This window comes from Cohnella baijiui (genome assembly GCF_020731285.1).
Taxonomy (GTDB): Bacteria; Bacillota; Bacilli; order Paenibacillales; family Paenibacillaceae; genus Cohnella.
This window is the reverse complement of record NZ_JAJFOW010000013.1, coordinates 57672-115342: the sequence shown is the minus strand read 5'-3', so window position 1 is coordinate 115342 and position 57671 is coordinate 57672. Positions and strand designations below refer to the sequence as shown.

51 protein-coding genes (2 of these 51 cut by a window edge) are annotated in these 57671 nt (G+C 53.1%); 38 read left to right on the top strand and 13 right to left on the bottom strand.

The features are described 5' to 3' along the window. The 3 genes from LKX83_RS14910 to LKX83_RS14900 all read left to right on the top strand — a co-directional run. Nucleotides 1–1825: the 3' portion of an S-layer homology domain-containing protein gene (locus tag LKX83_RS14910; protein WP_227883070.1), read on the top strand. The gene continues 1568 nt to the left of window position 1, outside the view; 1825 of the gene's 3393 nt are visible here — the last part of the coding sequence; the start codon falls outside the window, past its left edge; its stop codon occupies nucleotides 1823–1825. 344 nt (nucleotides 1826–2169) lie between these two features. Continuing rightward, nucleotides 2170–5166 carry an ATP-binding protein gene (locus tag LKX83_RS14905; RefSeq protein WP_227883069.1) on the top strand — a complete coding sequence of 999 codons (2997 nt, stop codon included), beginning with the start codon at nucleotides 2170–2172 and terminating at the stop codon, nucleotides 5164–5166. Between the two features lie 123 nt (nucleotides 5167–5289). Continuing rightward, nucleotides 5290–5691: a DUF1259 domain-containing protein gene (locus tag LKX83_RS14900; protein WP_227883068.1), complete on the top strand. Its 402-nt coding sequence runs from the start codon at nucleotides 5290–5292 to the stop codon at nucleotides 5689–5691. A gap of 11 nt (nucleotides 5692–5702) precedes the next feature. Here the strand turns inward: LKX83_RS14900 and LKX83_RS34380 are convergent, their stop codons facing one another. Beyond that, complete coding sequence (locus LKX83_RS34380; RefSeq protein WP_370639083.1) at nucleotides 5703–5867, bottom strand: dihydrofolate reductase family protein; 165 nt, start codon at nucleotides 5865–5867, stop codon at nucleotides 5703–5705. A gap of 60 nt (nucleotides 5868–5927) precedes the next feature. Continuing rightward, a complete protein-coding gene (locus LKX83_RS14890) occupies nucleotides 5928–6215 on the bottom strand; it encodes a hypothetical protein (protein WP_227883066.1) in 288 nt (95 codons plus the stop codon). A gap of 783 nt (nucleotides 6216–6998) precedes the next feature. On the opposite strand from LKX83_RS14890, the gene LKX83_RS14885 reads away from it, so the two are divergent. From LKX83_RS14885 to LKX83_RS14805, 17 genes are all read left to right on the top strand, one after another. Further along, nucleotides 6999–7577 carry an RNA polymerase sigma factor gene (locus tag LKX83_RS14885; RefSeq protein ID WP_227883065.1) on the top strand — a complete coding sequence of 193 codons (579 nt, stop codon included), beginning with the start codon at nucleotides 6999–7001 and terminating at the stop codon, nucleotides 7575–7577. Continuing rightward, nucleotides 7561–8340: a DUF4367 domain-containing protein gene (locus LKX83_RS14880; protein ID WP_227883064.1), complete on the top strand. Its 780-nt coding sequence runs from the start codon at nucleotides 7561–7563 to the stop codon at nucleotides 8338–8340. The genes LKX83_RS14885 and LKX83_RS14880 overlap by 17 nt, the downstream gene beginning before the upstream one ends. Nucleotides 8341–8419: 79 nt before the next feature. Beyond that, nucleotides 8420–8854 carry a hypothetical protein gene (locus LKX83_RS14875; RefSeq protein WP_227883063.1) on the top strand — a complete coding sequence of 145 codons (435 nt, stop codon included), beginning with the start codon at nucleotides 8420–8422 and terminating at the stop codon, nucleotides 8852–8854. A gap of 513 nt (nucleotides 8855–9367) precedes the next feature. Continuing rightward, nucleotides 9368–9727 (top strand): mediterrocin family bacteriocin, encoded by a 360-nt coding sequence (locus tag LKX83_RS14870; protein WP_227883062.1) that lies wholly within the window; start codon nucleotides 9368–9370, stop codon nucleotides 9725–9727. 97 nt (nucleotides 9728–9824) lie between these two features. Further along, nucleotides 9825–11810, top strand: coding sequence for a DUF1430 domain-containing protein (locus LKX83_RS14865; RefSeq protein WP_227883061.1), 1986 nt, complete (start codon nucleotides 9825–9827; stop codon nucleotides 11808–11810). Further along, complete coding sequence (locus LKX83_RS14860; RefSeq protein WP_227883060.1) at nucleotides 11807–12415, top strand: ABC transporter ATP-binding protein; 609 nt, start codon at nucleotides 11807–11809, stop codon at nucleotides 12413–12415. The genes LKX83_RS14865 and LKX83_RS14860 overlap by 4 nt, the downstream gene beginning before the upstream one ends. Continuing rightward, on the top strand, nucleotides 12412–12888 hold the full coding sequence (locus tag LKX83_RS14855; protein ID WP_227883059.1) for a hypothetical protein: 477 nt from the start codon (nucleotides 12412–12414) through the stop codon (nucleotides 12886–12888). The genes LKX83_RS14860 and LKX83_RS14855 overlap by 4 nt, the downstream gene beginning before the upstream one ends. A 109-nt stretch (nucleotides 12889–12997) precedes the next feature. After that, nucleotides 12998–13561, top strand: coding sequence for an NADPH-dependent FMN reductase (locus LKX83_RS14850; RefSeq protein ID WP_227883058.1), 564 nt, complete (start codon nucleotides 12998–13000; stop codon nucleotides 13559–13561). 33 nt (nucleotides 13562–13594) lie between these two features. Beyond that, a complete protein-coding gene (locus tag LKX83_RS14845) occupies nucleotides 13595–14596 on the top strand; it encodes a type I glyceraldehyde-3-phosphate dehydrogenase (RefSeq protein ID WP_227883057.1) in 1002 nt (333 codons plus the stop codon). Between the two features lie 368 nt (nucleotides 14597–14964). Further along, a complete protein-coding gene (locus tag LKX83_RS14840) occupies nucleotides 14965–16863 on the top strand; it encodes a methyl-accepting chemotaxis protein (RefSeq protein ID WP_255654570.1) in 1899 nt (632 codons plus the stop codon). A 197-nt stretch (nucleotides 16864–17060) separates the two neighbouring features. Continuing rightward, entirely contained in the window at nucleotides 17061–17774 is a 714-nt protein-coding gene (locus LKX83_RS14835; RefSeq protein ID WP_227883055.1) for a GntR family transcriptional regulator, read from the top strand. Nucleotides 17775–17816: 42 nt separating this feature from the next. Next, a complete protein-coding gene (locus LKX83_RS14830; RefSeq protein ID WP_227883054.1) occupies nucleotides 17817–18902 on the top strand; it encodes an ABC transporter substrate-binding protein in 1086 nt (361 codons plus the stop codon). 24 nt (nucleotides 18903–18926) lie between these two features. Beyond that, nucleotides 18927–19748 (top strand): ABC transporter permease, encoded by an 822-nt coding sequence (locus LKX83_RS14825; RefSeq protein ID WP_227883053.1) that lies wholly within the window; start codon nucleotides 18927–18929, stop codon nucleotides 19746–19748. A 2-nt stretch (nucleotides 19749–19750) separates the two neighbouring features. Then, nucleotides 19751–20536, top strand: coding sequence for an ABC transporter permease (locus LKX83_RS14820; protein ID WP_227883052.1), 786 nt, complete (start codon nucleotides 19751–19753; stop codon nucleotides 20534–20536). Nucleotides 20537–20545: 9 nt separating this feature from the next. Continuing rightward, nucleotides 20546–21622 carry an ABC transporter ATP-binding protein gene (locus tag LKX83_RS14815; RefSeq protein WP_227883051.1) on the top strand — a complete coding sequence of 359 codons (1077 nt, stop codon included), beginning with the start codon at nucleotides 20546–20548 and terminating at the stop codon, nucleotides 21620–21622. A 5-nt stretch (nucleotides 21623–21627) separates the two neighbouring features. After that, nucleotides 21628–22566 (top strand): carbohydrate kinase family protein, encoded by a 939-nt coding sequence (locus LKX83_RS14810; RefSeq protein WP_227883050.1) that lies wholly within the window; start codon nucleotides 21628–21630, stop codon nucleotides 22564–22566. Nucleotides 22567–22574: 8 nt separating this feature from the next. Further along, nucleotides 22575–23606, top strand: coding sequence for an ADP-ribosylglycohydrolase family protein (locus tag LKX83_RS14805; protein WP_227883049.1), 1032 nt, complete (start codon nucleotides 22575–22577; stop codon nucleotides 23604–23606). Nucleotides 23607–23662: 56 nt separating this feature from the next. Here LKX83_RS14805 and LKX83_RS14800 read toward each other — a convergent pair whose 3' ends face one another. Next, on the bottom strand, nucleotides 23663–24856 hold the full coding sequence (locus LKX83_RS14800; RefSeq protein WP_227883048.1) for an oxalate decarboxylase family bicupin: 1194 nt from the start codon (nucleotides 24854–24856) through the stop codon (nucleotides 23663–23665). A gap of 193 nt (nucleotides 24857–25049) precedes the next feature. After that, a complete protein-coding gene (locus LKX83_RS14795; RefSeq protein WP_227883047.1) occupies nucleotides 25050–25340 on the bottom strand; it encodes a hypothetical protein in 291 nt (96 codons plus the stop codon). Nucleotides 25341–25687: 347 nt separating this feature from the next. Between LKX83_RS14795 and LKX83_RS14790 the strand changes: the two genes are divergently transcribed. Then, entirely contained in the window at nucleotides 25688–26452 is a 765-nt protein-coding gene (locus LKX83_RS14790) for a divergent polysaccharide deacetylase family protein (RefSeq protein WP_370639082.1), read from the top strand. Between the two features lie 90 nt (nucleotides 26453–26542). Here LKX83_RS14790 and LKX83_RS14785 read toward each other — a convergent pair whose 3' ends face one another. Then, the gene (locus LKX83_RS14785) at nucleotides 26543–27286 is read right to left on the bottom strand and encodes an N-acetylmuramoyl-L-alanine amidase family protein (RefSeq protein WP_227883046.1); all 744 of its coding nucleotides are present in this window, start codon (nucleotides 27284–27286) and stop codon (nucleotides 26543–26545) included. Between the two features lie 159 nt (nucleotides 27287–27445). Here LKX83_RS14785 and LKX83_RS14780 point away from each other — a divergent pair, with 159 nt between their 5' ends. Beyond that, complete coding sequence (locus LKX83_RS14780; RefSeq protein WP_227883045.1) at nucleotides 27446–27670, top strand: YqzE family protein; 225 nt, start codon at nucleotides 27446–27448, stop codon at nucleotides 27668–27670. A 43-nt stretch (nucleotides 27671–27713) separates the two neighbouring features. Here the strand turns inward: LKX83_RS14780 and LKX83_RS14775 are convergent, their stop codons facing one another. From LKX83_RS14775 to LKX83_RS14765, 3 genes are all read right to left on the bottom strand, one after another. Then, nucleotides 27714–28631 (bottom strand): hypothetical protein, encoded by a 918-nt coding sequence (locus LKX83_RS14775; RefSeq protein ID WP_227883044.1) that lies wholly within the window; start codon nucleotides 28629–28631, stop codon nucleotides 27714–27716. A 165-nt stretch (nucleotides 28632–28796) separates the two neighbouring features. Then, nucleotides 28797–29726 (bottom strand): YqhG family protein, encoded by a 930-nt coding sequence (locus LKX83_RS14770; RefSeq protein WP_227883043.1) that lies wholly within the window; start codon nucleotides 29724–29726, stop codon nucleotides 28797–28799. Further along, nucleotides 29723–31387, bottom strand: coding sequence for a DEAD/DEAH box helicase (locus LKX83_RS14765; RefSeq protein WP_370639080.1), 1665 nt, complete (start codon nucleotides 31385–31387; stop codon nucleotides 29723–29725). Before LKX83_RS14765 ends, LKX83_RS14770 begins: the two co-directional genes overlap by 4 nt. A 468-nt stretch (nucleotides 31388–31855) precedes the next feature. On the opposite strand from LKX83_RS14765, the gene LKX83_RS14760 reads away from it, so the two are divergent. The 5 genes from LKX83_RS14760 to LKX83_RS14740 all read left to right on the top strand — a co-directional run bounded on the left by LKX83_RS14760 (nucleotide 31856) and on the right by LKX83_RS14740 (nucleotide 40370). Beyond that, nucleotides 31856–34465, top strand: coding sequence for an adenosylcobalamin-dependent ribonucleoside-diphosphate reductase (locus LKX83_RS14760; RefSeq protein WP_227883087.1), 2610 nt, complete (start codon nucleotides 31856–31858; stop codon nucleotides 34463–34465). A gap of 313 nt (nucleotides 34466–34778) precedes the next feature. Further along, nucleotides 34779–35489: a response regulator transcription factor gene (locus LKX83_RS14755; protein WP_227883042.1), complete on the top strand. Its 711-nt coding sequence runs from the start codon at nucleotides 34779–34781 to the stop codon at nucleotides 35487–35489. Nucleotides 35490–35523: 34 nt separating this feature from the next. Further along, complete coding sequence (locus LKX83_RS34375) at nucleotides 35524–36858, top strand: sensor histidine kinase (protein ID WP_227883041.1); 1335 nt, start codon at nucleotides 35524–35526, stop codon at nucleotides 36856–36858. Between the two features lie 93 nt (nucleotides 36859–36951). Next, the gene (locus tag LKX83_RS14745; protein WP_227883040.1) at nucleotides 36952–37638 is read left to right on the top strand and encodes an ABC transporter ATP-binding protein; all 687 of its coding nucleotides are present in this window, start codon (nucleotides 36952–36954) and stop codon (nucleotides 37636–37638) included. Beyond that, nucleotides 37635–40370, top strand: a complete 2736-nt coding sequence (locus LKX83_RS14740) for an ABC transporter permease (protein WP_227883039.1) — start codon at nucleotides 37635–37637, stop codon at nucleotides 40368–40370. Before LKX83_RS14745 ends, LKX83_RS14740 begins: the two co-directional genes overlap by 4 nt. A gap of 399 nt (nucleotides 40371–40769) precedes the next feature. On the opposite strand, the gene LKX83_RS14735 is transcribed toward LKX83_RS14740, so the two are convergent. After that, a complete protein-coding gene (locus tag LKX83_RS14735; RefSeq protein WP_227883038.1) occupies nucleotides 40770–41597 on the bottom strand; it encodes a phytanoyl-CoA dioxygenase family protein in 828 nt (275 codons plus the stop codon). A 176-nt stretch (nucleotides 41598–41773) separates the two neighbouring features. On the opposite strand from LKX83_RS14735, the gene LKX83_RS14730 reads away from it, so the two are divergent. The 11 genes from LKX83_RS14730 (at nucleotide 41774) to LKX83_RS14680 (ending at nucleotide 54488) form a co-directional block, all read left to right on the top strand. Beyond that, on the top strand, nucleotides 41774–42667 hold the full coding sequence (locus LKX83_RS14730; protein ID WP_227883037.1) for a helix-turn-helix domain-containing protein: 894 nt from the start codon (nucleotides 41774–41776) through the stop codon (nucleotides 42665–42667). Between the two features lie 99 nt (nucleotides 42668–42766). Beyond that, a complete protein-coding gene (locus tag LKX83_RS14725) occupies nucleotides 42767–43894 on the top strand; it encodes an ROK family transcriptional regulator (RefSeq protein ID WP_227883036.1) in 1128 nt (375 codons plus the stop codon). 181 nt (nucleotides 43895–44075) lie between these two features. Then, the gene (locus LKX83_RS14720) at nucleotides 44076–44990 is read left to right on the top strand and encodes an ROK family protein (protein ID WP_227883035.1); all 915 of its coding nucleotides are present in this window, start codon (nucleotides 44076–44078) and stop codon (nucleotides 44988–44990) included. A gap of 17 nt (nucleotides 44991–45007) precedes the next feature. Then, a complete protein-coding gene (locus tag LKX83_RS14715) occupies nucleotides 45008–45733 on the top strand; it encodes a glucosamine-6-phosphate deaminase (protein WP_227883034.1) in 726 nt (241 codons plus the stop codon). 75 nt (nucleotides 45734–45808) lie between these two features. Continuing rightward, the gene (locus tag LKX83_RS14710; RefSeq protein ID WP_227883033.1) at nucleotides 45809–47134 is read left to right on the top strand and encodes an ABC transporter substrate-binding protein; all 1326 of its coding nucleotides are present in this window, start codon (nucleotides 45809–45811) and stop codon (nucleotides 47132–47134) included. 82 nt (nucleotides 47135–47216) lie between these two features. Further along, nucleotides 47217–48137, top strand: a complete 921-nt coding sequence (locus LKX83_RS14705) for a carbohydrate ABC transporter permease (protein ID WP_227883032.1) — start codon at nucleotides 47217–47219, stop codon at nucleotides 48135–48137. A 3-nt stretch (nucleotides 48138–48140) separates the two neighbouring features. After that, nucleotides 48141–48980 carry a carbohydrate ABC transporter permease gene (locus LKX83_RS14700; RefSeq protein ID WP_227883031.1) on the top strand — a complete coding sequence of 280 codons (840 nt, stop codon included), beginning with the start codon at nucleotides 48141–48143 and terminating at the stop codon, nucleotides 48978–48980. A gap of 22 nt (nucleotides 48981–49002) precedes the next feature. Next, the gene (locus tag LKX83_RS14695) at nucleotides 49003–50388 is read left to right on the top strand and encodes a family 4 glycosyl hydrolase (RefSeq protein ID WP_227883030.1); all 1386 of its coding nucleotides are present in this window, start codon (nucleotides 49003–49005) and stop codon (nucleotides 50386–50388) included. A 34-nt stretch (nucleotides 50389–50422) separates the two neighbouring features. Then, nucleotides 50423–52546 (top strand): glycoside hydrolase family 3 N-terminal domain-containing protein, encoded by a 2124-nt coding sequence (locus LKX83_RS14690; RefSeq protein WP_227883029.1) that lies wholly within the window; start codon nucleotides 50423–50425, stop codon nucleotides 52544–52546. A 128-nt stretch (nucleotides 52547–52674) separates the two neighbouring features. Then, nucleotides 52675–53799 carry an ABC transporter permease gene (locus LKX83_RS14685; protein WP_227883028.1) on the top strand — a complete coding sequence of 375 codons (1125 nt, stop codon included), beginning with the start codon at nucleotides 52675–52677 and terminating at the stop codon, nucleotides 53797–53799. Then, nucleotides 53796–54488: an ABC transporter ATP-binding protein gene (locus tag LKX83_RS14680; RefSeq protein WP_227883027.1), complete on the top strand. Its 693-nt coding sequence runs from the start codon at nucleotides 53796–53798 to the stop codon at nucleotides 54486–54488. The genes LKX83_RS14685 and LKX83_RS14680 overlap by 4 nt, the downstream gene beginning before the upstream one ends. 112 nt (nucleotides 54489–54600) lie before the next feature. Here LKX83_RS14680 and LKX83_RS34370 read toward each other — a convergent pair whose 3' ends face one another. The 4 genes from LKX83_RS34370 to LKX83_RS14660 all read right to left on the bottom strand — a co-directional run. Then, nucleotides 54601–55056, bottom strand: coding sequence for an inositol monophosphatase family protein (locus LKX83_RS34370; protein ID WP_227883086.1), 456 nt, complete (start codon nucleotides 55054–55056; stop codon nucleotides 54601–54603). A gap of 91 nt (nucleotides 55057–55147) precedes the next feature. Next, on the bottom strand, nucleotides 55148–55363 hold the full coding sequence (locus LKX83_RS14670; RefSeq protein ID WP_227883026.1) for a KTSC domain-containing protein: 216 nt from the start codon (nucleotides 55361–55363) through the stop codon (nucleotides 55148–55150). A 12-nt stretch (nucleotides 55364–55375) separates the two neighbouring features. Continuing rightward, nucleotides 55376–57175, bottom strand: a complete 1800-nt coding sequence (locus tag LKX83_RS14665; protein ID WP_227883025.1) for an ATP-binding protein — start codon at nucleotides 57173–57175, stop codon at nucleotides 55376–55378. Further along, nucleotides 57165–57671: the 3' portion of an SIR2 family NAD-dependent protein deacylase gene (locus tag LKX83_RS14660; RefSeq protein ID WP_227883024.1), read on the bottom strand. It continues 681 nt past the right edge of the window; only the last 507 of its 1188 coding nucleotides appear in the window; the start codon falls outside the window, past its right edge; its stop codon occupies nucleotides 57165–57167. The genes LKX83_RS14665 and LKX83_RS14660 overlap by 11 nt, the downstream gene beginning before the upstream one ends.

The following is a 57671-nucleotide window of genomic DNA, read 5'->3' as shown; positions in this document are numbered from 1 at the left end:
TCCAAGCGACTTCCGATTGAACTTTACTAGAAACGGCGGAAGTGCAACCTCTGTTTCCATTCCTTCTTTAACGAAAACAGATGGAGGAGATTTGACCGGCGGAGAGACCGCCATTCGAGTGAATCTTGACATAACGGGTATTCCGACCGGTAATGAAACGATTGAAGTCGTACCTGCGGATGGCGCATCCATCTTTGATTTGGCGGGCAATGCCGTAGAAATTTCGCAATCGTCCGGGATGGTAACGCTTCTTGATATGCGACGTGATCCAGTCATTAGCCCGACAAGCGCAAACTTCGACAAATACGCCGGAGCAGCGGCGAATAGCGACGTAACGGCAACTCTGACGCTGAACGGAAACACGCTGACCCGTATTGCCAACGGCACGACGACATTGACGGAGGGAACGGACTATTCCGTAGCGGACAACGTGGTGACGATCAAGAAGTCCTATTTGGCAGCACAGCCGAACGGGACGACAAACTTGACGTTTACTTTCAGCGCCGGATCGTCGCAGACGCTCGCGATAACAGTGAGCGATTCAACGCCAGCAACGCCAACACCAACACCAACACCAACGCCAACACCAACACCAACACCAACGCCAGCACCAGCAACGCCAACGCCTGACTCGCCGGTCATCGACATGAACGGCGTTTCGCTAGACCCGACTACAATCGACATCACGAAGCCGTCCGTCACGCTTGAGGTGACTCCAAAGGATGGCGTAGCTTATGTGAGCATACCAGCTAGCATTTTAACGAGCTTTGAAGGCAAAAACGCTACTTTCTTTATCGAGATCAAGACGCCATACGGCAACTATCAAGTGCCGGCAAACCTGGCTTCCTTGATCCCAGGGCTGCATGACTTACTAGCCAAGAACAACCTGAAAGCCGAGGATATGAGCTTCAAGATCACGCTGACCGACAATTCCGGCGACAAGGGCATTCAATCAGCGCTTGCAGCCGGCTTGCCTAACGGCAAAGTGATGGGCGCGATTGTCGAGTTCCACATGGACATCATCAACACGAAGATAGGTCAAACGATCGGAACCGCGGACAAGTTCAACCAGGCGCTAACTCGTGTTATTCCGATGCCTAAGAACATGACGGTCATGCCTGCGCAATGGGGCGCTTTCCGCTACAACGAAACGGCCAAGAAGTTTGAGTTTGTCTCCGCAAAAAAGGAACAGATCGACGGTGTGTGGTATGTGATGATAAGCTCATACTCTAACAGCGTGTACGTCGTGGCAGAAAATCCCGTGAGTTTTACCGATATGCCGGAGCATTGGGGCCAATCGTTCGTCCAGCTTGCCGCGGCGAAAGGGCTTGTTGACGGGGTTGGCGATGGCAAGTACGACCCGAATCGCACAGTCACGAGAGCGGAGTTTACCGCCATGTTAGTCCGGTCGCTGGGAAGAGGCACATCAACCGGCAGTACTTCGCCCTATGACGATGTAAAGTCCGGCGCGTGGTACTTCGACGAGATATCCAAAGCGAAGGAACTTGGACTTTTGAGCTTTGTAAACGGCAATCGCTTCAAGCCCGATCAGCCGCTGACCCGCGAGGAAATGGCGAGTTTGCTGGCGGAAGTCATTTCACTGGAGAAACTGCCGATCACCAAGGAATTCGTTAGCTTGGACGGCTACAAGGATATTCTAAGCGCGGACGCAGCCTATCTGGAGGACATTCGCTTGATGGTCAAGCTTCAAATCATGACCGGCACCGGCGCAAATTCGTTCAGTCCAAAGGGCGAAACGACGCGGGCACAGGCGGCGGTTGTGTTCGTTAGGATGCTGCAAGCGCTTGGAATGATCGACAGATAACGAATAGCGATCCCTAAAAAGTCCCGTCTTGGTGGAGTACAATCCATTCAGGCGGGTTTTTTTATGGGTTTGAAATCGACTCATGCGCGAGAGCGCATCGCTGTTGCGGCATCATTTAAACTATTAAGGTAGAGAAATCATTGGAAACAACCTGCTATAATGGGAATCGCAGCAAAGCCCGTTAAAGGAGAATCGTTCCCATGCAAAGCGGCGGTAAAGAGCGGATGAGGTTACAAAACCAGCGAATCAGATTCACGGTGATGACGGTTATGGTTATCGCATTTGTCGCCGCATTGGTCTTGCCTTTTGCTGGATCTTTATTCGACAAGTCCGGAGGACCCCAGGTGAAGGACGGCATACTGGACTTGCGGGATTGGAGCTTGGACAAGGACGGAGCCGTTCAGCTAAACGGTTCTTGGTTGTTTCACTGGGGGGAATTGCTTGAAACGGCCGATTCTTTGGGAACGGATCATTCGCAGGCGGATACGTTGGCTAAAGTACCGGGGGAATGGTCGCCATACGGGAAACCGGGACGCGGTTATGCGACCTATCGGCTGAAGGTCGTCAATGTCGGCGTTTCCGGTTCTCTTGGATTGCGAATCCCCGCAATCGCGCCGGCCTATAAAATGATCGTGGACGGACAAGTGATCGCGCAGGCAGGGACGGTAGGGACCGACCGGTCCGGCACGGTTTCCGCCTATCGGCCCCAAACGGTCGTTTTCAAGCCGCAGGGAGAATCATTCGATCTCCTTCTTCAGGTCGCAAATGAGATTTATCCCGCTGGCGGCATCTGGTTTAGCCTGACGCTCGGAACCGAACAACACATGCAGGATTCGAACACGCTGAAAACGATGGGCGACATGACCATGTTCGGAGCCAGCGCGTTAATCGGTTTCTACCAAATCGCCGTCTACTTGCTGCGCCGAGAAGAACGATCGACGCTGTATTTCGGCATCTGTTGCCTGTTAGGGGCCTGCCGCATATGGGTGATCGACGGCATTTATGTGGTTGATATTTTCCCGCATGTGGATATCCATACGATTATCAAGGTCGAGTATTTGACCTATTTCGGCGGAGTTACGGTGGCTTCATTGTTCGTGAAGGAACTGTACCCCAAGGAGTTCAACCGCACGGTTATCAATGCGATGGTTGGAATCGGCAGCGTATTCATCGGCGCAGTCATATTCCTTCCCGCCGAGATCTTTACATACCTCATCAACTATTTCAATCTCTTGTCGCTTGTCAGTTTGGCTTATTTCGTCTATGGATTCGGTCTGGCTTTACGGCGCGGACGCAGCGGAACGCTGCTTCAGTTGTTCGGCTGGCTTTCATTCTTGGGCGCGGTCTGCCATGACGTCCTGTCCAGCAATGGGCGAATCATCTGGATCGATGCGCCGCTCGGTCTGTACGGCTTCATCTTTCTCGTCTTTATGGAGTCGCTTGAATTGGCTCGCCGGTTTACGAATGCTTACCGGGTTATCGGAGCGATGTCGGAAGAGCTGATCGATTTGAACCGTATGAAGGATGAGTTTCTCGCCAACACTTCGCATGAACTGAAGACGCCGCTTCACGGGATCCTGAATCTGTCCTTGGCACTGAAGGAAGGGAAGTCCGGCCCTGTCAGCGGGGAACAACGCGAGCAGCTGGATGTCGTCGTAGGGGTCGCCCGCCGGATGTCCAATCTGATCAACGATATCCTGGATTTATCGCGGCTGAAGAACAGCGGCATCCAACTTGAATTGAAGCCGGTCGATGTTCGGGCCGTCATCTCGTCGCAGCAGGAGATTTTCCTCAACTATATCGGAGATAAGCCTGTGGCGTTGCGGCTAGAATGGCCGGAATCGCTTCCCGACGCACTGGCGGATGAAAGCCGGTTGCTCCAAATCGCGTACAACCTTATCGGCAATGCGATTAAATTCACGCCCGAAGGGGAGGTCAAGGTTACGGCGCGGTCTTCCGGAAATATGCTGAGCATCTCGGTCTCCGATACCGGCATCGGCATTGAAGCGAACAAGCTGGACGCCATCTTCCAGTCGTTCGAGCAATTGGGCACGTCCGTTGCCAGGGAATACGGCGGAGCAGGGCTTGGTCTCGGCATTGCCCGGCGTCTGATCGAATTGCACGGGGGCACGATTAACGTCGCTTCTGCGCCGAGTCAAGGCTCCGTATTCACGTTCACGCTGCCCGTGAGCGAAAGCAAAGCGGTGGCGCGTCCCCTTTCCCCGTTAACCGCCGACCTTGTCTCGCCCGACAGGCTTGGGATTCGGCAGGGCATATTGGAAACAGCCGCTGCGATTGCACCCGATAGCGTTGTGAAGCGGGAGCACTCGATTCTGGCCGTAGATGACGATCCGGTCAATCTCCGGGTTCTAAGAGCCATATTCGCGGACGAACCGTATGAGATCGTCACGGCGTCGAGCGGCATCGAAGCGTTGGAGCATTTGGCCAAAGACGGAAATGAAATCGGTCTGGTTATTCTGGACGTCATGATGCCCGGTTTATCGGGATACGAGACATGCAGGCGGATCCGCAAAGAGCACGCGCTGTCCGAATTGCCCATCCTGCTGACGACGGTAAGGAGCGGGCCTGACGACGTGATCTATGGGTTCGAGGTAGGAGCGAACGATTATTTGACCAAGCCGTTTCAAGCCTACGAGCTGCGGGCTCGCGCGCGCACCTTGCTGGAAATGAAGCGTTCGGCGGAGGAGGCGGTACGAACGGAGATGGCGTTCCTTCAAGCACAGATCAAACCGCATTTTCTGTATAACGCGCTCAATACGATCGTCTCCTTGACGCTGGATGAGCCGCAAACCGCCCATGATTTGTTGTTGTATCTCAGCCGGTATTTGCGCGGAAGCTTCGACTTCAAGAACAAAGAACGGCTCGTCCCGCTTCGCAAAGAGCTGGAGCTCGCCGAGGCTTATCTGAGAATCGAGCAAGCCCGGTTCGGCCGCCGTCTTAGGGTTCGTTATGAGGTGGACGAGGTTTCCGATTGCCTGCTGCCGCCTCTGACAGTGCAGCCCTTGGTGGAAAATGCCGTCAGGCACGGCTTGACGAAAAAGGAAGACGGGGGAACCGTCACGGTATCCGTACGCGCCGATGCCGAGAACATTGTGATCAGCGTCGAAGACGACGGAGTCGGGATGTCAGAGCCGGCGGAACGCATTCTTTCGAGAGATGGAGACGGGAACGGGGGCGGCGTCGGGCTAAGAAATATTCATCAGCGGATGCTTCGCCAATTCGGCAGCGGGCTTGAGATGGAGAGCGCGGACGGCAAGGGCACCAAGGCCACGCTGCGCATTCCTCGTGCGACGAAAACGCTAAAGGAGGGTCGCGTTTAAAATCAACGCAACGACAGGTCGATTCGTACGGCTGGGTATGCACTTACCCGGGAATAGACGACAAACCGGCTCAATCCTGCTCCTGCGCTCATACCATAAATGAATACAGGGGAGGGATGAAGGATGTCTGGTACCGGTTCGCTTTGCGAGCAGTTCTCAAGGATAATCGGAGGCGTGCCCGGCTTTGCCGGCGGGAAATGCGTCTCGACAATCAACCGAAACGAAATCAAGGCCACGATATTGGGGAAAAGATTCAGAGCAACATCCTCGTTTTCGTTCGAATCCTTCAATAAAAAAACAGGCAGAGCGCTTTGTTTAGGCAGGGCGGCGTTTTTAGAGAAAGAAGTCAATACATTCATAAAGGTCATTCGAAATCAAAATATAAAAGTTTCGTCCGTCCATAACGAATGGCTATTCGATCGACCCCGCTTGATTTATATCAATATTGAAGCCGTGGAAAGACCTCTTGATTTCGCAAGAAAAGTCAGGAAAGCGTTAGTCTCTGCTTCCAGATTGAACGGATGAGCGAGTTACGGTCAGACGATCACGCGGTAGTGAAGATGAACAACGCCGCTTCGGAAGCGGCGCTCGCCGAGCAGCTCGAGCCGCATGTGGAGGTTGTCCGGCAGTGCTCGCTTGCCTCCACCCAAGACGATCGGATTAACAAGCAGATGACACTCGTCGACCAGTCCCGCGCTCATCGCCTGCCCGGCAAGCTCGGGGCCGCCAATCGTCATGTCGGCTTCTGAGGACTCCTTCAGCTACCGAATTGCATCAGGATCGAATTCGCGCTCGATCCTCGTACTGGCGCTTGAAGCCGCCTGAAGCGTCCGGGAATACACGATCTTCTCTGCCGCTCGCCAGATCTGCGCGAATTCCCGCAATACCTCCGGTTGATCGCCGCCGGTGCTAGCCTTCTCCCAGTACACCATCGACTCGTACATCCGAAGCCCGTAGAGGTAGGTGCCAATTGGCCGCTGGAAGTCAGTCCAGAACGCATACGTCTCGTCATCGGAGATCGACCACTCAATACTGCCGCGGTTTTGCACGAGGATGGAATCCTCCTCTGGATCTGCCTGACGTACGAATCTTCGAAAACGCTCAAGCCATTCAGCAATCGCTGGACCGAAGCTTGACTAAAAAAGGGCCGTTGGCAGTGTGTTATTTCGAATATCGCGATGCTCCTGGAACCTGCGCCGGACCAGACTAGCGAATCGGTTCGATTCCAGATGGGGCATCTCCTCGCGTGGATGCAGCATCACTACAACGATCCCGGCGATGAAGTGTTGGTAAACAACGTTTTGGCGTATACAAAGGGATTTTGGAACGGTCTGTATACCTGTTACGACACGTCACATGTACCTCGAACGAACATTGACCATGAACGGTTCTTTCGCCAGACGAAAACGAAGCATCGCCGGATGACCGGCCGCCGCAGTTGGAACGATTACATCCTCAGCAGCGGCGAGTTCGTTGTGTTTCCTCTTTATGGTTGTGAGGATCTAGGCAATCATCACTTTACCAAATGAAGCGGCGTTTTTCTGTGTTCACAACCCACGTGTTTTCTGTTGCTTGCCTCGCCTTCATGAAAGCAATCCCACAACTGCACTCAAGGAGCGCATATCCATTCACCAGACCAGTGGAAACTTCCGAACGTTATTCGGGCTTTATTTCATAAATCTAATGTCATAGAGTGTTTCCGATAAATTGGTAGTATTTCTTTTTGTTGTAAACGCAATGAAGTACATAGATAATAGAGAGAAGTCGCAATTATCAATATCGTAGCACGAACAAGTTGCTAATTATTGTAGAAATATTCGGGGGTGTCAGAAATGTCTCTTCTATTCTTGACCATTCTGGAGGATGAAGATGATAAAGATTTCTTAATGAACTTGTATCAACTATATTATCCAGTAATGAAACAGAGAGCTTACACGATTATAAGGAATGACGCAGTCGTTGATGACCTCATTCAAGACGCCTTTATAAAATTGATTCCGAAAATTCCCCTTTTACGTTCACTGAATAGTTACAAAACAGTTTCATATATCGTTAATACAATGAAGCACATTTGCTTAGATTATATCCGAAAGGAATCACGGCGCGCCCAGCTTACCTATGCCGGTTCTACTGAAGATATTGCAGAACAGATTCCGGAACAGCAGGCAGCAACAGAAGAATCTTATATAAAGAACGAGGAATTTGAAACTTTAGGGCAAGCTCTGTTCCTTTTATCAGAAAGGGACAGAAACCTTCTATACTTCAAATATAATATGGAGCTTAGCGATAAGGAAATAGAATTATTGTTGGCTATTCCTGCACAGCATGTACGACAATACATAGCACGGGCCAGAAACCGTGTGTTTCATATCCTGTCCGAAGGAGGCAGACGCGGTGATCAAGAAAAATAAGCCAATGAATCAACAGGCTCTCCAAGATGAGTACGATGAAATTAAAATCAAAATCATCTTGACGCAATTTGCTGAACTGGAAGGCAAGAAGCTTCTCGAAGAAAATGAGGAACTGAATAAGGATTCCTTTTATCTTCCTTCTGAGAAAGCAAAGAAGAGATTCATCAAGGGAGTAAATCGTTATTTTTTAGTTCATCGCATCAGAAAAGTTGCAAGAGTTCTATTTCAAATTCGCTACCCTAAATTAGCTGTTATTATTCCAGTTATAATTATTCTTCTACTGACTACTTTTTTTAGCGTGGAGGCTCTAAGAGTAAGAATTTTGAATTTAATTATTCATGTGGAAAATGAATATACGGAGATACGGTTTGGAGAGGATTTGCAAGAAAAAACAGAACCCCAATTTAAAATCGAGTGGGACAATGCTTATGTGCCTACAAGGGTGCCGAAAGGGTATAAAATTGCAAATATCACGGAACATCAAACAATGAAAATGATCGAATATGTGAATGATAACGATAAAGGCTATATTTTGTTTCAACAGAATAGTGATAAAGGCGGAATGAATATAGATACAGAAGATGCCGATGAATGGGATACCACAACTATCCAAGGCGAAGATGGACTTGTTATACGTGAAAATAACCGAGTTACGGTAGTTTGGCAAAAACAAGATCAAATGTTTCTGATTATTGGAGAATCGAGCAGTCTCACTAAAAATGAGCTCATTAATATGGCAGAGAGTGTGAAGTTAAATCAATAATTTTCATCTTGAAGTGTTACAAAATACTTGTTCGGTCGTTTTCTATTTATGGATGGAATATAGCTAATGGAGGTATATTATGAAAAAAAATCAAGTCGCAGCATTTTTGGGTGCAGTGTTTTTGTTTCTTACTCCAAGTGCGATCGTTCAAGCAAGTAATGATTCGCCAATTACCAAAGATGAGGTAATTACCCCATTCTACGACTATATCTCTGCTGTGGGAGCTTCCATAGATATTGGGAGCTTAGGTAAAACAGCTTCCAGTGGCTTTGTTCATTATTCCGGCAATTATGATTCAACGCTAACTGTCGAACTTCAACGCTCAAAGGGGAACGGCTGGTCGACGGTAACATCTTGGAGCAAGTCGTTTACAGGGGGAGGGGTTCACAGCTTGGAAGAGAATTATTATGTCACGTCAGGCTATACTTATAGGGTGGTAGCCAAGGCTACAATAAAAAGCGGAAACACTGTTCTAGAAACAGCCTCCAGCACTTCTTCGGAAGTAACATATTGACCGGAAAAGACAAATAGGATCAAAACAGGGATTTAAAAATTGACAAGACAGGTTGTTACATTCTTCTGCATAAAACGTCGTTATTATTACAAGATGATCGGCTTGCGATAGTGAACTTAGAGCTCCTGCCTCTTTGATCCTGCTATGAAGATTAGAATGACTCCGCGCATGAGAGGAAAACCTTCAATCAAGTGGTTGTATCAAGACTATCAGGCATTTATTTTGTCTGATATCTTGTTGCAATAAATAAGAGTCGATTTCCAGGTGAACTTTGGAGGTGCAACTGGAAACCGACTTCGTGCGCTACTTACTTGGATATGCAAAGCAAGCAGCTAGAATCTATTATACATAAAAGAAGGCTTTGTCCATAGTAAGGAGTAGCTCAAACGGAGGGGAGGGTTTTTTTCTTCAAAAGCGATTGATGAAGCACTTGACGTGGATTGATTACGGGAAGATTCAAAAGGAATGGAATGGTCTATTATCATATTTCATTTTGGAAGGCGAGGGTATGATATGAAAAAAATCAAGGCAACAGCTCTTATTACAGCCGTACTGGTATTGGGCTCTGCACTATCGGCATTTTCGGCATCTGCTGCTTCCATTTCAGATTCTCGGAATGGTGCATCTAATTTTACAAAAGCATGGCAGCTAACAAAACCAACTCCGGACGGAAAAGGGAAAATGACTTACGGATTTAATAAATACGCAATTGACGAGGATTATACTTGGACAATTCATGACACAAATGGCACTACGGCCATCGTTACTAGAGGCGGAAGCGATAGCAGCTCTGACAGCGCTTCAGCGGGAAGCTGGGCCAAAATTGAAGTTACACATAATAATGTGATGGTTAAGTACGAGATGATCTATTAAAAATCTTTTTGGATCCAGCTTCAATACCATCCGAGTGTAAACAGGGCCAACTGTCCTGTATACACTCGGATCATCTTATTGAAGGGGCGTATAATGGTTGAAAAAAATAAAGTTCGTTATTAGTTTTATCCTGATATTATTTGGGTTTTTCGTTACTGGTGAGAGCTACCAATTGTACTTGGATAATTTTGAAACAGCCAGCTATAGCACTACGCTTTTCTTGAATGGATCTCCGAATAATACGGAACAAAAAATGGTCGAAGACATAACAAAAGCTGCTGAGCAAAATGGAGTTCAAGTATTTACTATTGTATCAGATGTGAAAAGTATGCTGCTAAGCGAACGTCGTATTTATGGGACCGCGGGAGCAGATGAATATATACAGGATCATTTCCAGATTCATGAAAAAAGCTACCCTAGTTTACTGTCTGGAACAAAAAATGTTGTTTTTCATCCATTAGAAGACCTTATAGATCATGAAGATTTGACGAACATCTCCCAATACTACCTAATTGGGGATAAGGATGATATTTATAATTTTAAAGATAGTTTAAATGGTATTTATGCAGGGAATTTTCCCCAAGAAGGCTATGATAGTTCGGGGAAGGTAAATATATTTTTGATTTGGTTTCTTATCTCAATCATGCTGCTGTTTTTATCCTATTACGATGTCATTTTGCAAAAAAAAGAAAGCTATATTCGAATTTCTTTGGGAGAGCGAACAAGCTCCATTATTTTAAAGAATATAACTTTGGATACGCTCATGTATTCCGTTGTGTTTTTAGTGACATTCCTTACCCTTCAATACAATACAAGCACGTTTTTTCACTTGAAAATTTCTTTTGGTATATTCATATGCATGTTGTTTTTCAATGCGCTATTATATCTCACTCTCTATTTTTACAATATAAAAGAAGCACTAGCGAATACAAAAAGCTCGAAAAAATTATTAATTTTGAATTACTCTTTAAAAGTCTTCAGTGTAATGATTTCATTAACGGTTGTATCCAGTAATATTGCAGTTGTAGTCGAAGGCATACAATTTTATCAACAGCGTTCCTTTTTTAAAGAACATGCCGAATATTTTTATGTAAAAATGCAATATAGTCTTGCACAGAACCGGAATGATGACCACTCCTTCGAAGACTCCTTATTAATTACGGAAACGTTTTACCGCAAGTTTTTCAAAGATTTTGATGCGACACAACTCATTACTTCTGGCGTTTTAGGCAACAATGTCATGCTTGCAAATCAAAATAGCCTAACCTACTTGAAAGAGAATATAGATGAACTCAGTTTGATTAATCCACAAAAAGAACTATATTTTATTTTACCCTATCACCTAAAGAACGATTCGAATCTCATCAGCCAATTGAAAAATAGTTATGAATTAGTCGAACAAAATGAGTTCCAGTATAACTACGATATTATCTTTTATAAGGGAAATCCAAAGATAATTTGTATAGATGAATTTTCATTGAATGGAAGTTTTTATATGGAAAGTCCGATTATTGTTTATAACAATATGGACTTAAGTCAAACTGTGGATTCGGCAAATGCCAGTCATTTCCGTTGGGAGTATGCTCATGATATTTTGTATAAACTTTCTCCTGACCAACTAGCCAGTTATATTGCTGAACATAGTTCAGAAAACAATAAGCTTCATTACCAATTAACCAATGCACTTGAGAAATATGAATATCAGTGGAGCATCATGAAGAGAACGTTGTACTTGAATACGATTTTGACTATATTAATTCTATTTTTGGAGTTCATTATTATTACGACAATCCTTCGTTTAGAATATGAAGTGAATGCGATAGAACTAAGTGTTAAGAAGATATTGGGGTATACAGTTTGGCAAAAAAACCGAAAGATTTTACTCATTACCCTAATCCCTACGTTTTTAGGAATTATCGCAGCATTGATTTTAAGAATGTTTACCGATACGGAACATTATTATTCATATCTGATTTATGGAAGTCTTATTATAGTGGCCTTCGAACCTCTGATTATCTTGTCCTATATACGAAAGCTTGAAAGAGCTAGTGTGCAAAAAATATTAAAGGGGGGGAGTCTATGATAGAGATCGATAAAGTGTCGAAATCTTTTGAAGGCAAAGTCTTATTTTCCAATTTGAATTTAAAAATAGAAAAAGGTGAGTTCGTTATTTTCTCTGGCCCTAGCGGATGTGGGAAAACAACTCTTCTCAATATGATCGGAGCCATAGAACCGATTGATAGCGGTGAAATTCTTGTAGATAGACTTAATATACAAAAAAGAAAAAACCAATTGCACTACTTCAAATTTAAATTGGGTCTTCTTTTTCAAAGTTTCGCGCTTGTTGAAAATAAGACCGTGAAAGAAAATCTGAATTTTGTTCGTAAAGAATGCCAATCGGGAATATCCATCGAGCAGGCTTTGGAAATGGTCGGAATAGGGGATAAGCTAAATAAAAAAGTATACACATTATCCGGAGGGGAGCAGCAGCGGGTTGCCTTAGCAAGATTAATGATAAAAAAATGCGATATCATTTTAGCAGATGAACCAACAGGTTCGCTTGACCAAAAAAATGCAGAAGCTGTATTGGAAATTATTAAGCAGCTCCATTCCCAAGGAAAAACGGTGATTATGGTGACTCATGACGAAGAATTAAAAAAGAAAGGGGATCGGATCATCCAATTATGAAAATGACGCAGAAGAAAAAAGCGCTTTTTGTTGTTTGTGGGATTTTGATTTTGGGCTTTGCAATTTGGAATTTGTTGTGGATTGCTTTTGTATCTGTTAAGTACAAGCCTTATACAGAGACTGTTCCAAAGGACAAATATGGTATCTATTCGACTATGGATTCTGACGGCTATAGCTTTAACGTGAAAAAACCTGGTTATTTAAGCTTTACTGGGAATTTGGGCTCTGTCGACCCAGATGACGTTTGTTCTTTAATCGTTTGGCCGAAAGTGTTCGGTGGATATGAATACGGGTTACGAATACTGGTTAATAGCGGTGGTTATGAAATAATGGTAGACGCTAATGGTAATCCCATTCGGCAAGATAGCCAAAGCAATAAAGAATTTGAGGAAATAGTTGAAGTCGTTCAAAACAATAAAGAGCGTATTCAAAAAATATTTGGCAAGGCAAATACGCAGTGGGATTTAATCTGACGCGGAGATTCAGGCTGCCGTAGAATAGGACCCCTTCTATTCAAAGCGATGGAATCTATTATACAATGGAACGAGAATGATTCTTCATTTTTTGAGGAGGAGGGCTAAATTGAAAAGAATAGGAATCATTGTCGGTAGTTTAAGGGAAAATTCGTTTAATCGAATGATTGCGAATACGATCCCTGAACTCGTTGATTCCGCGAAATATGAATACATTTCGATTGGGAATCTTCCCTTGTATAACGCGGATTTGGATCGTGGAGAAGAGCTGGACGCTGTTGTGCATTTCCGTGAGGCGATTCAAAGATCAGATGGCATCATCATCGTGAGCCCGGAGTATAACTCGGGTATACCGGGCGTACTGAAAAATGCACTGGACTGGGCATCGACGCCAACCAAAACATCCGTCCTCATTCATAAGCCTGTAGGCGTGGTAGGTGCAACGCCCGGCGCAAAAGGAACGATTCTGTCGCAGCAGCAAATTAGGCAAACGTTGGACGCCACCCAGTGCTATGTTTTGCCGTCTCAAAAAATGTATATCTCTCAAGTGATGGATAAGATTGATTCAGATTCTCGCAAGCTCACAGATGAAACGACCCGCAAATATCTGCATCGTTATATACAATCGTTTATTCAGTGGATCGACCAGGTACAACGGCTGAGCGAGCAATAAAGATACCCTATCAAAAAGGATATGGAGGCTATTATGGGTAAAATTGCGGTTTTTGGATTTGGACGTATCGGAAGACAGCTTCTTCGGTCGGCGCTGCAGCAAAATTTGTTTGTCCCCTTTTCCATCTCGGATATTAAAGATGAAGCTACGCTTGCCGCGCTTTTTGAAGTGGACACCAATTACAAACGTTGGCATGAGCACGTATCGGCACAAGAAGGCGCAATCGTGATCGGCGACCGGGAGATTCGGTATATCAATTCGGCCGGCGAATTGCCCAATTGGGGCGAGTTAGGCGTTGACCTGGTTATTGATTGTACCGGTCGTGCCGTTACGCGATCGGTAGCTGAGCTGCACTTGGAGCGCGGCGCCAAACGGGTGCTTGTAAGCGGTCCGAGCAAAACGCTGGAAGACTGCGACGCTGTATTGTTGAAAGGAATCAATCTGGAAACCTTCGATCCCGATAAGCATAAAATCATTAGCATGGCGAGCTGTACGACGAATGCCCTTGCGCCCGTAGTCAAATTGGTCAGAGAAAACTATGGCATTCAATACGGCTTATTTTCCACTGTCCACTCTTATACGAACACGCAATCGTTAACGGATCAGCCGATGAAGGACCGCCGGGATTCATGGGCCGCCGCCGAGAATATCATTCCGTCGTCTTCGGGTGCTGCTAAAGCTCTCAAATTCATTTGGAGCGACCTGCAAATCACAGGCAAAGCCTACCGGATTCCGACCCGTACCGGAAGCATTGCCGAACTAAACCTGATCACCGAAAAACGGTGCACCGTCCAAGAGATCAACGACATGTTTCGCGAAGCCTCGAGAGAAGGCGAGTTGAAAGGCGTTCTTGATGTTTTGGAGGGAGAATGGGCTTCGTCCCGAATTGTAGCCGATCCGCATTCTTCGATTATTGACCTGCCTCTAACCCAGGTACAGGGTGAACTGTTATCCGTTGCTACCTGGTACGATAACGAATGGGGTTATGCTTCGCGGTTGGCTGAGGTAGCCGCTTATCTTGCGGCAAAATCATAATAGGGTTCATATCCGATATCCATTGCGCCTGCGGAGTCCCGCAGGCGTTTTTTTTGCATTTTGCCGCTAAAGTCGAATTGACGGCGTTTTCATGATATTTATAGCCCAATACAGTCAAAACCGACCATGAAAATGTTTTGAAAATGGCCGATATATGGGGAATAAACCACACTAACATGACTACTAAGGAGAGACCGACTTTGCCCCCTTCATCGACTGCTAAAAAATTACCCTCGCTGAATCTTTCATCTCTGAAGGTCAAACTGCCTATCCTCATTTGCTTGCTCGTTATCATCTCGCTGGCAATTACAAGCTTCATCTCTTACTCGCTCTCTTCCAAAATCGTATTAGGCAAGAGCATGGATGAGATGACCGCTCAATCGGATCGAATAGGCGAAAGCCTGCTTGCCGCCATGCAATTGGAATGGCAATCCGTTTATTTGCTCTCCGTTCAAGGTTCGTTCAAGGATCTGCTGAAGCTTAGCAATAACGGGACGATGACGGAGAGCGAGTTCTTCTCCGAGAGCAACGCGTCGCTCGCAATGGCGAACCGGCGGCTGACTGATAGTCTGGAAGGGATGCCGGGCATCGACAGCTTGGTCATCCTCAACAACAAGGGCAAAGTCATCGCCAGCAGCAATCCGCAGTCGCTAAAGCTCGATCTGAAGGAGCGCTCCTACTTTACCGAAGGCATGAAGGGCCATGCCTACATCAGCGAAGCGCTGAAAGCCAAGTCGACGGGCAACCTGATAACGGCGTTTGCCCAGCCAATCCTTGACGAGAGCGGCCATGTGATCGGTATCGCCAACGCGTCGGTCAACACCTCGTTCTTCGTCGACAAGCTCAAGAATTTCCAGCTAAACAAGCAAGGGAAGCTCTTTATCATCGATAGGCTCGGCACGGTTGTCTATCACTCGAGCAATCCCGAGTTGGCCGGCAAGCCGCTCGAAGCCTCGATTTACGAGCCGTTCTGGAAGAAGGCCTCGACTGCTACGATCGAGACGGGAAAGGTCGATACTGACGAAGCGTACGCCCGGTATTCCAAAATCCCGAATTCCGACTGGACGGTCGTCGTCGAGGATTCTTACGATGATTTGCGCAAGCCGCTACAAATGATGATGGTCCGGATGGTTCTGGTCACCGTGGTCGCGGTGATCGTCGCCGCAGCCGTCGGCTTCTTCATCTCCCGGACAATCACGAACCCGATCGTGAAGCTGAACGGCCTCTTCAAGCAGCTCTCCTCCGGAGACCTGACCGTCGTATCGAACAAGCGGTACGGCGGCGAATTTGGCGACCTGGCCCTCAGCTTTAACGCGATGGCTGAGAATAATCGCCGACTTATCGCCGGGATGAACCATTCAATCGAGATTCTGGACAGAAGCACGAACGAATTGGAGCAATCGTCCAAACGTACGGCGAAGTCGATCGACGAGACGTCCGCGACGACGGCCGAGATCGCCAAGGCAATGGAAACGCAGTCGAACGAGACTGAGAGCATGGTCGACAAATTCTCCGAGCTCGGCGGGAAGATCGGCGTCGTAACCGGGAAATCGCGTATTGTCAAGGAGAAGGCGGACGAGATCACGGGCGAATTCCATGCCAACAAGGAAGTCATCGAAGGGTTGATAGAGAGCAACCGGAGGAATGAAACCGAAGTCGGGAAAATATCGGAGCTCACTGAACGCCTCACGGAAAGCTCCACCAGCATTGGTCAGATCTCGGAAACAATCGCGGAGATCGCAAATCAGACGAAGCTTCTCGCGCTGAACGCCTCCATCGAGGCCGCGCGGGCGGGCGAGCAGGGACGCGGCTTCGCCGTCGTCGCCGCCGAGATCCGCAAGCTGGCGGACCAGACGTTCCAGCAATCGAACGGGATCAGCGAAATCATCGGCCTCGTGGTCAAGCAGGTCGAGGACAGTTACGAGAGCGTGCGGGAGATTTCGGCGCTATCCGAGCTGCAGAATGACTATGTCGCAAGAACGGAGCAATCGTTCGAGGCGGTCTTCGACAACGTAAGCGCGATTCTCGTGGAGATTCGCACGATGGCGGACGAGCTCGCGAGCATCGACCGCTACAAGGACGACGTACTCGAGTCCGCTCAGATGCTGTCCGCGACGGGTGAAGAAGTGTCGGCGTCCGTGGAGGAAGTGACCGCCACCGCGCAAGAGCAATCGGGCATGGTTCAGCAACTCGCGGCCATGGTGACGACGATTGACGGGCTGACGAAGGAGCTCGCCGCTTCCGCTTCCAAGTTCAAAACCGAATAATTCGCCAAAGAGTCGCTTCGCGGGAGTCAAATCACCCGCCGGGCGGCTTTTTTGCATACTTTGCGGCGACTAAATGCTTGAAAAAGGCGGATCAAAATGAGCCTTGCCAGCTTAGGAAATTCCTGCTAACATCAACTTGTACACATAAGTGTACATCTCACCATGAATAAGACAGCGGCTAAAGGGGGGTGATTTCCATGTTGGACAAGAACGATTTCGCGCCTCTCTACATTCAGCTTCACCGAATGCTGAGAGGGAAGATTCTGAGCGGTGAATACAAGCAAGGAGAAGCCATCCCCTCCGAGACGGAAATGATGAAGATTTTCCAGACGACCCGGGGAACGATCCGCAACGCGATCAGTTTGCTGGTCTCCGAAGGATTGGTCGAACAGATTCGGGGAAAGGGAACCTTCGTCCGCCTAACTCCGCTGAATTACAGCATTTTGAATTTCGGCGGATTCACGGACTATTTGAAGAGCCGCAATGAAGTGGCGGTATCGCGGATCCTGGAACAGAAAACGGTCCATTTGGACGGCAAAGACTATTTCAAGCTCGTCCGGGCCAGGGGAGTCAAGAAAGAGGAAGCCGTTCTATATTTGACCATCGACACCTCCTATCTGCCCGTATCCTTGTTCTCCGGCCTGGACAGCCACGATTTTGAGGAAGAATCGCTCTACCAAGTTCTAAGGGACAAGTACCGCGTTTATCCGAGCCGTACCGAGATTTCGCTGTCGCCGACCGCGATCCATGACAAGGTAAGGGAAATCCTGCAGGTCGACAAGAAGGAGACGGCGCTGCTGAAGGCGGAAGGGGTCGTGTTCGATCAGAACGGCGTCGAGATCGAGAAAGTGTCGGTCATCTATAACTCGAACGTCAATTTCAAAATCATGACGAATATGAATCGGGTTTAAGCAACCTGAGCAATCGTTGAAACCACTGGGGAGGGTTATGGAATGAAGAAGAGAATAGCGGGTTTGCTGGTCATTGCTTCTATGCTTACGGTAAGCGCTTGCGGCGGCAAGTCGAACAATGAAGGGGCGTCGTCGTCTCCCGCGAAAGGCGAGACGAAAACGCTGAACGTCGTGAACTGGAAAAGCTACGGATCCGACGATCCCGAGGTCGTCAAAGAATTCGAGGAGAAATACAACGTCAAGGTCGTCCATCAATACATGGCGTCCGAAGAAGAGCTGTTGACCAGACTGAGAACCAGCAAGGAAGGCGATCTCGATGTTGTCCTGCCCAATGCTTCCATCCTGCCCGTCGCCATCGGCGATGGACTGCTGGAACCGATCGACACGGCCAAGCTAGCCAACTACTCTTCCATTTATGAGCCGTTCAAGAATATCCCCGAGAACGCGAAGGACGGCCAGGTGTATGCCGTACCGTGGGTATGGGGATCCACAGCGATCGCCTACAACCCGGAGACGATCAAAACGCCGATCGACTCCGTTCAGGTGTTCTGGGACGAACAATATAAAGGCAAAATCGCATTCCGGGACGACTTCAACGATGCGATCATGACGGCCGCCCTGGCTTTGGGGCAAGATCCCAACCATCCGTCCGATCTGGACGCGATCAAGCAAAAGCTGATTGAGCAGAAGCCGCTGAACCGGACCTATTGGAAAACCGGAGACGAATTCTCCAAGCTGTACACCGGGAAGCTGGCAGACATCGGTTTGATGTGGAGCGGCCAGACGGCATCCATGAAGAAGGAAGGACAGACGATCAAATACGTGATCCCCAAAGAGGGAGCGATCGGCTGGATCGACAACTGGGCGATCGTCAAAGGCTCCAAGAACGTCGATCTCGCCCATCAATTCATCGACTTCATGATCGACCGCAAATTCCAGGAATCTTGGGTGAACAAAGGCGGTCCCGCGCCGGTCAACAAAGAAGTGGGCAACAATCTGGACCCGGCGTTCGTGGAAGAAATGGGATTGGACGAGAAAACCATCGGCAAATTGAAATTCATTGCCTACCACACGGACGAAGAGAAGCGGAAATGGAACGAGCTGTGGCTGGAAGTTAAATCCCACTGAGTCACGACTGGGGAGTGAGCTCGTTTGGATAGAAAGATATGGTTAATGAGTCCGGCCGTATTCCTGCTCCTGTGTTTCTGCGTGGTTCCACTCTTCATCATGGTGTACTACAGCTTTCTTAGCGACGGGACCGGCGGTCATTGGACGGTACAGAACTATATGGATTTTTTCCAGAAGGACATTTATCTGAAGCTGACCTGGAAGACGGTCAAGATGAGCTTCTACGTTACGGTGATCAGCCTGCTCATTAGTTATCCGATGGCATACGTGATGGTGAGCATCATTCAAGGCGGCAAAAACATGCTGCTCATGGCCATTATCATCCCTTTCTGGACGAGTCAGCTCGTCCGGGCGTATTCCTGGCAGAACCTGCTTCGGGATGGAGGCTTGTTGGAGATCGGGTTGCGCAAGCTCCATCTCATCGGTTCCGGTCCGCTTGGTCTCATGTTCACCTCCACCGCGGTGATCATCGCGATGGTCCATATTTTCTTTCCTTATATGGTCATCACGATCTACATGTCGCTCGAAAAGGTGGACGGCGCCCTGGTGGAGGCTTCGAAGAGCCTGAAGGCAGGACCGCTGACCACGTTCCGACGCATCGTGCTGCCGCTTAGCAAGCCCGGCATCATTTCCGGATGCATCCTCGTGTTCGTGCCGAGTCTCGGGGTGTTCGTCGAACCCCGAATCCTCGGCGGCACGCAGGGAACCGTCATCGGGACGGTGATCGAAGACCAATTTTTCGAGATCTACGGTTGGAACTTCGGGGCGGCTGTCTCCTTTATTCTATTGGCGATCATTCTTCTCTCCATGGCCGTACTCTCCCGATTCGCCAAAGAGGAGGCGTAGCGATGCTAAAGAAAGGAATCGGTTGGACGTACGCTGCTCTTGTTATGCTTTTTCTCTACGCGCCCATCCTCGTCTTGATGGCGATGTCGTTTAACGCTTCCAAGTACAACGCGCTGCCGTTCGAATTCAGCATGCGGTGGTATCGGGAGCTCGCCGGCAACGACAAGCTGATCGACGCCACGCTGACCAGCGTCTATATCGCGGCTGGCACCGCGGTCATCTGCGTCGTGCTGGCCACCATGCTGATGCTCTGGGCCGTGCGGACGAATTCGAAGCTCAAGCGCTGGATCGATTCGCTCGTGATTCTGCCGTTGACGATTCCTTGGCTGATCTTGGGCTTGTCCTTGCTGCTTCTGGTTAGCGCGGCGGGGATCGACAAGAACTTCATGGTGTTGCTGATCGGGCACGTCGTCGTCTCCTTGCCGTATGCGGTATTGGTCATCAAGGCCAGGCTGCAGAGCATGGATCTGACGATTAACGAAGCGTCGGCGAGCTTGGGCGCCAACGAGTGGACGACGGTCCGGCGAATTACGCTGCCCTTGCTGTTTCCGGCCATGCTGGCGGGGGGCTTTCTGGCCTTCGTGATCTCGTTCGACAACTTCATTCTCTCGTATTTCCTGATTCCCGGCGGATCCAGCACATTGCCGATCGAGATCTACTCGTCCATCAAGTTTGGATTTACGCCGGAGATCAATGCGGTATCGACCGTCATGCTGACCGCAACCACCTTATTGATCGTGCTGATTGCGACCATCATGAGATCTTCGCTCAAATTCTTTCTGAAGTAGGAGGCTGCGATGGCCTATCTAGAGATCAACCGGCTGACGAAATCTTTTCACGGGAACCGGGTGCTGGACCGAATCGACATTTCACTCGAGAAAGGCACTTTCTTGTCCCTGCTCGGACCTTCCGGCTGCGGGAAAACGACGACCATGCGGATGGTGGCGGGTTTCGAAAGTCAAGACGAAGGGACGATCTCGATCGGAGGCCAATCGATCGATTCGCTGCCTCCCTATAAACGAAACATCGGCATGGTGTTCCAAAGCTATGCGCTGTTTCCCCACATGTCCGTCGCCCAGAACGTCGCCTACGGATTGGAGCAGCAGCGGTTGTCCCGCGGGGATATCCGCAAGGAAGTGGCGAATGCGCTCGAGATGGTCCAGTTGACGGGTTATGAGCAGCGAAAACCGAAACAGCTGTCGGGCGGACAGCAGCAGCGCGTCGCCCTGGCCAGAGCGCTCGTGACGAAGCCGTCCTTGCTCCTGCTGGACGAGAGTTTAAGCGCGCTGGACAAAAACTTGAGATCCGCCATGCAGATCGAGCTCCGCATGATCCAGAAGGAGATCGGGATCACGACGATCTTTGTAACGCACGATCAGGAAGAGGCCATGACGCTGTCCGACTGCATCGCGGTCATGAGAGCCGGCCGGATCGAACAAATCGGCTCGCCTCACGAGGTCTACGAACGTCCCGCGAATACGTTCGTAGCCGGCTTCGTCGGACAGTCCAACTTCCTCAAAGGGGCCTTGGAGGAAGTTGGCGAAGGCAGAGCACGCTTGGTCTTAGGCAACGGGAATAGCCTGTTTGTGCCTTTTACGGCTACCGGCTCCGCATACCCGCAAGGGACCGAAACGATTCTGTCCGTCCGACCGGAGAAGATTCGTCTGACAAGGGACACATCCGCGCAGACCGGGATGAAAGGAACGATCAAGTTCATCACCTATGTCGGCAGCACGTTCACTTATCTCGTCGAGGCGTTGGGACAAGAGTTGAAGGTTCAGCGGCAGAACGATTCGAACGATCACAGTTTTCGGCAGGGTGAGGATGTTTGGCTGGCATGGAACGCCGAGCACCAAACCCTGCTTGCGGAGTGATCGCGATGAACCATACACGGGAGATTCTCATTTTAGGCGGCATTATCGTTGATCAATACGTACTGGTGAACGAAAGCCCGAAAAGGGGAGGGGACGCGCTCATCCACGATTCCTTCTTCCGGGTCGGCGGCTGCGCCATCAATGTCGGCAGCACGCTGCGGAACTTGGGCGCTCATCCGCATATCGTCTCCATGGTCGGCGACGACGAATGGGGGCGGAAGATTAAATCGTATTTGGGCCGGCAAGCGTTCTCCGAACGGGCCATCCGGTACTTGGAGAGCGGAAGCTCCGGTTACTGCATCTCCATCGTGGATCGGGACGGAGAGCGGACGTTCTTGACTCGCAAGGGATGCGAGGCGATCTTCGCGCCATCCATGCTCGAGGACGTGCCGTACGATCGGGTGTCCCATATCTACCTGACCGGATATTATCTGCTGGAGCCGGAATCCGCGAATCAAATCGTTCTTCAACTGAAGAAGTTGAAGCATGCAGGGGCCGTTCTGGTATTCGACCCCGGCCCGTTGGCGGGTTCAATCCCTCTCCAAGTGCTGTATGCCGTCATGGGGCTTGCCGACCTGCTGATCCCGAACGAGAACGAATGGGAGATGCTTTCCGATCTCATGCGATGGGGGAATTGCGGGGACTCGCGCTGCCGGGAACTCGGAATCAAGTGCGTGATCTTGAAACGAGGCAGCCAAGGGGTAGAAGTCCGAATGGAAGGGAACTTTTTCAGCGTTCCTCCTTACCGGGTCGACAGCATCGATACGACCGGGGCCGGGGACAGCTTCGCCGGAGGGTTGCTGTACGGCCTGTCCCAAGGTTTCGGTATGGAAGAAGCCGTTCGGATCGCAAGCGCCTGCGGCGCGCTCACCACGACCATCATGGGTCCGCACGGCGAATTTTCACTGAATGACATCACAGATATGATAGAGAAAGCAAGGTGAAGATAAGGATGGAGCAGAATAACGCATTGTTGGACAGGGCCTACGGAAGCTTGGTCGCGACCGCGATCGGAGACGCGATGGGCATGCCCGCCTCGTTCATGTCGCCTTCCCAGATTCGAAGAATTTACGGCAGAATTACGGATTTCATGACGCCGGATCAGGAGCAGACGGCGCACCATGCGGTCGAAGCCGGAGGAATTACGGATGACACCCAGGAGAGCCTGATCGTATCCTCCGTCCTCATCGAGGCTGGCCGATTCGACCCGGAGCTGTTCGTTCGGAAAATGAGGCAGTGGGCCGAGGATTACAAGATGCTCGATTCGACGGTAATCGGACCTAGCACGCGCAAGTTTCTAGAGACGATCCTATCGGATGGCGACTACAAGGAATCGGGTAAAACCGGGGACACAAACGGGGCGGCCATGCGCGTCGGACCAATCGGAATCTACCGCCATGGGGATGTGGATCTGGCGATCGCGGAAGCCGAGGCATCCGCAATCCCCTCTCACGGGAGCCGGGCGGGTGTCGCGTCGGCTAGCGCGATTGCGGCCGCCATCGCAACGGCGGTCGAGGGGAACTGCACGCCGCGCGAAGTGATGGAGGCCGCGATTCAAGGGGCGGAGCGGGGCGAGCGAAAAGGCTTCGACCAGCCGGCTCCATCCATCGCGGCCCGAATCCGATTGGCTGTCGACTTGGTGGAGCGGGAACGGGAACGGAACCGGCCGGTGAACGAAGTCTGCGAAGCGTTGTACGCCATGATCGGCGCGGGCATGAAAAGCTACGAATCCGTCCCGCTGTCTCTTGGCGTGTTCTATGCCGTGGAAGGCGATGTGAAAGAAGGAATCCTCGGCGCCGTCAACATCGGCGACGATGCGGATACGAACGGGGCGATCGTCGGATCGTTATGCGGAGCGTACAGCGGAGCATCCTCCATTCCGGCGGACTGGATCGCGAAGGTAGAGAGCACGAACGAAGTTCCGTTCAAGCAGATTGCTTCCGATTTGCTGGAGAGAAGAAAGAAAGCCGTCTCCGGTTCCTAATGCAAAGGGTCGATTGTTTCCAGCCTAAGGGCTGCAAGCGGTCGACCCTTTGCATTTTACTTCTTCGGATATTTCACGACCGGCCGTTTTTCCTTGTGCAGCGCGTCGATTACTTCCGAGGACACGTGAAGATTGTCCTTCACGAGCTCCCGCGGCGTCAGGGCCATCCATTGATTAAGCGAGATGTCCGCGAACCGGTCGCTTCGGAACACCTCGAGGAACCACATCGTCTCTTTGCCCGTATTTTGCACGTAATGCCCGAAGGCGAACGGCACGTAGCCGACGTCTCCCGCCCTGACGTTAAACGTACGCGCCTTGCCGTTTCCTCCGAAAACGGTCATCCGGCCTTCGCCGGACAAATAATACTGCCACTCGTCGTTGTTCGGGTGCCAGTGCATTTCGCGCATCGCGCCCGGCCGAATCTCGACCAGGGCGGCGGCGACCGTCTTGGAGACGGGAAAATTGGACGAGTCGACGATCCGCACGCTCCCGCCGGACGTCTCCAGCGGCGGCTGCGCGAGAAGACGATGGGTGAAGCTCGACGGGACGGTGCCGTACGGAGAGACGACGCGGTCCTGCTCCAGCGGTCCCGGGACACGGTCCTCGAAAATGTACACCTGTTCGGCCGGGATCGTGTCGAAGGACCGGGCCGGGACGCCGAAGTTGGCGGACAGGACATCCTTGGGCGTATGGGCGAACCAATCCGATATCGACAGCGTGTTCAGATCGGAGAAGCTGCCGTCGTCGAAGACGAGCAGAAACTCGCAGCCCCCGGCCAGCGCCTGGATCGAATGAGGCAGTCCGGCCGGAAAATACCATAGATCGCCCTGACCGACGTCGGCGATAAAGTTGCGGCCGCTCGCGTCGACGGATGTGAGGCGAGCGGCGCCGCCGATCATATAGGCCCATTCGGCTTGCTGATGCCAGTGCAGCTCGCGCACGCCGCCCGGCCGCAGGCTCATGTTGACGCCGGCGAGCGTCGTGGCGATCGGCAGATCCCGGACGGTGATCTCGCGGGACCAGCCCCCATGATTCAGCTGCATATGCGTGTCCGAAAAGGACATTCTCAAATTCGGCAGCAGTCCCGCGTCCGTCTTCGGGGGTACGAGCATATCCGGGTTTTCCAGGTCTCTTAGGACGTCGCGCGGACCGTAGTCGGGACCACCGGCACCGTCGTTACGGATCGGCTGGGGTATGGGCCCGGGCGTCGCATATCCACCGTCGTCCTGCGTTCGGTTGGAATTCCCCATACGCCAGGCATCCTCCTCTCTCGTATCGAGATGCCGTACAGTCGTTCAATGGTCAGCGTATGACGATAGGCTTGCCCATTATGTATCCTTCGCGATCCCTGACGAGGGATGCCCGGCGATCCCAAACGCAAGGGGCCGTCCCGCAAGGCCATTCGGCCCGCCTGGACAGCCCCTTCTTTGCGCGGATCCATCCTTATCTCCGCTTTTTGGAGACGCCGGCGCTCCGTCCGCCGCGCATTGGCATCGCGGCCGTATTGGCCATGCCTCCCACGCCACCCATGCCACCCATGCCTGTGAAATCGTCGGAATAGACGTCTTTGGCCGTACAGACCGTTACGTGATGATAGACCGGCACGCAGTGATGTCTGCGGATGACTTCCACCGTCTGGACGACTTCGACATGCTGCGGATGATAATAATCCTCGTACACCGTTTGGGGCGGGTCGTAAATCGATTTGGCTTTGCATTCGGGGCAATCGGACATCGCGAACATCTCCTTCCTGGGTTGTCGTACAGTATACGGGAGAAGTACCCAGGCGGTCTGTTCATCCGCCTATCCGCGCCGCCCACCTTCGCGATACATGCCTACGAGCTCGAGCCTGCCCCAGCCGCCCGCCTATTCCACGAACGTGACGCGGCCGTCCGACAGGGAGGCGATGCGAGCGAGATCCGGCGATTTCCGCACGGCGCCGCATAATGCCGGGGAAATCCTCACACAATGAAGTCGAAAGGAAACGAATGCCAACGCAAGGGAGCTGACAGCTCGTGACAAGCAAGTCGAAGGGACTCTGCCGCGGCGCCGTCGTCGCCGCGCTGCTGACCGGATGGACGTTGTCCGCCGTCCTGCCGCCCGCGGCGGCGGCCGCTCCGGAAGGGCAGCCGGCGGAAACGCGGAGAGTGGCCGTCGTCATCGACGACTTCGGCAACCATATGAAAGGGACCGAGCAGATGCTGAAGCTGCCGATCCCGCTCACGGCGGCGGTCATGCCGTTCCTGCCGTCCACCAAGGCGGACGCGGAGGCGGCCCACGCGGCCGGGCGGGACGTGATCGTCCACCTGCCGATGGAGCCGGTACGGGGCAAGCCCAGCTGGCTCGGGCCGAAGGCGATCCTGACCTCCCTCTCGGACGAGGAGATTCGCGCGCGGGTGGAGGCGGCAATCGCGGAAGTGCCGCACGCGATCGGCATGAACAACCATATGGGCTCCAAAGCGACGGCGGACGAACGGGTGATGCGGATCGTGCTTCAGGTATGCAAGGAACGGGGATTGTTTTTCCTGGACAGCCGCACTTCCCATAAGACTGTCGTCCCGAAGGTGGCTCAGGAGCTCGGCGTGCCGCTGCTGCAGAACGACGTCTTCCTGGATGACGTGTATACGCATCAGCATGTTTCGCGTCAGATCGGCGTCCTCAAGGGAATGGTCGCCAAACGCGAAAAGACGGTCGTCATCGGGCATGTCGGGCCGCCCGGCCTGATCACATCGGGCGCGCTATTGGCAGCGGCCCCGACGCTGCAGGCGCAGGCGCGGTTCGTCAGGCTGTCCGAGCTGCTGCCGCCCGCGGGCGGACAGGCTGCGCCGACGCCGGCGCCCAAGTGACGCTCTCCGTCTTCAAAGGAAAAAGCGGTCGATCCGGCGGGACGGTTTGTCCCCGGATCGGCCGCTTTTCCGTTGTCCCCGCGCCGCCGATTATCGCACGACGCACCGGTAGGCGAGAATGCCGCCCGCAATCGCGGCGGCGATTCGCGTCTGCCCGCGAGGCGAGGTCAGCATCTCGCGGTCCTTGGCGTTGCTCATGAACGCGGTCTCCACGATGACGCTCGGGATTTTGATCTTCTTGAGCACATAGAACGGGCCGCCCGCCTGGGGCAAAAACTTGGACTGCTGCTGCATGTTCAAGCCTTGCTGGATAAAGTTGCCGAGCAGGGCGCTCCGGGCCTCTTCCTGGTGGAGGACGATCGGACCGCGCGTGCCGCTGCGCTTCGACCAATTCACATGGATGCTGACGAAGATGCCGGCGTCCAGCTCCTCCGGCAGCCCGCCGCGTTGCGACAGGTCGCGCTGATGCCGCGAGGACCGGTGCCAGCGGTTGTCGTCGCTGAGCGCGTAGTCGCCGGTTCGGTTCAGGACCGCCCGCACGCCGTGGCTGCGAAGAATGAGATAGAGCTTGCGCGAAATCGCGAGGTTGATGTCCTTCTCCAAAATATCGCCGACATGCGTACCGCCGTCGATCCCGCCGTGTCCGGCGTCGATAATCACTTCGGCGGCGGGCAAGGCGTGGCTGGTCGGAGAGGGAAACAACGGGTTGGCATCGACCATGGGATCGATGCCCTCGCCGACCGGAGCGATTGCCCAGCCGCCCAGCGCGCAGACGACGACCGTGAGCGACGCGGCACGAACCGCCGCGCGTTTGACTCGCTTCCATAAGGGCATGCGTATTGTTCCCTCCGCTCTTGCTTAAGCTGCTCCATCATAGCGTGGCACGGGAAGCGGCATCTCATTCAAGGAAGGGCTTCGCAGCGAAGCGGCGCGGTTGGAAAGACGGCGATCGGGGCAAGCTAACGATAAAGATATCGGAAGGGGATGACGGCAATGAGCGATGCGACAGACTGGCTGCGCTACGTCACCGACCGGACGGTGACCTATCTGACGACGCCCGCCGAGCGGGAAGCCCGCAAGGAACGCAAATCCCGCCGCGAGCCGTGGCTCGCCCGATGGTTCGGTCTCATGGGCATGCAGCTCTGGTGGCAGGCGAAGAAAAACCAGGCCTGGCTGCAAGCCCGCAAAAAAGACAAGCCGCACGCGCCCGGTTCCTGACGGGAGCTGCGGCTTTTTCTTTGCGAAATCTTCCTTCGTCGCATCAGCGATAGAAAAGTCCGAGTTTGGTCAGCGTTTCGAGCGGAATGAACCGCGTGCCGGCCATATCGAGGGCGAGATCGGTGCGACCGTCCGCCCATCGCTGGTACCCCGTCACGGGGAGCGCGTACAGCATGGCGTCGCCGAACGGTTCGGAGACGAAACGCAGGTGCCCCTTGCTCGCGAGCCGCTGCAGCAGTTTCGCCGGATCGGCCGCGAACGGCGCCTCGTCCATGAGCCAAGGAAGCCGCTCGTAGGGATCGAACGTCGCGTTCAGCTTCAGCGCGCCGATCTTCGACGTCGCCGGAGCGGCGAACGGAGCGCTGAGAGCGGAAGCTTTGGCGGCTTCGGCCCACGAAGCCGCATCGAGCGGCAACTGCTCGCCCGTCTTGGCGTCCAGCCAGACGGTCTGCCCCGGAAGGCGGACCTCCCAGGCGGCGGCGAAGGCGTGCGCGTAGTGCTTAACGGCCTGGAACTCGTTCGACTGAGTGGAGTCGATCCAGCCGTTCGCGAAGAGGGCGCGGCGCAGCGCGCCCGTATCGAACAGCGGCTGCGGACCCAAGCCGTACTCGCCCAGACGGTAGGTGCCGTCTTCCGCGGCGTAGACGACGAGATAGCCGGCGGCGCGGCCGTCGGCGACGAGGGTGACGAGCCAGCCGTGCGTGCCGGGGCCGAGCGTATCGATGCGCGGCGAAGCCTTCTTCCACGCGGCGAACGGCTTTTCCGCGGCGAGAGCGCCGACCCACTCGGCGACGTGACGCTCCAGCGCAGCGCGGTCCGCCGTCTCGGGCACCGCGGATTCGGCGCGGACGGGGGCGGGCAGGGCGGTTGCGGTCATGGGAACGACGGCGATCGAAAGGGCCAACAGCAGCGGCCAAAGCGGCAAACGGCGGCGGTCGGCGCGACGGAACCGTTTCATCATGGGATCACCTGCTTTTGTATAGTGGGGTTGAGGAACCCGTTCGGCTTGCAAGGATCGAAGGGTCGGACAAGCTATGCCGTTATTGTACTGGACCGGGGCCGCCGATCCTGTTGGAATGTGTCTTCGGGACGGGGCGCGCCGGCTTCTTTTTTTGTCTGAACGTCGTCAATCGATGCCGGGGAGGTGGAAGATTCCGCAGTTCATGACGGATATCGTCACTCTCGGCCGGTACTGCCAGTCGATTTCGGCTTCCCGCTGTCGGAATCGTCCGCGCAGCGCCTCTGCCTGCTCCTCGTTGGCCGCCCGCGAGATCATCGGCTCGTAGTACGCCTCGATCCGCTTCATCTCGTCTTTGCGGCGCTCGTTGGCTTCGACCGCCCAACCGAAGTCCGTCCCTTTCAGCTTGCGCTCCAGCGCATGCTCCAATTGGGTCATCCCTTTGCGCAGCGAGAGGCCGTTGCGCAGCAGGTGGACGTTCGACGGCAGCTTGGCCGTGAGGCGGCGTTCGCGCAGCTTTTCGAAGAAGCGCTCGTCGATGACCCCGGTCGCGAGGGAGATCCCCCAGCCGTAGAGCTCCTCGCGCTTCATATCACATTCATACCCCACTTTGAAGTTCGCGCCTAACCATGCGGTGTACGGATTCGAGCGGAGCGGGTCGAGACGGCCGCGCGGCGGCTCCTCGAACAGCGTGATGCAGCGGCCGCCCAGTCGCACCGAATCGAAGATCTGCGCCAGCCTGCTCGAGCCGAAATAGACGTCCTCCCGAATGATCCGGGGACCCGGCTGGGCGAAGAGCGGGGCGGGCGGAGGGGCGCCGCCGGCCACGCTTCCGTAGACGCTGGCGCCCGTTCCGCCCGACTGGGGGCGGGTCGCTTCGCTCGCTTCGGCGGGGGCGAACTGCCAGGAGAACGTCATCGTCTCCGGCTCCGCCCCGGTCCGGTCCACGAAGCTCCAGTAATATGGGCGATTCGTTAGTTGGCGGTCCGCCTCGGGTGAGAGCTTCACGGTGACGTGGTTTGGGCTCTTCTCCATCATTTGGCATTGCGTCGCTTCCAGGTAAGAGAGGACGAACTTTTGCACTTGCTTGGCGTTCATGGGCGATTCTCCGTATGCACTTGACGTTGGGTCTGCAGAAGCGAATCGCCGAGTCCGTCGATGCGCCGGCGCAGTTCGGCTTCGTCGGAAGCTTCGAGCATGATCTGGGCGAGACGGCGCTCGAGCGGCTCGTCGCGTTCCATCCGTTCGACGATTTCGTCGAGCTCCCCGATTACCATTTCAAACATGTTGATTTTCTCGTGGAGCAGGTGTACGATATGTTCCTCTATGGTGCCGAACGTACATAGATTGTAGATCTGAACGTCTTCGGTCTGACCCAGCCGGTGCACGCGGCCGATCCGCTGCTCGACGCGCATCGGGTTCCACGGCAGGTCGTAATTGATGATATTGTGGGCGAATTGCAGGTTGATTCCTTCTCCGCCCGCCTCCGTCGCGACCAGCACCTGCGCCCGGCGCTTGAACAGGTCCATCATCCAGTCCTTCTTGCCCCGGTTCATGCCTCCGCGATAGGGGACGGCCGCCAGATCGTGCTCCTGGAAATACCGGAGCAGGTATTCCTGCGTGGCGCGGTATTCCGTGAATATGATCGTCTTGTCCTGGATCCGGTTGATGAGCTCCATCGTTTTCTCGGCTTTCGTATTGGCCTTGACCTGCTTGATCAGCTCGACGAGCTCCCAGATGCGCGCGCGCAAGGGCGAGTCTTCCGCCGTCTTTTTGAACAGGTTGACCAACGTCAGGAAGACGGCGTCCCGGCTCGAACACACCTCGCGCTGCAGGGTGACGAGCGATAGCATGCTTGCGAGATCGCCGCGCTCCGCCTGGGCATATTCGCGCACGTACCGCGTCACCGCTTCGTACAGCGCCATTTCTTCGGCCGAGAGCCGCAGCGGCACGTTCGTGACGAAGCGCTTGGTGAACTCGACGCCGCCGTCCGTGCGCCGGTTGCGGATCATCACTTGGCCGAGCGCTTCTTGCAGCTTGTCCTCGTTCTTCGCGACCCGCCGGTCGGCCACGTAGTTCGTGGCGAAGTCGCCTTCGCCGCCGAGCTGGCCGGGCTTAAGCAGGGTAATCAGATTGTAGAGCTCGTTCAAGTCGTTCTGGACCGGCGTGGCGGTCAGGAGCAGACAGTACTTTTTGCGCAGGTCGTTGACGAATTGATAGTTTCCGGTCCGCTTGTTCTTCAGCTTGTGCGCCTCGTCGATGATCAGCATGTCGTACTCGGCGTCCAGCAGGAGGGAGCGATGCGGCTCCCGCTTCGCCGTGTCCATGGAAGCGACGACGATATCGTTGCCCCAGTGGTAATCTTTTTTTTGCGCGATGGCGGGAATGCCGAACTTGCCGCCGAGCTCCCGGACCCACTGCAGGACAAGGGAGGCGGGGACGAGGATGAGCGCGCGCTTCACGAGCCCGCGGACGAGATATTCCTTCAGGACGAGACCGGCTTCGATCGTCTTGCCGAGACCGACTTCGTCGGCGAGGATGGCGCGTCCGCGCATGACGTGGAGCACGCGCAGCGCCGTCTCGGTCTGATGCGGCAGGGGCGTGAGGTTCGGCAGTAGGCGCATGCACTGCAGCTCGTGAAAGTCGGTGACGCGGGTTGCCTCCTCGGCTTCCCAGTGCATCTGGTACAAGCCCCAATCGTCCCAGGGACCGTTCCGCTCCAGTCGGCGTTCGAGCTCATCGAACGGCGTTCGGTCCACATGCAGCTCGACGAGCGGATGGATCTTGCGGGCATGGGGCTGCGGTTCGGACGGCGGCGCGACGTCGGGAGGTTGGACCGATGGCTCGTCCGGGTCCGGTGCATAGGCGTACGGAATCGGTTCGGGCCCCGCGGAGGACCCGGGATGAAGGTAGGGGGGACGCAGACGAATACCTCCTTGCGGATGCGATGGTCGAGATAACCAGTAGTATTGGCATCTAGCGATCCGAATAAAACAAACCGCAAAATCGGGAGAGAATGGAAGCATGCGCGAGGTTCGTCCGACCTGCTCCGCCGAGGTTCCGGCAGGGGTCGAATTCGGTCGGTAGTCGTTCTAGATGTGGTATAGTATAATGGTTTTCGCACACAATATATTGTACAATTTACATACATGATGTTTTGTTGATGTGCGCTCTGCAAGCCTTGATTCGACGCCATTACGGGAGGTAGGACCGGAGTGAAAACGACGATGGAAACGAAGAAATTAGAAGGATTAAGCGAAAAGATTTTCCTAGACCGGTATGCTTGGAAGAACGCCGACACGAACGAGACGAAGATCGGCGACGTGGTGCTTGTCCTCACGAAGGACGACCCGAAGTTTCCCGCCAAGGACGTCGGTGAAGTCGTCAAGCGCGAAGGCAAGCAGGTGACCGTCAAATTGCGAAACGGGGATCTCGTCGAGTCGAACGTCGACAAGCTGACGCTCACGATCGAGAAGACGCCGCAGCAGATGTGGGACCGTCTCGCCGCCGCCATGGCTTCCGTGGAAGCCCCCGACAAGCAGCAGGAGTGGACCGAGAAATTCCGCTGGGTACTCGACGACTGGAAGCTCGTTCCCGGCGGACGGATCGCCGCAGGCGCCGGCGCGAGCGAGGAGCTGACGCTGTTCAACTGCTACGTCATCCCGTCCCCGCACGATAGCCGGGGCGGCATCATCGAGACGCTGTCCGAGATGACGGAGATTATGGCACGCGGGGGCGGTGTCGGCATCAACCTGAGCTCGCTCCGTCCGCGTCGCGCCATCGTCCGCGGCGTGAACGGCTCCTCGAGCGGCGCGGTTTCGTGGGGCGGCCTGTTCAGCTACACGACGGGTCTTATCGAGCAAGGGGGCAGCCGTCGCGGCGCTCTGATGCTTATGATGAACGACTGGCACCCGGACGTTCTCGACTTCATCACCGTCAAGCAGACGATGGGCCAAGTGACGAACGCCAACCTGTCCGTTTGCGTGAGCAACGCCTTTATGAAGGCCGTGAAGGAAGACCTCGACTGGGAGCTCGTGTTCCCGGATACGAGCGACGCCGAATACAACGAGCTGTGGGACGGCGACCTCGACAAGTGGAAGAAGCTCGGCAAAGACGTCATTCCCTACCGTACGGTGCGCGCTCGCGAGATCTGGCACACGATCATCGAATCCGCTTGGAAATCCGCCGAGCCTGGCGTCGTCTTCATGGAATACTACAATCAAATGTCCAACAGCTGGTACTTCAACCCGATCATCTGCACGAATCCGTGCGGCGAGCAAGGGCTGCCGGCGTGGGGCGTGTGCAACCTGTCGGCGATTAATCTGTCCAAGTTCTACGACGAGGAAAAGCATGACGTCGCATGGGACGAATTGTCCCGCGTCGTGCGCTACTCGACGCGATTCCTGGACAACGTCATCGACAAGACGCCGTACCACTTCCCGGAAAACGAAGCGAACCAGAAGAAGGAGCGCCGCGTCGGCCTCGGCACGATGGGGCTCGCGGAGCTGATGATCCGCCTCGAAATCCGTTACGGCAGCCCGGAGAGCCTGACCTTCCTCGACAAGCTGTACGGCTTTATGGCGCGTGAGGCGTACCTGGCTTCGACGGAAATCGCGGCGGAGAAGGGCTCCTTCGAAGCGTTCGAAGCGGAGCCGTTCCTGCAAAGCGGCTTCATGAAAAACATGCACGAGGTATATCCGGAAGTGACCGAAGCGGTGCGCAAGCGCGGCATGCGCAACGTCACCGTCATCACCCAGGCGCCGACGGGCTCCACGGGAACGATGGTCGGCACCTCCACCGGCATCGAGCCGTACTTCGCGTTCGAATTTTTCCGCCAGAGCCGTCTCGGCTTCGACAAGCAGCTCGTTCCGATCGCGCAGGATTGGAAGGACGCGCACCCGGGCGAGGACTTGCCGGCCTGGTTCGTTACCGCGATGGATCTGTCCGCGAAGGATCATATCCGCGCGCAGGCGGCGATCCAGCGCTGGGTGGACAGCTCGATCTCGAAAACCGCGAACTGTCCGGCCGACTTCACCGTCGAAGAGACGGCGGAGCTGTACGAGCTGGCGTTCGAGCTTGGCTGCAAAGGCGTCACGATCTACCGAGACGGCAGCCGCGACGTGCAGGTGCTGAGCACGGCCAAAGATGACAAGAAGGACGAAGCGGCCGCCGCGGCCGAAACCGTGGAAACGCCGGCCACGGCAGGCGAAGCCGCCGCCCTCGATACGCTCGACAAGGCGCTGCCCGTCTCCGTCACGCCGGCGCAGCAGAAGGTGTTCGACAAGCAGTACAAGAGCCGTCCGAAAGTGCTGCGCGGCGCGACGTACAAGTTCAACACGCCGTTCGGCATGGCGTATATCACCGTCAACGACATCGACGGCACGCCGGGCGAGATCTTCCTGAACGTCGGCAAGGCCGGCTCCGACGTCTTCGCGATGGCCGAAGCGCTGGGCCGCGTCTGCTCGCTGTTCCTGCGGTATGGCGACCACGGCAACAAGGTGCAGCTGCTTGTCAAGCACTTGAAGGGCATCGGCGGCTCCGGCGCCGTCGGCTTCGGTCCGAACCGCGTCGAGTCGATTGCGGACGCGGTCGCCAAGGCGCTCGAGATGCACGCGAATCTGCTCGCCGAAGAGGAGCAGTCGGCCACGTCCGAGCTGCCGATCGCGGCGACAAGCCAGGCATCGGCAGCCGCAGCGGATCAAGGGCATAGTCACGGCTCGCTGGGCAGCCAGCCGTACACTTCACTGGATCTGTGCCCGTCCTGCGGCTCAGCCTCGCTGCTGAATGTTGAGGGCTGCAAGACGTGCGCGAACTGCGGATACAGCAAGTGTTCTTGATGGGCGCAAACGAAAATGTAAAATAATATCGTCTTTTTTCTAGATATGATTACACTGGCGACCTATACACGCGTATAGGCTGCCAGTGTTATTTTTAGGCATGGAATAATATTGAAATACGGAGATGATATAAAGTAAGATGGATGAGATTAAGAATGATTGAATGAATTGATCGATATGTACTTGGTATCTGTAATGGTTATTCCTGCGAGCTATAGGCCGGGCTTGAAAATGATCGTTCAAGCCCGGCTTTGTTTTGCTCTATTATAGGGTTAGGGCAATTATTGTACATAAAGGAGCGGAGGTGCGCGCTTTGAAAGTCGTATGGATCGAGGATGAGCGGCAGCTGCTGCGGGAATGGACGCAATATTTGAAGAAGGAATCGATTGAGGTTTTTGGAGCGGAGACCGTAGCCGAGGCCAAAGTGCTGGTCGAAGAGAAGAAGCCTGATATGCTGCTTGTGGACTGGATGCTTCCCGGCGGGGAAAGCGGACTTGAGCTGTGCAAATGGAACGAGCGGCATTGGGGGCTGCCTTTTATGATGGTTACGGCCAAAGGAGACGAACTGGACAAGGTGCTTGCCCTCGAGCTAGGGGCCGATGATTATTTAACGAAGCCTTTCGGACTTCGCGAGCTTAGCGCACGTATCAAAGCGGTTCTGCGCCGCACTGGCAAAGGCAAGCCGCAGGATAAGGAACGGCAGGACGAGCAGGTCGTTGAGCAGGGGCAGCTGAGGCTCGATTTCGTGCGGTTTACGGCACAATTGGAGCAGAAGAGGCTGGAATTGACGCGGACCGAATTTCTGCTGCTGTGGACGCTGGCTTCTAATCCCGGAAGAGTGTTTACCCGTACTCATCTGATGGATGAGGCGCTTGGTGACGTGTTCATCGGCTACGAGCGGACGCTGGACTCGCATATCCGCAATTTACGCCGCAAGCTGGAGGAAGGCGGGGCGCACTGCGAGTATATTCAGACGGTTTATGGCGTTGGGTACCGGTTTGCCGATCAGGCGGATGAACGCTAACGGCCATCAGTGACAAACGAAAGGGGCGGGCGATGTGAAGGCTTTCACCCTGCGGCTTCATCTGGCGCTTGCGCTTACAAGCATGGCAGCGGCTTGCGTGCTTGGAGGCTTGGTCCTGCGGCTGCAGGAGCGAGCCGAGCAGGCAGAGCTGCAAAGCATAGAGCTGCTGTGGAACAGCTACGCAAAAACCGTTTACGAACAGGCCGGCAGCTGGGAGCCAATGAATAGAAAGCTGTTGACGGGGGCTTTTGGAGCCAAGGCGGATCGCCTGAGCTGGGAATCGGCGGCGGAACCGTCCGCTTCTTCGAGACTGCAGCCCGAAGCAGGGCAGGAGAGCCGGCAGGCCAAGACGGTCCGCAGCATCCCGGTGCTGTCCGGCGGTCAGCTTGTAGGCTATACGCAGGCCACAGCCGAAAAGGATCGGAAAGCGCGCCGTGCGATCGTGTCAGGTGCGGCATTATTCGGACTGCTGCTGTACGGTACTGCCTTCCTGTACAGCAGGCGTATGCTGAAGCAGAAGCATCGGGACTTGTACGGGTTTGCCGCAGAAGCGTACAAACGGATGCAGCCTGACGCTGGGAGTCTTGCTCCTCTGCGGCGACAACCTAAGGCGGCGGACGCCGCGTCTGCCGTAGAGGAGGCGCTTGCCGCCGCCGATCGGCTGCATGCGACGATTAGCCGTCTGGAGACGGTGAGGCGCTCCATGGTCGCTGATATTGCGCATGAGCTGCGCACCCCCATTGCTATTATGCGTACGCAGCTTGATCACGCCTTGCAGGGCGAGGCAAGCTTGCCCGTCGAGAAAATGGTAGGTCTTCATGACGAGACGCTTAGGCTCTCCAAGCTGGTACATGATCTTCAGGATTTATCGCTCGCGGAGTCAGGAAACCTGCCTTTGCACAAGGCGTGGATTGCTTATTCGAAGCTTATCGAGGAGGTGCTCGAGTTTTTGTCTGTCGAGGGCGAGGGACGGGCTATTGCCGTAAGCTTCAGCAAAGCGCAAGAGGTGCAAGAGGTGCGTATTTTTGCGGACGAGGAACGGGTCAGAAGCATCCTGCTTAATTTGCTAGGCAACGCTTTCCGCCATGCACGCAGCCGTGTACGCGTGGAACTCTCCCTAAAGGACAGTGAGACTGCGATTACGGTCCATGACGACGGGTGGGGGATCGAGCAGGAGGAGCTGCCTTATGTGTTCGACCGATTTTACCGCGGCCGTAAAGGGATGAATCGGCAGGGGACCGGGCTGGGACTCGGACTGGCGATTGCCAGAGAATACGCGCAGGTGCACGGAGGCTCGGTAGGCGTAAGCAGCACATTCGGGATAGGCACGACTTTCACCTTATGCTTACCCGTGATGTACGAATCTTAAAATCTGCACAAGTTCTGCACAATTGCCTCATCGTGTATGCACATCCTTTTGGTACTGTAGAGACATTCCAGTGAAACAGAGGTACTGTGGACGATGTTTATACGCGTATCAGGGTTAAGTAAAACGTTCGGCAAAGGGGAGGCTGCGGCTCACGCGCTCCGCGAAGTGAACCTGGAAATCGGCAAGGGCGAGCTCGTGTCGGTCACAGGTCCTTCAGGCTGCGGCAAAACGACGCTGCTGCATATCATGTCCGGCATCGAATCGATCGATGCCGGGGAGGTTTGGATTGGCGATATGCCCTTGCATAAAGCCAAAGAGAAGCAAATTTCCCAATTTCGGCTTGAGCATATGGGCTTTATTTTTCAATCCTATCACTTGATTCCGGTGTTGAATGCCTGGGAGAATGCGGCAATGCCGCTCCTGGCCAGAGGCGTAAGCGCCAGAGAGGCGAGGCGGCGCGCGATGGAAGCGCTGAAGGAGGTTGGCCTGAAGGACAAGCTTGGAGCGTATCCTTCCCAGCTATCGGGCGGACAAAACCAGCGTGTTGCGATAGCTAGAGCCATTGCCGGCAAGCCCGAGCTGATCTGGGCGGACGAACCGACGGGGGCGCTGGACTCCGAGACGGCTAAGCAAATTGTCGGCTTGCTGGAAATGCTGAATCGCCATCACGGGACGACGATCGTCATGGTAACGCATGATCAAGGCGTCGCAGAACGCGCGGAACGCATCATTCGCTTGCAAAACGGCCGGGTCGTGCATGATGGAGGGCGGGCTGAATGATTTTTTCCCGTTTAGTATGGAAAATGGCCGCAAGCCATCTGATCCGGCATTGGCGGCAAACGCTGCTTACGCTTGTGGCTGGGTCGATCGGCGCGCTGCTGATTACCGTCAGCGTCGTCAACTACGAGTCGGTGAAGCGAAGCGGGCAGGATTGGCTGGAGCAAAGACTGGGCGCAATAGGCTGGAAAGTAACGCCGGACCAGCAACCGGCCTTTACCCCTGATCAGCTGAGGCTGATGGATCAGTATACGGAACAGTTCAACCGCGATTATCGGTTTCTTCCTTATGTGACTACAGAGGTATCGGTGGTGCGCAGTCAAGACCGGCAGCGGGAAGCGTCGGCGCTCTCGCAGGTGCTGCTTATGGGATTTTCCATGCAGACCGCGGCCAAGCTGGAAGAGGATGCTTCGGTGCATTGGCCTGTAGAGCTGGCCGAGAATGAAGTCATTGTGAACAGCGGATTGGCCGGGCAGCTAAAGCTGAAGGAAGGCGATGTTATCGAGGTAACATCAAGCCGAGGCAGCCGGAAGCTGCAGGTTCGCATGATTGTTGAGGAACGGGGGCTCGCCGGCTATCGGGAATCGGGTACCCAGACGGCAACCGTCTTTGGTGCGGAGTCTGTCGTACGCGAGCTGGCGGGACTGGAGGCGGACGGACATTATCCGGCAGTGCTGATTGCGAGCGTTGATCCGCAATTGAATCCGCAGGCGATGCCGATCATACCGAAGCTGAGCTGGCAGCCGCAATATTTGAAGGCGGAGGCGCTGCAAAAAATAGGAAAAATGAATTTTACCTATTTGATTGGCCTGATCAGTCTGGCTGCGATTGTGACCAGCTTATTGTTTATGAGACAGGTACTGATGATGATCGCGGATTCCCGGACCGAAATATACGGCACTTTGCGGGCGATCGGACTTTCCCGCAGGCATATTTTCTCCTTGTTTCTGGTGGAAGCTTCGCTGCTCTCCCTATTCAGTTCCTTACCGGGGATTCTGCTTGGCGCAGCGGCATCCTATAGTTTGATCCATTGGCTCTACGGCAGCTTTGCGGAGGTGCTCCAGAGGTTGACGAGCGACCACATCCCGATCAGGCCGCATTTTACGTTGGGTACAGCCGTCTGGCTGCTGGCGCTTATATGGCTGGTGCTGCTTCTCACATCCGCCGCAGCTGCCCGAAAAGCGAGCAAGCTGCGGATTGTCGCGGCCCTTCGCGGGGACTCCAGCGTAAAGTCAGAGGCTACCTTTGGACGGAAGCTGCTGATCGCCGGGCTTGTTGCGCTTGGCGTGCTTGTGATAGGCAAGCATATGCGGGACGTATTTATCGCAACGCCTGATCCGGGCGGCTCCGGTATTTTACTGACGGCAGCTGCCTGGTTTGGCACTTGCTTCACGCTATTATTCCTGCTGATCTGTTTTTTGCATGTCCTGGAGAAGCCTCTTCATCGCTTGCTGCGCCTGCTGGGAGTACCCAGGCTGTCGCTGCTCCTTGCAGTGAAGTATCCGCGGAGACAGCTGGGCCGGACCTATACGACCGGGCTGCTATTTGCTCTAGTCATGCTCACGATTACGTTTACGGCAAGTCTTAATCAGCTGCTGGACGAGATGCGGGATGTGGAGCGCAATGAGCAAACGATTATCGGCTTTGGCGGCTACGCGACCTATCAGACTGACGAAGAGAGGCGCATCATTGAAAAGGCGGCGGGGCTCGTTCAAGGACGGTTCGAGGATCAGGTCGAGATCGAACCGTTTATGATTCAATCTCGCGAAAGCAAGCTAGCCCAAGCGATCCTGCCGGTGACGAAGCCGATTCTTCAATCGGAAATCGCACTGCTCGGCAGGGCTGCAGAGTTCGTCTCGGACCAAGCCGCATGGGAGCGGGTGGCCCATGATCCGCAGTACATTATTTTGCCGCACTTTTTCATGGGGCGAAATATAGAGGGGCGAGCAGAAGAGCTGAAGGCAGGCGATACGATTACACTGCATGTACTTGAGAACGGCTTGATCATGGAAGGGAAGCAGCGCCAGGTCATGCTGGAAAAATCATTTGTAATCGCGGGCTTTACGCCGGATCAGGCCAAAAATACGCTTATTGATTTATATGGGGCGACCTATGTACACCCGGATGTCGCGCAGGAGCTCAAGGCATACGGCTTTAAATGGCCTAACCAGAGCAATAAAGGCATCGTATTGTTCAGATTTGATTACAAAAATATAAAGCTTTCACAGCAGCTGGAGGAGCAATTCCTGCTTCATCAAGTGCATACCTTCAAGGTTCCTTATTTGAACAATAGCGCAGAGCAGCTCATGTACCGTCAGATGGGCAACGGATTTATCGGATTTACGATTTTGTCGGCTTTTATCGGTCTGCTGGGTCTTGCGGTCATACAATTCAGATCTATCAGAGAACGGAGCAAGGAAGTAGCGATGATGCGCTGTATTGGCGTAGGCGATCGGATCATTTATGATATGTTTTTGACCGAGGGCGTCATGATTAGTGCCGTTGGCTTAGCTGCAGGCTGGCTGATTGGCTCGACAGGCGCGTTTTTGATCAAGCAATGGTTTCAGGCAAGCCGGGAGTCCTTTCAGGAAAGCTTGACATCGGGATATCCATTTGCCTTGCTTTCCGTCGTTTTCGTCGCTTTACTATTGGCTGCTGTCGGGCTGAATACGGCTCCGGCGCGAGCTGCACTGGCATTTAAGGCTGCTGATGCACTCCGAAAGGAAGCCCATTAAGGATCCTTTCTGGATAACGCTTACTAAGTACAATGAAAGAGCGATTCCATAGATTGGGGGGGTTCTCTTTCGGGGGCCAGTTACACTGTCTGGAGCTTGTGAACGGACAAGTGAACAAATGCTATAGCCGAAAAGCGCTTTCCTCCGTAACGAAAACATGAGCGAGTTTAACGGTTGCCTGTATACAATCGTTCGTTCAAGTCGCACTCAAAGTTAAATAGCAAACAACAGCCTGTTGATGGAATCACCAGGCTGTTGTTTTGTATGCCGATTCCGATCCCGCTGCGGCTCAAGGTCTCCTCCAACGACGGAAAAGCTGATCAGTTGCTTATCCCACGAGGCCATCCGTTTCCGGGGATAGACCTTCTATCATTCTATCGAATCCATTGATTGTTAGAATTATTTGCTATATACAAGCGGGTTGAGCGGGCTTGCGGCAAGATCGCCGGGCTTGCAGCCGGGCAGCCAGCTCCGCAGGTCGCCCTCCCTGGCCTTGCTATCGGGTTCCGCAATCCGAGTGCCGTCCGCGACGTAAATGATCGTCATGACCTTGCGCATGTGGTCGGTCGGATTGCCAGGCGCGCAGTGCATCGTCCAGCCCGCATGGAACGTAGCGTCGCCCGCGGACATCGCGCCGTAGTTCACCGTCGGAAATTGCTTGGCTTCAATATACTGTGCCAACGTCTTGTGCGATTCGTCCGATATCACCTGTTTATTTATATAGCCAAGTTTATGGGTGCCGGTCGCGAACGTCATGGTACCCACCTCTTGCGGAATCGGCACGAGAGGCATCCACATCGTAATCGTATTGTTCGTATCCAGCGGCCAGTAGATTTGATCCTGATGCCAAGGCGTATGACCGCCGCCCGGCTCCTTGAACAGGGCCTGATCATGGTAGATGCGTACGCCGTCTACGCCCATCAACTCCGCAGCTATTTTGGCGAAACGTCTGGCCAGCGTGAACCGCCTGCAAGCCTCGCTCTTCTCCCACAGATTGCCGATTTGAATGAATGCCTTCCCGTAAGTATCGCGTTCCGATAGAGGCTTGTCATGATAATTTAACTTCAATACCTGGTCTGTAATCATCGGCTCGTATTCCGCGATTTCTTCCTTGGAAGCGACATGCTTTAAATAAATGTGCCCGTTCTCCTGATAGCTCGATATTTGTTGTTCCGTCAGTGAGTAGTCCGAATTCAGTTCGGACGGTGATTCGAATGTTTGGCTCATTGTGATACCTCCTTAAGGTTTTCATATTCCGTTTGGTCGATTTCGCTCTCATTGTACCGTAGACCATCTAAATTCGCTTTGTATAACTATTCGATTTTTTTGTCAAAAACAACTGATTTATCCTCTTCAAGGTCTGGTATAATTCAGCTATCATTCATCGTTAAAGAGGGTCATTCATGCGCAAATTTGCCGATTTTATGGACCAACATCCCGTTGTGCCCTATATTCGCGAATGCGATTTTGCTGTCCGCACACCATGGACCATGCCGGAAAGACGGCTTCTCGATTATTTGTTGATCTATATTCAAAACGGGAACTGCCGCTTTTGGGTGGACGGCAAGCCTTACCTATTCGAGCCGGGGCAGTTTTGTCTAATCCAGCCAAACAGCCTGACCGTTCTTGAAGGGCTCGGCAACACGGTAACTCCGTTTGCACACTTCGACCTGTTCTATAACCCTGAGCGGGAGAAAAGCTTCCCTACGCGGGCAGGTCAAACCGTTCTCAGCGCCTACTTGAATCTTCTTCAGCCCCGGCTTGACGATTTGCTTGGGATGGATATCCCTTGCAGACTTCATCTTCGTTACCCGTCGAAGTTTCGCGATACGTTTTTGCAGGTCGTCGAGTGCTGGCAGTATCGCGACCCGATCATGCAACTGCGTGCCCAGGCAGGCATGACCGAATTGTCGATTCTGCTCCTGGAGGATTATTTGGCAGACCGGCCGTCGCAGAGCATCTCGCAACAGACGCTCAATTGGATCACTTCCTACTTTTCCTTGCAACTGGATCAGGAAGTTCGGATTGAAGACATGGCCAGAAGGGCCAATCTGTCTCCTTCCCGATTCAACGCGGTGTTCAAGGAGCAATATGGCGTGACGCCGCATCAGTACCTGCTTGACATGCGCATTAGTCATGCCTGCGAATTGCTCCGCAATACCGATCTGCCTCAGGAACAGATTGCCGCGTATTGCGGATTTGCGGATGTGCATCACTTCTCCAAGCGTTTCCGCAAGAAGATGGGGGTGCCGCCCGGGAGGTATCGGAACGAGCGGAGAAGCGTTGCTCGGGATTAGGGCGATCTTCAAGAATCGTCGGTACCGCACCTCCCCATTTGACGAGTTTAATCCCTTGGATTAAATTAGGTTTAAATGAGATGCAGGGAGAATGGGATTGTGAGAAAAGGGAACTTGGAGCTTCTGAAAAAAATAAACCGGGATCTCGTACTGGAAACGATACGTTCCCAACAGCCGATCAGCCGCGCGAAAGTCGCACAGCGCTTGAGCTTCAGCCGTTCGACCGTCTCCTCCATCGTGGACGAATTAATCGCCAAGAAGTTCGTCGTGGAGACGGGGTTCGGGTCTTCGACCAAGGAAGGCGGGAGAAGAGCGATCGAGCTCGGGTTCAATCCGAAGTCCGGCTTCGCCGTCGGCGTCGAGTTGATGGCGAACGGGCTGTTCATTTGCATCACGGATTTGGACGGGAACGTCGTGTGGAAGGAACGCTCGAACGCCGGCAACGACTTCAAGACGATTTACGAGTGCATTCTTGCGAGTTTGGATCAAGCATCGATCTCGATGGATGCGGTGATTGCAATCGGGTTCTGCATTCCCGGACTGACGAACAGCAAGCAAGGAATCGTCGTGGATGCGCCGGAATTCGGCTGGAAGGATGTGCCCTTCGTCGAAGAGATGAAGAAGTATCTGGCCAAGCCCATCTATGCGAACAACGACGTGAACTGCGCGGCGCTCGGCGAACGTTGGGTCGGCGGAGCCAAGGATCTGGAAGACTTCATCTACATCTATATCGGATTGGGTTCCGGCGTCGGAAGCGCGATCGTCGCGAACGGGAATTTGGTGCACGGCAAAGATTTCATGGCCGGTGAGATCGCCTATCTGATCGAAGAGGAGGACGTATCCCGCAATCTGGTGAACGTGGCCGGACAATTCGGGGTCTTCGAGAAAAAGATCTCGGGCAAATCGCTCGCCGAGAACGATAGCTCGGTGCAGGCTCTTTTTCAAGGATATGCGCTTAGCGAAGCCCACTCCATTCAAAAGGTGAAACGTTTCGTCTCGCATCTATCCATCGGAATCGCCAACATGGTCAGCTTGCTTAATCCCGAGAAGGTGATTCTCGGCGGAGAAGTGGCCGGCTATCTGGCTCCCGTATTAGACGAGATCCGATCCAACGTTGGCCGATTGACCCCGATCCAAACGACGGTGGAGATTTCGCAAATGGGGGCGGATGCGGGTGTTCTCGGGGTGATCGCTTACGCGTTCGATCAAGAGCAGAACGTCATTTAGGGGGTATGGCTCGTTTTATGCTGCATTCATAACGCGGTCGGTTCGTATATGCGATACGAACCGCCGCTTTTTTTTATTGACAGCGCTATGAAATCGGTTTATTATTCGACTTAGTTAGTACGTACATCGTACAAACTAACTTGAAAAAGCGAAATTGGGGTGCTGACAGCGTGATGATACGGTGAAAAAGAACAATGGACAGCCCTCTCAAGCTGAACAGTTGTACAGTGTCGGAGTCGATATCGGCGGAACGAAGATCATGATTCTGATCGCCGACCCATCCGGCGAAATCGTGTACAGGAAAAAAGTGAATACCTCCGGCGAGTTTGATGTCATCTCCGGGCATATCGCGGAATGTCTGCGCATCGCCGATATCCCGCTGGAGCAAGTGGCCGCCATCGGCTTCGGCGTTCCGGGGATCGCCAACAGCGAAGAAGGTACCGTTATCGAAGCGCCTGCGCTGAAGTGGAATCACGTTCCGTTCCGTGAACGGATGCAGCGGTACTTCGACAAGCCCATCTTCGTAGACAACGATGTCAACTGTGCGGCTCTGGGCGAGAAGTGGCTCGGTTCCGCGCGGAACACAAACGACTTCGTCGTCGTGGCGATCGGAACAGGCGTGGGAAGCGCGATCATGGCGAACGGTTCGCTGGTGAAAGGCAACGATTATATGGCGGGTGAAGTCGCCTATATGGTCGTAGAACAGGACGTTCTCAGCAATCGTTCCAACTCTTTCGGCGACTTTGGACTGTTCGAGAAAAAAATCTCGGGACTAGCCTTGTCGCAGCACGGCACGATGCCGAATGAATTGTTCGAGCGCTTCGTTCGCGGAGATGAGAAGTCGATATCGATCATCCACCAGTTCGTGACGGATTTGTCGATTGGCATTGCCAATATGGTCAGCATGCTGAATCCCCAGAAGGTGATCCTCTGCGGCGGAGTCGCTCAATCCTTGCCGGCGGTGCTCGAACGCATTCGCTCGACGGTGGCAAGTCTGACGCCGGTACCCACGACGATCGAATTGACTACCATCGGGGAGGAAGCGGGGGCGATCGGAGCGGCCGCGCTCGCGTTCGAGAAGGTAGGCGTTATCTAAAAAAGGGAGGTGTTGGGATGAATACGCATATCGCGCGCAATTATTATGAAATGTCGCAGCAAGCCGCCGAGCTGATCATTCGGCAAGTCAGAGAGAAACCGGACTCGCTGCTGTGCTTCGCCGCCGGCAATACGCCGCTCGGTACTTTCTCCTGTTTGGTGGAAGCGGTTCACGCCGGGCGGATAAGCTTCGATAAGTGTCGCTTCATCAGTCTGGACGAATGGGTCGGCCTTGGCGCTTCGGATGAAGGCAGCTGCCGGCAGACGCTTGACCGTCATTTCTTCGAGCCTTGCGGTATCAAGGAGCAGAACCTTCATTTCTTCAACGGAACCAGCGACGACCTGGAAGCGGAGTGCAAGGCGATGGACGACTTTATCGGGACGCATGGGACCATCGATCTGTTGCTGCTTGGCGTCGGCATGAACGGGCATTTGGGCTTTAACGAGCCTCATGTCGATTTCGAAAGCTACTCGCACGTGACGGAGCTCGACTCCGTTACGAAGATGGTCTCCGTGAAATACTTTCCGGAACAGAAGAACGTGCAACAGGGAATAACGCTCGGGATCAAACACCTGATGCAGGCGGGCAAGGTGATTCTGATCGCGGACGGAAACAAGAAAGCGGAAATCGTGAGAAAAGCGCTGCAACACGAGGTTACGAACGAAGTGCCGGTCACGGTTCTGCAACGCCACCCGAACGTCCATGTCTGCATGGACGAAGCGGCGGCGGCGTTCGTTCGCTGAAGAGCGTACTGCGACCATGCATCGAACGCAATGAATCCGAGAATACCTAAAATCAAGATGAAAAGGGGATCTCCAATGTCCAAAGCGAAAGCGGGTCTGCTGTTCGGCAGTTTGTCTCTTATGCTCGTCAGCCTTGTTGGTTGCGGTTCCAATAACGCGGGCGATTCCTCCGGCAATTCTACCGGGGACCCTTCGGGTTCCGGGAAAATTACGTTGACCGTCACTTCCTCTATGACTGACGAAGCCCGCGTCAACATCATGAACGAAACGATCAAGATCTTCAACCAAACGCATCCCAATGTCACCATTCAATACAGCCCGAACCCGTGGTCCGAATACGCCCAAAGCCTGAAGCTGGCGTTCAACTCCGGCTCAGGACAAGATATCGTCTACGTGGACGACACGATGCAGCAGATGCTGCAAAAGAACAACTACCTGATGGACATTACCGACGACGTGAAGAGCCGGGGCTGGATCGACAAGGAAGTGGACGGAGCGATCGACTTCCAGAACGCCAGAACGTCCGGCAAGTACTATAGCGTTCCGTATGCGACGGCTCCCGTCGTCGTCTACTACAACAAGGACATCTTCTCCAAGCTGAATCTGACGCCGCCGAAGACGATGGACGAGTTGGACGCCATTCTGGCCAAGGTCAAAGAAGCCGGCTACGTTCCGATGGAGAACGGCGGCATGTCGAATAATCCGAAGATGTGGTCGGTGTTCCACATGCTGTACAATCAAGCGCCGATGGACGACATCAAAAAGTTCTACTTCCAGCAAGGGATTACGCCCGAATTCGAAAAAGCGTTCGTAGCGGCTCTGAATCAGGTTAACGATTGGCAGAAAAGCGGGTATTACCGGAAGGAAGATGCTTCGATTGACGGCGCCGCGGTGCCGACCTATTATGCGAAGGGTCAGTCCGCGATGGTTCTGGGCGGCAACTGGGACATCCCGACTTACGAGGGCACAAACGTGCCGACAGGCGCGTTCGCGTTCCCGCAGCAGGATGCGAACAGCCAGACGCACCCGATCGTCAACGCGACGGACGGCGGCTGGGCGCTGAACGCGAAGCTGAGCGACGAGAAGAAGCAGGCAGCGCTGGACTTCATCGACACGTTCATGAACCCGGATGTCGTCAAGCTCTGGTATGAAGGCGGTTCTACGCCAACGATCAAAGCGGACATGTCGGGGGCTCAAGCTTCAGACTTGAAGAAAGAAGTCGACCAAGCGATTCAAGGCACTCAGATGGGCTTCTTCCTCGACAATGCCGTTCCGGGACTGTTTGATATTATAAACAAGCAGCTGCAAATGATGTTCTTCCAGAAGAACACGCCCGAACAGGCTTGGGAAGAGATCAAGAAAGAATACGACAAGCTGTCCGCCGCCGCCCAGGGACAGTAGGCATCGAATCGAAGGTATGACCGATGTCCTTTAACCCTCTATGGGTTAAAGGACATCCATCCTGTATAATGAGGCGATTCTTGTGAGACAAGCAGCCATACCTCGGCAGAAGCGCACGTTCAAACGAAGGAGCGCGGAGAAGACCAATCCGCTCGCGTACTTGTTCCTTCTTCCGGCGTTTGCGATGGTGGCCTTCTTCATGATATGGCCGGCCCTGCAAACTTTCTATATCAGCATGACGAACTGGGACGGGATCAGTCCGAAGAAGTTCGTCGGATTGCAAAACTATCTCCATCTGTTTACCGACGAGCCGATGTTCTTGCAGGCGATTAAGAATACGCTGCTATGGGTCGTCGGCGGCGCGACGATTCCCGTAGGTCTGGGCCTCGTTTTTGCCAATTTTCTCGTTCGCGGCAATATTCGATTCACCAAGTGGTTTCAGATGGGGTTTTTCTTCCCGCAAATTATCTCTTCCGTCATCGCTGCCGTCATCTGGAAGTGGATATACGACCCGAGCTTCGGTCCGCTGTCCGCGATTCTGGATCAGCTGGGCATCGGCCGGCCCGTTGCCGGCTGGCTCGGCAATCCCGATCTCGTCATGTATGCGCTGTTCGTGATTTTCGTGTGGGGCAGCTTCGGCTATACGACGATGCTCTTCACTGCGGCGCTGCAGGGCGTGGATACGCAGCTGTACGACGCCGCCAACATCGACGGCTGCGGCGCATGGGGCCAATTCCGGCACGTCTCGATCCCCGGCCTTCGGCAAACGATCACGACGGTCGTCATCCTGATGACGATCGGTTCCTTCAGCGTATTCGATATCGTCATGGCTACAACCAAGGGCGGTCCGGGATACAGCTCGTACGTCATCTCGTATTATGTCTACACGCAAGGCTTTATCGTCAACCGGCTGGGCTTCGCTGCGGCGGCTTCCATTGTGCTGACGTTGTTCGTTCTTCTCGTTTCGAGAACCATCATTTGGATCAGAGAAAGGGATCAATAGCTTATGACCATGACCCGATCTTTGCTCATGCGACGCACGCTCGTTTATGTCATCATGATCTGTACGGTTTTGCTGACGATTTTCCCGTTCCTGCTCGTCATCAACACGTCTCTGAAAACGATGAGCGAAATCAACATCGATGGCCCCTTGGCTCTGCCGCATATTTTCCACTGGGATAATTATTCGCGCATTTGGGACGTCGGCAATTTTGTGACCTACTATAAGAATAGCGTGATCGTGACCGTTGTCGTCGTCGCGTTCGTCGTCCTGCTGGCCCTGCTCGGCGCTTACCCATTCGCGTATATGAAGTTCAAGGGCAAGGGGATTTTTTTCCTGATCGTGCTCTGGGGACTTACGGTTCCGTTGGATTTAATCATCATTCCGCTGTTCAACAATTTGAAGTCGATGGGTTTGCTGAATACGATTTGGTCGCTCATCCTGCCGCAAATCGCGCTGAACATCCCGTTCTCGATTTTCCTGCTGAGAGGGTTCATGAAGGATATCCCGTACGCCCTGCTGGAATCGGCTCGGATCGACGGCTCGACCGAAGCGAAAAATTTGTATTATATCATCATGCCGATGTTGTATGCGCCCATGGTGTCCCTCATCGTCTTTACGGCGATCGGCACCTGGAACAACTTTATGCTGCCGACGATCCTGATTCAGAACGACCAATTGAGGACGCTGCCGGTCGGCCTGAACTATTTCCAAACCAAGTTCACGATGGATTATCCTATGATCGCCACGGCGGCTGTCGTCTCGGCATTCCCGGCCGCCCTCGCGTACATCGTCTTCCAGCGGAACATCCTCTCGGGCGTCATGGTAGGGGCATTGAAGGAATAAATCACAAAGGAGTTCGGTAACGATGAAAAAGATGAAGGTTGCGTTAATCGGAGCGGGAAGCGTGTCGTTCGCACTGGGAGCCTTGCAGGATCTCGTGCTGTCCCCGCGGCTCAGAAACGAAGCGGAGCTCGAAATCGCGCTCATGGATATCAGCGAGGAAAACGTCAACCGGACTTATCGGTATGCGAAGGAAATGTTCGATTCATTCTCCCATCCGGCCGCCATCTGGCAGACGACGGACCTGGAGCAATCGCTGCGGGGCGCCGATTTCGCCATCGTCGCGATCGAGGTCGACCGGTACTTCTACTGGTCCCAGGATTTTCACATTCCGCGCCGCTACGGCAGCAAGCAAATCTACGGGGAGAACGGCGGACCGGGATCGATGTTCCATACGCTTCGCAACCTGGGCCCGATGCTCGAGATTGCCCGGACGATGGAAAAGGTGTGCCCGGACGCTTGGTTCATCAACTACACGAATCCCGAAGCGAAGCTGGTCGAGGCCGTGTCCAAGCTGACTTCGATCAAGATCGTGGGCCTCTGTCACGGCTTGGATATGGGCATCCATCAGCTGGGCGAGTTTCTGGAGCGGAATCCGGAAGAGATCGGCATCGAAGGCGGCGGCTTGAACCACTTCGGCTTCTTCACGAAAGTATGGGACAAAGAGACGGGCGAGGACCTGTACCCGCTGTTCCGCGAGAAGGAGCGGAAGGCCAATCGGCTGGCGCAATTCGACCATATCGGGCTGTCCCGAACGATGTACCATATCTACGGCTATTATCCGTACCCGGGGACGAACCATTGCGGCGAATATGTCTCGTATGCGGACGATTTTTACGCAGGACTATCGCTGCAATACCGCTATGATCCGATCCGGGAGCAGCTGTGGAAGCAAGGCGCGAGAACGCCGGAGTTCGTCTATAGCGCGAGCGGCAACAGCTTGGACAAAGGGCTGTTCGACAGCGTGCAGACGCAAGAGAGCTGGGTCGAGCAGGCCTATACCTACGATAAAGCGAAGGTTTGCCCGAGCCAGGAATACGCTATTCCGATCATCGAAGCGATCTTCTTCGATGACGAGGTGCAGCTCAACGCCGTCAACTTGCCGAACAAAGGCGCTATCCGCGGGCTGCCCGACGATATGGTGGTGGAGACGCAAGCAATCGTGAACGGTAGGGGGATCGCCTTGAAGCCCATGACCGTCGATTTGCCGACGGCTGTGATCGGCACGATCCATATTCAGGGGACGATACACAAGCTGTTGCTCGAAGCCTTCGTCGAGAAGTCGAAGACGAAGCTGCTGCAAGCAATCCTACTCGACCCGCAGGCACCGACCTACTATCAAGCTTGCGCGATGATCGACGAGATGTGCGAGCTTCAGAAGGATATCTTGCCCGCCCTCGAGTGGGTATAATTCAGCTGCGGCACGCGGATAGCGAGGCTTGAGAATGGATAACCGTCAATTAGAAGATTTGCTGGCGTCGATGACGCTGAAGGAGAAGTTCGGACAGCTGTCGCAAATTACCGGCGAACTCTATGTCGGTCATGTCGACGATGAGATGGTGGAGACGGGGCCGGCGTATTCGCGGCATATCCTGGATGAAGAGACGCTATACACGATTGGCAGCGTCATCGGCGCATCCAGCGCGAAGATGACCAACCGGATTCAAGAGGAATATTTGAAGCGGTCCCGGTTGAAGATTCCGTTGCTTTTCATGCACGACGCGATTCACGGCTACCGGACGATTTTCCCGATTCCATTGGGGCTGTCCTGCAGCTGGGACGAGCGAATCGTTCAGCGGGTGGCAGAGGAGACGGCGTCCGAGCTGCGGGCAGCCGGCATCCACGTCAATTTCTCGCCGATGACGGATCTGGTGCGGGATGCCAGGTGGGGACGCGTGATGGAATCGTTTGGAGAAGACCATCTGCTGTCCGGCGAACTAGGCAAGGCTATGATCCGCGGTTATCAGAAAATCCGCGAGGGTCACATCTCTCCGGACGGCGTTGCGGCTTGCTTGAAGCACTTCGCTGCTTATGGGGCGGGAATCGGCGGGAAAGATTACAATACCGTCGACATGTCGATGCGGGAATTTTTCGAGTACTACGGCAAGCCTTACGAGATCGCGCTGGAAGAGCGGCCGAGATTCGTCATGAGTTCGTTCAACGCGTTCAACGGGGTTCCGGTAACGGCCAGTCCGTGGATGCTTAAGGAGATTCTGCGAGATCGATACGGCTTCGAAGATCTGGTCATCTCCGATTGGGGCGCGGTGTCGGAGCTGCAGAGGCATCGCGTGGCCCGCGACGGCCGGGAAGCGGCCGAACTGGCGCTGGACGCGGGAGTCGACATCGAGATGGTTTCGACCCATTATCTGGAGCATTTCGAAGCCATCCTCGAGAAGCGGCCGGAATTGCTACAGGACGTGGACGCGGCCGTTCTGAAGGTGCTGCGACTCAAAAACGAAATGGGGCTGTTCGAAAATCCATATGCGGACGAAGCTGCGGAAGATGCGGTTCTATTGAATTCCGCATCCCTGGCGCTTGCCGAAGAGGCGGGTATCCGAAGCAGCGTCTTGTTAAAGAACGAGAACGAGACGCTGCCGCTTCGCCCGGAGCATCGGAACGTCGTTCTCGTCGGGCCGTTCGCCCGCACGCGGGAGCTGCTCGGCAACTGGGCCTGCAAAGGGCGTTTCGGCGATACCGTAACCCTGGAGGAGGGGCTGAAGCAAGCAGACGGCTCGCTGTCGGTCGACGCCTTCGACAAGTTGGAGGATTGCCCGGAAGACGTGCTAGCTCGATGCGATTACGTTATCGTCACCGTCGGCGAGCATTGGGGACTTAGCGGAGAGGGGCATAGCAGCGTCAAGCTCGAACTGGATGATGAGCAGAAGCGGCTGATTCGAGCCGTGAAGATCACCGGCCGACCTTATGCATGCGTCATCTTCTCCGGCCGACCGTTGGCGCTGCAGGATATCATCGACGATATGCCGGCCTTGCTGTGGTGCTGGTATCCGGGGACGAGGGCGGGGGCGGCCGTCGCGAAGCTCTTGACCGGCCAGGCGACGCCTTCCGGGAAGCTGACGATGTCGTTCCTGCGCGATTCGGCCCAGACGCCGATCTACTACAACGAGCACAGCACAGGCCGACCTGCTAATACGTCCAGCTACAGCAGCCGGTATCAGGATTGCGATATCGGTCCGCTGTTCCCGTTCGGGCATGGGCTAACCTATGCCGGAGCGACCTACTCGGACTTCGCCATTTCGGGCCTCCGGATCACGGAGACCGAGGATTTGAAGGTGACTTTTCGGATTCATAATCCGAGCCGGTATGACTTCTCGGAGATCGCCATCTTGTATATCGAAGATGCGGTATCCAGGGCGGTTCGTCCGGTGCGGGAGATGAAAGCTTACCGGGTCGTTCCGGTTCCGGCCAATGGTTCCGTGAACGTCGAGATGTCCATATCTTTGGAAGATCTAAAATATTTGGATGCCGATTTGCGGCGGACGGTCGAGCCGGGAGAATTCCGGATCTACGTGAACGATCTCGAGCATCCGGTATTTACGATCGAGTATTGAATAAGGAAGCGTCGGAGACAGATTTCTGTCTTCGGCGCTTTATTTCATTGCCTCAATTGTAATGGACCATTCACGCGCCGTTCATATTCGCTTCCTAAACTTAAGCTATCTAGAGGGAGGGAAGCACCGTGTATCTGGCCATACGAGAGATGAAGTTCGCCAAAGTCCGTTATTCGCTGATCGCCATCATTATGCTGCTGGTTGCCTTTTTGGTCCTGTTTGTCACGGGGCTGGCGCGGGGTCTTGCTTATGACAATGCAGCATCGATTCAGAATATGAGCGCTACGCACTTCATTATGGAGAAGGAATCGAATCATCGCTTTACCCGTTCTCAACTCGGAGAGGGTGATCTGGCACAGGCCGGTTCCATAACAGGGGAAAAGAATGCGCAGCCGCTTGGCGTCAAAATGACTACTGTGACGACCAAAGGGACTGCCCACAAGCTAGATGTTACGCTGCTCGCGGTTAGACCGGAGGGCTGGCTGATGCCTTCCGTAACCGAAGGAACCGCAATAACTTCCCAGAGTGAAGGACAAGCGGTCGTCGACGACCAATTGAAGGATTCGGGCATTGAGATCGGTTCCGAGATTCTCGATCAAGCTTCGGGGATGAAGTGGATCGTCAGCGGATTCGTGAGTCATGAATCGTTCAGTCACTCACCCGCGGTGTTTCTAAATGAGCGAGACTGGCAGCAGCTTCAACAGTCAGCGGCAAGGCAGGGAGCAGACGGAACGGCAACCGACAAATCCTACAGCGCGATCGCCGTAAAGGCGAATAAGGAACAGGCCGAGCAAATGGCTTCCGCACTGCCAGACGCCGAAGTCGTTACGAAATCGGAGGCCGTCTCGGCCATACCGGGTTATAAGGAAGAGCAGGGCTCGCTCCTTATGATGATTGTCTTCTTGTTTGTCATTTCTGCGTTTGTCCTGGCCGTGTTCTTCTATGTCATCACGATCCAGAAAAGCAGTCAATTCGGTATTTTGAAAGCCATCGGCGCGCGCACGGCCTATCTTGTACGAAGCGTCGCCCTGCAAGTGCTGCTATTATCGTTAGGCAGTCTGGTCGTGAGCGTGCTCCTCGTCCAAGCGATCGAAGCGGTTCTGCCGAACGGGATGCCGTTCAAGCTAGATGTTGCTACGCTGGCGGGGACATGTGGCGCATTTGTCGGGATGTCGCTCATCGGATCGTTGCTTTCGGTTTGGAAAGTAACCAGAATAGACGCATTGGATGCGATCGGGAGGACGGCGGCATGAGACATCGACTTCGACTGGAGAATATTAAGCGTACCTTCGAAGATGGCGGCATGCAACGGACGATTCTGGATAACCTAAACCTGCAAGTATCGGAAGGCGAATTGGTTGCCGTTATGGGGCCATCCGGTTCCGGGAAAAGCACGTTCCTTTCGATCGCGGGCGCTCTCCTTGAACCAACGAGCGGCGACGTGCTGCTCGATGGGGAATCGATATCCGGCAAAAACAAGAAAGAACTGACGGACATTCGTCTTCGTCAACTTGGTTTTATTTTTCAAAGCGCCAATCTGATCCCTTACCTGAAGGTGGAAGATCAGCTTGTGCTTGTCGCCAAGTTGGGCGGCATGAACAAATCGACGGCGGTCAGACGTGCGAGGGAGCTTCTGAACAAGCTGGGTTTGACCCCTCGCCTCAACGCTTATCCGGATAAACTATCGGGGGGCGAACGCCAGCGCGTAGCTATCGCCAGAGCGCTCATGAACGATCCGGCGGTGCTGCTGGCCGACGAGCCGACGGCGAGCCTGGATGCCTCGCGGGGAACGGACGTTGTGCGCATGCTTGCCGGAGAAGCGAAAGAGAGGGGCAAGAGCGCTGTCATGGTCACGCACGACGAACGCATTCTGTCGCTGTGCGACCGCGTTCTGTATTTGGAGGACGGACGTTTGGTCGAAAAACAATTGGCACTGCGCTAAATTTGCGGCTTATCCATCATAACCACCTCAAGTAAACAAGGACCTCAGATTCCGCATGGTTGTAGAATCTGAGGTCCTTAACGTTAGGTGTATAAGATTGACTTGGATATATTTAGTATCTCCTGATGAAGTTCTTCACTGGCCGCAAGTATACAACTACCTGACTGATAGGTATGAAGAGACAAGTCATCTTACCGCTTGCTTCTTCGACTAACAATTTGCCTGCCGCAAAATCCCACGGTTTCTGAAGCGAACTAAAATAGGCATTGAATCGACCGCAAGCCAAGTAAGCCAGTTCCAGGGAGCCGCATCCAATCATACGGATACCTCTTGACTCATTAGCCACTTGATGTACAAACCTTTCAAAACCAAGATTTTTTTCGTTTTGATCATATCGAATGTACGTAGAAATTAATGAATTCGTTAAAGCCACTGTAGATTTCATCAAAAGTCGATTATCGTTTAAGTATGCACCTGAACCTTTCTCGGCCCAAAAGAGTTCATCCGTGGAAGGATTATAAACGGCCCCGCAGATCCCTTGCCCATTCTGGTATAAATTGAGAACAATCTGGTATTCTGTTTTTTTACGAGGTGCAAGAGCAAAAGATCGACATTCAGAAAACGGGGCACACTTTCAAAAAATTTGCACCGCACTATTGCTATCCTACCCTGCTTTCAGGGTATGTGCCTTTAATACTAGCATGATAATACTTGCCGACTGAAGGGGCAGAGTTCATTTCAAACCAAATATATTCTGGCACATCATAGTATTGCCAGACATGTCCATTTGACTTGAATTCTACTTCTAATACAGCTTTAGATTCATCATAGCCGATGCTTGTTATCATTGATGACTCGACATATTTTCTATCCATAAAAAAGCCTCCCTATAATTTTTGTTCTCTAATTTTGGTTACTACTTTTTGATAACACTGAAGGTCTTCCGCAAATTCGATTTTCCATTTTTCCACCAACTTAGGATCTGCACTATCAGGTCTAGGATTTTGTAATGGAAGCCGAATCCTTGAAGGAATTTTAATAGCTTCCCCTACAACGATAGCTTCTCCAATTCTTAAAGATGGCAATAAATCGATTAAACTATTCATGTTATCGGGCGCTAAAGATTTTACAATCGACTGATCTGATGAGTTAGTAAGTCTAAGAGCTATAAATGTTCCGACTTGTGCCAATACGGTTTCAGAAATTTCCGAAGGACGTTGTGAGATTACAAGTGCACCCAATCCAAATTTTCGGCCTTCTTTAAAGATTTTTTCTACAGCAACCTTAGCATAGTTGGTTGCATCGTTCTTGCCCAAATATGAATGTGCCTCATCGTAGGCAAGAAACAGTGGTCTATTCTTACCTGTACGAATCTCGTTTCGCCCCCAAAACATACTATCGTAGACAAAACGTGTTATTAAGCCAACTGCTATGTCCAGTACTTCAAAAGGGACATTACTCAAATCTAGAATTGTTAGCCTTTGATGATTGCCAATCCAGTCATTAAGTAGGTTATGCAAATCCTTTGGAGAATCTGCGTCCTTGTAATCACCTGGATGGAACATGAAGTTATACCTGCTGTCTCTCAGTCTGCTAAGCAGCTTTTTTTCATAGGAGTAGTACTCGTTATGTTGGCTTTTATATGGAGGCGTACTTGCAGCAGTATCCAAATGAGAATGGAATTTTGCTCCCTGAAGATTTTCATGGTCTCCAGTATCTTTAGTTAATTGACCTTCCAGTGTTTTGAGATATTTCTCGGAATCCTCTTTAGTTTGCTCATCCTTTTTAGTTGAAGAAAAACTTGCATTTAACCACCAATTCATTTCGTGCCATAGCTTTCTGGAGTTAAATGGTATTGGCGAATCGGCAGTAATATAGTCTTGATTAACGTCCCCAGCTTTCAAATGACAATTTTCTTTTTTAAACTGGACAACCAGTTCTCTTAGTAGTCTGTACTCAGGCCTCTGATCATCTGTGGGTTTTGCTCCTACAAGAAAATGAGCTAATTCATCAAAATTCATAAGCCAAAATGGAATATATAATGGGTTAACTTGATCATTGATTTTGAAAACTTTGGCTTCAGGGAAAGCCGATGCATATTCTCCATGAGGGTCTATGAGAACCATTCTTGAGTTTGAATAATCATTTATAATTCTTTTAATTATCCCCACAGTTGTATTTGATTTTCCACTGCCTGTTGAACCCAGTATTGCTGCATGTCGGAGCACAAGCTTATGTACATCAATGAATACATCTAAATTATCCGATGACGAATGCTTTCCAATAGGAGTGGAACCCATGCTTCCTTTTCTATATATGTCCACCAAATCAGATTCTGTTACAATATGTACTTCATCATTTATAGTTGGATAAAGACCAATTCCTTTTTCAAAATCTCCATTCCCTATCTTTTCTCCAACTAAGTTAACGGTTAGAAATCGTGACCCGATTGCTTGCTTTAATTCACTGTCGTTAAGTTTACTGGGAGTATTACTTACGCTAGAAACAATTCCATATGATACTACATTGCCAATTGGCATTTTTACAAAAGTGCCTATTTGACCGATTTTGTATACCTTTCCTTCAATGATTGGGCTAGTAGATGGTATGTTGTCACTAATTTCTACTTCTACAATACTTGAATCCACTCGTATAATTTTTCCTAGAAAGGTAATGTCATTTTCCATGCACAGCCTCCTCTATGCTCTTTTTCTTCCCTGAATTAGCAATAAGAAAAGCTGATAATTTTTTGAAATCACCGAGTATGAACCTATCTTCCCCTTTATTCCAATATAAATTACTTTCGCTGGCGTTTCCTATGCTATCATCATATTTCCATTGATATAGCTTACCATTAGTAATCATTTTCTGAGGACCCATTACACAAAGGTTTAAATGTGTTATAGCATTTGGTTCCATAAAATCAACCTGTTCATCTGAAAAGCACATGCAAATTGCATATAGTCGAGGATTCTGCCTTAGGCCATTGAAAATAATCTCATTGATATGTTGATCTGAAAATGAATAGCCAGAAAATATAATGAGACGTTCCCCCTGTAATAAATAGTTTTTTAATCTATCAAAATATGCAATAAAAGGTTGTTTACGGGATAAATTATATTTTTCTTTTGAAGGATAAACAACAAGTTCATTTTCCGGTTCATCTACTTTTCCATTTCGGAC

Coding starts and splice junctions, on each gene's coding strand:
- LKX83_RS14900 (WP_227883068.1), top strand. CDS start 5,290: ATGTCTGGTACCGGTTCGCTTTGCGAGCAGTTCTCAAGGATAATCGGA.
- LKX83_RS34380 (WP_370639083.1), bottom strand. CDS start 5,867: ATGAGCGCGGGACTGGTCGACGAGTGTCATCTGCTTGTTAATCCGATC.
- LKX83_RS14885 (WP_227883065.1), top strand. CDS start 6,999: ATGTCTCTTCTATTCTTGACCATTCTGGAGGATGAAGATGATAAAGAT.
- LKX83_RS14875 (WP_227883063.1), top strand. CDS start 8,420: ATGAAAAAAAATCAAGTCGCAGCATTTTTGGGTGCAGTGTTTTTGTTT.
- LKX83_RS14870 (WP_227883062.1), top strand. CDS start 9,368: ATGAAAAAAATCAAGGCAACAGCTCTTATTACAGCCGTACTGGTATTG.
- LKX83_RS14860 (WP_227883060.1), top strand. CDS start 11,807: ATGATAGAGATCGATAAAGTGTCGAAATCTTTTGAAGGCAAAGTCTTA.
- LKX83_RS14855 (WP_227883059.1), top strand. CDS start 12,412: ATGAAAATGACGCAGAAGAAAAAAGCGCTTTTTGTTGTTTGTGGGATT.
- LKX83_RS14845 (WP_227883057.1), top strand. CDS start 13,595: ATGGGTAAAATTGCGGTTTTTGGATTTGGACGTATCGGAAGACAGCTT.
- LKX83_RS14840 (WP_255654570.1), top strand. CDS start 14,965: ATGACCGCTCAATCGGATCGAATAGGCGAAAGCCTGCTTGCCGCCATG.
- LKX83_RS14835 (WP_227883055.1), top strand. CDS start 17,061: ATGTTGGACAAGAACGATTTCGCGCCTCTCTACATTCAGCTTCACCGA.
- LKX83_RS14830 (WP_227883054.1), top strand. CDS start 17,817: ATGAAGAAGAGAATAGCGGGTTTGCTGGTCATTGCTTCTATGCTTACG.
- LKX83_RS14820 (WP_227883052.1), top strand. CDS start 19,751: ATGCTAAAGAAAGGAATCGGTTGGACGTACGCTGCTCTTGTTATGCTT.
- LKX83_RS14815 (WP_227883051.1), top strand. CDS start 20,546: ATGGCCTATCTAGAGATCAACCGGCTGACGAAATCTTTTCACGGGAAC.
- LKX83_RS14810 (WP_227883050.1), top strand. CDS start 21,628: ATGAACCATACACGGGAGATTCTCATTTTAGGCGGCATTATCGTTGAT.
- LKX83_RS14805 (WP_227883049.1), top strand. CDS start 22,575: ATGGAGCAGAATAACGCATTGTTGGACAGGGCCTACGGAAGCTTGGTC.
- LKX83_RS14800 (WP_227883048.1), bottom strand. CDS start 24,856: ATGGGGAATTCCAACCGAACGCAGGACGACGGTGGATATGCGACGCCC.
- LKX83_RS14795 (WP_227883047.1), bottom strand. CDS start 25,340: ATGTCCGATTGCCCCGAATGCAAAGCCAAATCGATTTACGACCCGCCC.
- LKX83_RS14785 (WP_227883046.1), bottom strand. CDS start 27,286: ATGCCCTTATGGAAGCGAGTCAAACGCGCGGCGGTTCGTGCCGCGTCG.
- LKX83_RS14780 (WP_227883045.1), top strand. CDS start 27,446: ATGAGCGATGCGACAGACTGGCTGCGCTACGTCACCGACCGGACGGTG.
- LKX83_RS14775 (WP_227883044.1), bottom strand. CDS start 28,631: ATGATGAAACGGTTCCGTCGCGCCGACCGCCGCCGTTTGCCGCTTTGG.
- LKX83_RS14770 (WP_227883043.1), bottom strand. CDS start 29,726: ATGAACGCCAAGCAAGTGCAAAAGTTCGTCCTCTCTTACCTGGAAGCG.
- LKX83_RS14760 (WP_227883087.1), top strand. CDS start 31,856: ATGGAAACGAAGAAATTAGAAGGATTAAGCGAAAAGATTTTCCTAGAC.
- LKX83_RS14745 (WP_227883040.1), top strand. CDS start 36,952: ATGTTTATACGCGTATCAGGGTTAAGTAAAACGTTCGGCAAAGGGGAG.
- LKX83_RS14740 (WP_227883039.1), top strand. CDS start 37,635: ATGATTTTTTCCCGTTTAGTATGGAAAATGGCCGCAAGCCATCTGATC.
- LKX83_RS14735 (WP_227883038.1), bottom strand. CDS start 41,597: ATGAGCCAAACATTCGAATCACCGTCCGAACTGAATTCGGACTACTCA.
- LKX83_RS14730 (WP_227883037.1), top strand. CDS start 41,774: ATGCGCAAATTTGCCGATTTTATGGACCAACATCCCGTTGTGCCCTAT.
- LKX83_RS14715 (WP_227883034.1), top strand. CDS start 45,008: ATGAATACGCATATCGCGCGCAATTATTATGAAATGTCGCAGCAAGCC.
- LKX83_RS14710 (WP_227883033.1), top strand. CDS start 45,809: ATGTCCAAAGCGAAAGCGGGTCTGCTGTTCGGCAGTTTGTCTCTTATG.
- LKX83_RS14700 (WP_227883031.1), top strand. CDS start 48,141: ATGACCATGACCCGATCTTTGCTCATGCGACGCACGCTCGTTTATGTC.
- LKX83_RS14695 (WP_227883030.1), top strand. CDS start 49,003: ATGAAAAAGATGAAGGTTGCGTTAATCGGAGCGGGAAGCGTGTCGTTC.
- LKX83_RS14690 (WP_227883029.1), top strand. CDS start 50,423: ATGGATAACCGTCAATTAGAAGATTTGCTGGCGTCGATGACGCTGAAG.
- LKX83_RS14680 (WP_227883027.1), top strand. CDS start 53,796: ATGAGACATCGACTTCGACTGGAGAATATTAAGCGTACCTTCGAAGAT.
- LKX83_RS14670 (WP_227883026.1), bottom strand. CDS start 55,363: ATGGATAGAAAATATGTCGAGTCATCAATGATAACAAGCATCGGCTAT.
- LKX83_RS14665 (WP_227883025.1), bottom strand. CDS start 57,175: ATGGAAAATGACATTACCTTTCTAGGAAAAATTATACGAGTGGATTCA.